Here is a 55459-nt window from a genome sequence, read left to right on the forward strand (position 1 = left end):
TCCACGGAGTTTTCGAAGAATCGACATTCAAACCCCATACCTTCAAGTTCTGGCTTTATATGTTGTTCCATATAACCCTTTAGAAACTGAGGATCGGCATTTCCTTGACTCACAGATTGGTAGGTGACTCTACGTCTCAATGTATCTTCAAAATCACCATTTTCAAAAGCTAGTGTTATATTTTTTAAAAGCTTATTCTTATTCATGATTTTCAACACCAATTGCAGATTCGAAATATTATTTCATTGTAATTGCTTATTTTAAATTGCTACTATAAGAGAATTTATGCAAGGCATTCTCTTTTTTAGAACAGAGGTAAACAATTGAATAACAAAGCTTTACTTTATTTTTTGACCGTAGTCGAAACAGGGTCTTTAGGAAATGCCGCCGCAAAGCTACACGTAGCTTCTTCTGCTATTAGCAGACAGATTAAGCTCTTGGAACATGAAATTGACGCCAAACTATTCGAACGCTCTCCTAAAGGAATGTGTTTGAGTTCATCAGGAGTAAAGCTTCTAGATTATACTAGAAAACTTTTCCTAGAAGAAAAACGCGTCATTGATGAAATAAAAGGTGAAAATGATAGAACGGTAGGAAGTATCAATATTGCAAGTCCAGAAGGACTTTCAAGATGTTTTTTACCAACTGTTATCACGAAATACCATAACCATTATCCGAATGTAAAATTTTCTATTACTGTCGTATCGCCTTCAGCAGCAACCGAATTAGTAGAAGAAGGAAAGGCAGACATTGCTTTAACTTTTAGTTCTTCTTATTCATCGGGAATCAAGATAAATTTCTCTCAAGAATCACCCATCCTTGCTCTAATGAGAGCAGAACATCCTTTATCAAGGAAAAAAGAACTTCATGCAAAAGACCTTGAGCTATACCCTTTAGCCATTATGCCAGAGGGAACAACACAGCGGCAATTATTTGAAATTTGCTGCAACTCAGTAGGTATCCATATAGAACCTACCTTGGTGAGCAACTATTCTGGCATTCTACAACAGTTTGCAGCTATATCAAACGCTATAACGCTTACAAGTTCAGCTTCATCGCATATGAGCAACCAAGTTAACCAATCTGTTGTAGTTAGACCCTTTATTCATAAAGAGCTTAATCTAAGAAATGTAGAAGTGCAGACTTTAGAAGGTAGAAAAATGCCGAAAAATGTATCTTTCCTTTTAGATTTATTAATAGCTGAAATAGATAAGCTCTCGAAGTAGAAGTTTAAAGCCCTGATCTGAATCTAAAGTAAGTTTTACCTCTAATCGATACCACAGGCTCGGCGCCAACCCCTTAACGCTGGAAATTTCACTGTTCAAAAAATGACACAAACACTCGGCCCGCTCCTACCTTCGATGTTGCGAGTAGCGCTCACGTTGGACAACTTCTAAAGGGCAAGACCTCCCTCCAGCCATAGTTAATTGACACCTATGGTTACCAATAGCAGGAGCGGATGCTGGGAAAAAGCTAAAGATGTCGCGAGAAGCAGAGCCTTCCATTACCTATGGCGCCCACTCATCACCCACGCCGTCCAGGACCCATCGAACAGCGAAAGGTGTTCGTAACCGGCAAGCTCGGCAGCGACCCAGAGGATACAGGCCGTAATACCGGAGCCACAGCTGAAGGTCAGGTGATCCGACGGGTAAAGCGCTTGGCCGAGCATGAGCCGTGAGATTTCTTCCGGGCTCTTGAAGTGGCCCTTTTCCAGAACCTCCGTGAAAGGAAGGTTATGTGATCCCGCAATGTGCCCACTGGGAAGCTCGGGGCGGGGCTCGGCCGCTGCGCCGGAGAAGCGCTCGGTGCTTCGGGCATCCACCAGCTTGAAACGCGGCTTTGCAATATTGGTGCTGACGTCATCGACGCTCATCACGCTGCTATTGGCCTTGAGTACCGGCGGTGCGGCCAGCGGCTTCGGCGTCGTATAGCCCTGCTGAACCGGCAGCGACTGGGCCAGCCACTCGGGCAAGCCGCCGTCGAGCAGGCTCACGTTGGTAAAGCCTGCCTGGGTCAGCAGCCAGTAGGCCCGCGGAGAAGAGTAAACGCCCCGGTTATCGTAGATGACGATGTCGTCCTCGGGCGCCAGACCGAGCCTTCTGCACGCCTCTTGCAGGCTCTCCAGGGCGGGCAGCGTATGGGGAAACGCCCAGTTGGGATCGGAAAAAACCTGCTCGATATCGAATTCGAGCGATCCGGGGATTTTACGGTCATCCTGCGCGACGTAAGCCGCGATAGGGCTATTGGGTAGCGAGGCATCCAGCACTTTGGGCGGTGCGTCACCGTTCAAACGATCCCAAAGATGTGGGGCGGCGAGCAGAATATCGGACATGAAAGGAAGCTCCCGTTGGTTGATACATTGACTATACAACGCTCACCGGACACCGCGCGCGGCCAATTTAGGGACCAACAAGGCAGCGCATCGCCTGAGCGGGCCTGGCCAACGCCGGCCAAAGGTGGCGGTTCGACACAAAAAAGCCCCGCTCGAAAAGCGGGGCAAAAAGCTAGTTAGCGAGCGGGACAGCGCCTAGTAGTTGTAGCGCACCAGCAAAGAGGTGCTGTTGGCGTTAATGTCGTCGCCATTGGCGTCTTTGGAGTCGTCCAGGCTGTACTCCGCCGAGAGGATCAGGTTGTCGTCCATCAGGAAGTAAGCGCCGCCCAGCAGGTAGAAGGCGTTACGGGCGCTGGAGTCGTCATCTTCCAGGCGGTTGAAGCCGGAGTAGAGCTCGAACTTGCCAGGGCCTACGTTTTCGAAGGTGTAGTGGGCTACGCCTTCATAACCCCGCGCAGTATCGACGATGCCGCTGCCCTGCTGTTCCAGGCCGGAAAAGGTGCTATCGAACACCGTATCGCGGTACTCACCGGCGGTCAGCGCGAAGTACCAGTTGCCCGGGGCATAGTTAGTGCCAAACAGCGCTGCATTGGCATCGGCGCTGCTCTCTGAGCCGCCATCCAGGGTGCTGTCGATATTGCTGTGCTGAACGGCCACGCCGACGTTCCAGTCATCGGTCACCGCGTAGCGGGCCACGCCCTGGGCGCCGTACTTGCGCTTGAAGCGCTCGATGTTGCTGTACTCGGGCACCTCGGCATCGAATTCGCTGCCTTCGATCTGATACATCAGGCCCACGGTGAGCTTGTCGTAGGTGTTCTGCCAGGAGATTGCGTTGTCGGCACGCCCCAGGCCGTTCTCGCCGCCATCGCCACTGAAGCCCGCATTGAAGCTACCCTGGGCGGCAGCGCCGTTGATCCAGAAGTAATCCGTATACCAGGCCAGCATGTCGTACCAAAGCGACCACTGTTTACCGATCAATACCGTGCCGTACTCTTCGCTGCTCACCCCGGTATAGAGCAAACGCTTGAAACGGTCGTTAGTGCCATCGGTAAAAAACGGATCGAAGCCCCATTCCGCGCGGGAAATCGTCGACCAGCCATCCGCCAGGTTGAACTCGTGCACCACGTTGATACGCGAGCCCGCGTTTTTCGGATCGTTGTCGTTCTCGACGCCGTTCAAAAACGTACTGGCGGCGGCAATCCTGCCCCCAATCTGTAGTCGCGTATCCGCGGTTTCGTACACCGTGGCCGCTTGGGCCGACTGGCTCATGGCCATTGCTGCGAGTACGCCTGTCACTGCAAAAGGTTTTATACGGTTAAGCATTTTTTGTATCCCTGACTTTATTTAATTTTATATAAATATTTCTATAAGCCAATTTATAGCGGCTGGGCCCCTTTTTCGTACACCCGCCCTGCTGTCGCAAGCCGCTAAGCTATTTGGCTATCGCTCGTCTCTGATGCGGGCAGCGTACTCTTCCAGCGAGATGACGCCATCGGCATTGGTGTCATAAAGATTAAAGCTGCCGCTAATTTCAGAGGACGTAGACGCTTCCGTCGGGTCGATCACGCCGTCGCCGTCGGTATCCAGGCGATCGAACGCAGCGCGCACATCCGCCGGTATCGCATTTTGGCTCTTGGCTTCGGCAAAGCTGCCCTCGCCATCCCCATAGGGCAGCTGTGAGCAGCCCCCGAGCAAAATGATGGATCCCGTGACTAATGCCATTTTTATCTTCATTACAACGCTTCTCCTGTCGTTCATTTTAGTTTTACTACGCATCGGCGGCCGCTCACCGGGATAACCCCTCTCCCCCGGCCGCCGACCCCTCACGCCATGGCGTACACCGCCCTGGCACAAGTTTTTTCAAGCCGCCTTTTTGGTTGGCACATCAAGCGACTTTTTCAAGCGACTTTTCAAGCGACTTTGTCATCATTAAGAAAGGCAGCCTCGAGCAGCGCCTGGGTATAGGGGTCCTGAGGACGATCGAAGATCGCCTCGGTGCTGCCCTGCTCTACGACCCGGCCCTCTTTCATCACCAGCACGTTGTCGGCCAGGGCCCGGACCACGGCGAGATCGTGGCTGATAAACAGATACGTGAGCCCGTACTTTTGCTGCAAATCGCGCAGTAGGCGAATCACGCTCATCTGCACCGACCGGTCCAGCGCCGAGGTCGGCTCGTCGAGCAGCAAGAAGTCCGGCTTCAAAATCAGCGCGCGGGCGATGGCGATACGCTGGCGCTGGCCGCCGGAGAACTCGTGGGGGTAGCGCTTGCGCATCGCCGGGTCCAGCGACACCTCCTCGAGGGACTCGATGACCCGCTCTTCCCGGGCCTGGCGGCCGAGTTCGGGGAAGTGGACCTTGAGCCCTTCGCTAATGATCTCGCCGACGGTCAAACGCGGCGAAAGCGAGCCGAAGGGGTCCTGAAAGACCACCTGCATGCGCGAGCGCAGCGGGCGCATTTGCGACTTGTCGAAGCCGGTGATGTCGGTATCTTCAAAGCGCAGGCGGCCGTCGCTTTTCAAAAGCCGCAGCAGAGCGCGGCCCAGGGTGGACTTGCCGGAGCCGGACTCACCGACGATGCCCACGGTCTGCCCGCGGCGCACGTCGAGGCTGATGCCGTGCACCGCCTGGAAGTACTCGTTCTTGCCGAACAGGCGTTTACGCACCGTAAAGCGCACCTTCATGTCGTCGGCCTGCAGAATCACCGGCGCGTCGTCGGCCACCGGCAATTTGCGCCCGCTGGGCTCGGCGTCGAGCAGCATGCGCGTGTAGTCGTGCTGGGGCGCGGTGAACACCTCTTCGGTCGTCCCGCTTTCCACCAGCTCGCCCTGGCACATCACGCAGACCCGCTCGGCAAAGCGGCGCACCAGGCCCAAATCGTGGGTGATGAACAAAATCGCCATACCGTACTGCTTTTGCAGATCGCGCAGCAGGTCGAGAATCTGCGCCTGAACGGTGACATCGAGAGCGGTGGTGGGCTCGTCGGCAATCAGTAGCCGCGGCTCGCAGGCCAACGCCATGGCGATCATTACGCGCTGGCGCTGGCCACCGGAAAGCTCGTGCGGGTAGCTCGCTACGCGCTTGGCAGGCTCGGGAATACCGACCTGGGTCAACAGCTCGACCACGCGGCTGCGTACGGCGCTACCGCTCATCTTGCGGTGCTTTTTGAGGACCTCGGCGATCTGGCGGCCAATCGGGTGGAGCGGATTGAGCGAGGTCATCGGCTCCTGAAAGATCATCGAAATATCGTTACCCAACAGGCTTCGCATCCGCGCGTTGGAGGCCTCGACCAGGTTCTCCCCTTCGAAACGGATCGCCCCGGAGATCTTCGCAAGGCTCGGCAACAGCCGCATCAGCGCGGTAGAGGTCACCGACTTGCCCGACCCCGACTCGCCCACCAGCGCCAAGGTCTCGTTTTCAGCAATGCTGAAGCTTACGCCTTTAACCGCGGAGACCGTGCCGTTGGGTAGCTCGAAATCCACCTTGAGGTTATCGACTTCCAGTAAATCGTTGGACATCCTGGCCTCCTAGCGGGTACGTGGGTCGAGGGCGTCGCGCAGCCCGTCGCCCAGAAAATTGAGACAAAAAAGCGTTACGGCCAAAAATACCGCGGGCACGATCAGCATCCAGGGGGCCCCTTGCATGTTGGAGGTCCCTTCGCTGATCAAAACGCCCCAGCTGGTCAGCGGCTCTTGAACGCCCAGCCCCAAAAACGAAAGGAAGCTTTCGAGCAAAATCACCTTGGGCACCGTCAACGTCACGTAAATGATCACCGGCCCGATGGAGTTGGGAATCAGGTGGCGGGTGACGATCTTGGAATCCTTCACGCCGAGCGCCTGGGAGGCCTCGACGAACTCGCGGCGCTTGAGCGCCAGGGTCTGACCGCGCACGATACGCGCCATATCCAGCCACTCGACGGCGCCGATGGCGGCGTAGATCAGCAGGATATTGCGCCCCAGCACCACCATGAGCAGGATGACCAAAAACATGAAGGGCAGCGAATACATGATGTCGACAAAGCGCATCATCAGGTTATCGACTCGTCCGCCCAGGTACCCGGCAATGGCGCCATAGAGCACGCCGATCACCAGGCTTACGAAGGTCGCCACCAGCGCCACGGACAGCGAAATACGCCCCCCATAAAGCGTGCGGGTCAGAAGATCGCGGCCGTTGGCATCGGTGCCCAGCAAATGAAACCCTTCGGTGGTGGGCGGCACGCCAAAGGCGCTCCAGTCCACTTCGGCAAGCCCCCAGGGCAGCAAAAACGGGCCAACAATACACACCAGCGCAATCAGCGAAAGCACGATGATACTGGCCATGGCGGCGCGGTTTTGGCGCAGCCGGCGCCACGCTTCCTGGCCCAGGCTCTCGCCCTTGAGCGGCGCTTTGGGCGGGTTGGGGCTACCGCCGCCAACACCGTTGCCCGGCTGCTCGTCAGTGGCGTGATAAGTAGAGGTCATAACGCGCTCCGTTCAATCGTCATAGCGGATCTGGGGGTCGAATAGCGAATAAAGGAGATCGACGATCAGGTTCATCAAGACGATCAGTACGCCGTAGAACACCACCGTTCCCATCACCAGGGTGTAGTCCCGGTTGAGCGCGCCCTGGACGAAGTAGCGGCCAATGCCCGGCAACCCGAAGATCTGCTCGATCACCACGGAGCCGGTGATGATGCCCGCAATCGCCGGCCCGAGATAAGACAAAATCGGCAGCATCGCCGGGCGCAGCGCGTGGCGCAGAATCACTTCGCGTTCGGTGAGTCCCTTGGCCCGGGCGGTGCGGATGAAATGACTGCCCAGCACCTCAATCATCGAGGCGCGCATCATCCGGGCAATATAGGCGATCTGCTGAATCGCCAGCGCGACCACGGGGAGCACCAGGTTAGGCAGCGCGCCGCCGTTCCAGCCACCGACTGGCAGCCAGCCAAGAACGATGCCGAAGAACAGCGCCATCAGCGGCGCAATCACGAAGTTGGGCACCGCAATGCCGCCCAGCGCCACCCCCATCAGCGTGTAGTCCACCGCGCTGTTGCGCTTCAAGGCCGCAAACACCCCCATGGGAATCCCCAGCAGCAGCGCCAGCACGATCGCCAGCGCACCAAGCTGAAGGCTGACCGGAAAGCCCTGGAGCAGCAGGTCGCTGACCGAGAAGTCCTTGTAGACGAACGAAGGGCCGAAATCGCCCTGGGCGAGATTGCCCATATAGCGCAGGTACTGCTGCCACAGCGGCTCGTCCATGTGATAGGCGGCCATCAGGTTGGCCTCGATCTCCGGCGGCAGCTGGCGCTCGCCATCGAAAGGCCCGCCCGGGGCCATGCGCATCAAAAAGAACGACAGCGTAATGACGATCAAAAGCGTCGGGATCGCCATGGCAAGGCGTTTGGCAATATAAGTCAGCATGCCTCTGCCCTTTTTGGCTGACGATCGTGCAGGCCAGGTGCGGCGTGGTGTGCCATCTCGGTGTCTACTCCTCGAGCGTGATGTAACGAAGCGGGTGAACGTCCAGCGGCGTGGCGTGCCAACCGGAAACCCTGGGCGAGACCAGCGCCAAATTGACGTAGTCGTAAATCGGCAGCAGCGCGTAGTCGTCGAGCAACATTTGCTCGGCCTCGGTCAGCACCTCGGCCCGCGCCTCGGGATCGAGAATCGCATCGCTGCGCGCGACCAGTTCGTCGTATTCGGCGTTATGGTAGCCGGTGCTGCGCGCCGAGGTGCCGCCGTCGCTGTAGGCGTTCAAAAAGTCGTAGGGGTCGTCGATGGTGGCGACCATACCGTAGCGGGCCAGCTCGAATTTGCCTTCATTGATGTTGGCAAAGTGGGTGGCGGCTTCGCTATTGTTGAGCGACACCTCGACGCCCAATGGCTGCCACATGGCGGCAATGGCCACGGCGACCCGGCGGTGATCGTCCAGGGTGTTGTAGCGCAGCTCGACCTCGAGCGGGTTGTCCGGCCCGTAGCCCGCCTCATCCAGCAGTTGCCGGGCGCGCTCGAGGCGTTCGTCCATGGGCATATCGGCAAACGCCATTTTGCCCTGGGTGCCGCCCGAGGTCGCCTGCGGGACAAACCAGTAAGAGGGCACCTGTCCCATGCCTAAAATCTGGTCGGCGATCACTTCGCGGCGGCTGGCGAGATTCAGCGCCTCGCGCACGCGTATGTCGCTGAAGGGGCTGTCCTCTTCCATGTTGAACATGTAGAAGTAGCTGGCGACCATCGGGCTCACCTGCAGCGCATCCGCCAGGTTTTCCTCGATCCAGCCGAACTGCTGGCCGGGCACGCCGCTATAGCTGATATCCAGTTCCCCCGCGCGGTAACGGGTCAGCGCCGCACTGGCGTCTTCGATGGGGTAGAAGATCGCCTCGTCGAGGGCGACGTCATCGGCGGCGTAGTAGGCCGGGTTTTTCGCCAGGGTGATATGGTCCTGGGGCTGCCACTGCTCAAGCGTGAAGGGTCCGCTCACCGGCGTCTGCCCCGGGGTGATCCAGCGCTGGCCCTGGGCGGTCACGTAATGTTCGGGCAGCGGCGCGGCCTCGGGCATCGCCAGCGCCTGCATGAACCAGGCGGCGGGCTTGGCGAAATGAATGCGCAGGGTGTGTTCATCCAGCGCTTCAACGCCCAGGCTTTCCGGCTCGGCCTCGCCAATATTGACGGCGTGAGCGCCTTCGATGGGGTAGTAAAGCTGGGCATTGTGCGCGGCAAGCTCGGGGCGCAACAGGCGGCGCAGGCTGTAAAGCGCATCATCGGCGGTAATCGGCTCGCCGTCGGACCACTCGGCGCCCTCGCGCAAGTAAAGCGTCAGCTCATCACCGGCCTCGTTCATCTCCCAGCGCTCGGCAAGGCCCGGCACCAGCTCGCCTTCCGGGCTATAGCTTACCAGGGTTTCGAACATCTCGCGGATGATGCGGGACTCCCAGACACCGCTGGAGCGCTGCGGGTCGAGCGTACCCGGCTCCGCGCCGTTGTCGATACGCAGCGTCGCGGCCTGGGCACCAAGGCTTGTCAGTGCAAGCGTGGCAGCACCGATGGCCACCGCCAAACGGGATAAATGGGGCATACGGCCTCCTGTTTTTGGGCCGGTCGCGTCCTTTGGGACACGCACGGCTTCGCCGGCCTTGTGAGGCGTAAGCAGTTAAAATCGGGAAATAAAACGCTTTGAAGGCAAGGCCGGCCGTACCGGCCTTGCGAGTAGTGACTACTCGTCGAAACTTACCCAGCGCGACGGATGGTCGTCCTGGATATTATTCTCCCAGCCGGAGAGCGCCGGATTGACCAGGTTGCGGCTGACGTAGAACATCAGCGGTGCAAAGGCGTTATCTTCAAGCGCCAGCTGTTCGGCCTGCTCGAGAATGGCCTGGCGCTCGTCGAGGTCCTGGGTCTGCGCCGCTTCGTCCATCAAGGCGTCGAACTCGGAATTGCTGTAGGCGCCGTAGTTGTTGCCTACGCCACTTTGCAGCAGCACCAGGAAGTTCTCGGCGTCGTTGTAGTCGGCAATCCAGCCAGCCCGGGCGACATCGAAATCGCCTTCGGCGATGGACTGGTAGTGCACCGTCGCTTCGGAGTTGACCATCTCGACATTGACCCCAAGCGGGCGCCACATGGCGGCGATGGCCACGGCAATGCGCTGGTGCTCATCGTTGGAGTTGTAGCGTAGGCGCAGATTAAGAGGATTGCTTTGGCTATAGCCCGCCTCTTCCATCAGCTCCTGGGCGCGGGCCATGCGGTCATCGAAGGACTCGTCGGCAATCGCCATCGGCTGCTGCTCGTAGTGGCTGGTGCCGGGCGGCACCAACGAAAAGGCGGTCTCGAAGGTGCCTTTCATCAGCTGCTCGGTGATTACGTCGCGGCGAATCACCAGGTTGAGCGCCTCGCGTACCCGCGCGTCCGTCGTCGGGTGGCCGTCGCGGTGGTTGAACACGTAGTAGTAGGCGCCCTGGTAAGGCGCCATCTGGGTGGCGTCGGGCAGGTTCTCCATGAGCCACTCGTAGCGCTCGGAATTATAGTCCCGAATGATATCCAGTTCCCCGGCGCGAAAGCGCGAGATCGCCGCATTGCGGTCTTCGGTAGTGTGGAACACCACGCCGTCCAGGCTCACGTCGTCCGCGTCGTAGTAGGTCGGGCTCTTCTCGGTGGTGATGGTGGACTGCGAAATCCACTCGACCGGATGGAAGGCGCCGTTGGAGGCGATATGATCCAGATCGATCCAGCGCCGGCCGTGCTCTTCTACCAGGTGCGCGGGCTGCGGGTAGGCGGTGTAGTGGGTCAAAAGCTGGGTAAAGTAGGGCGTCGGATGATTGAGTTCGACCTTCAGCGTGCGCCCGTCGTCGAGCGACTCTACGCCCAGGGCCTCAAGCGGCTCTTCGCCCAGATTGACGGCCCGTGCGTTGACCACCGGGTAGAGCATGTAGGCGTATTTGGAGGCGTTGGCGGGGTTAAGCATCTGACGCCAACCCACCACGAAGTCTTCGGCGGTGACCGGCTCGCCATCCGACCAGACCGCGCCATCGCGCATCTGGAAGGTGTAAGTCAGGCCATCGTCGGAGATCTCGTAATCCGTTGCCATGCCCGGCTGGAGTTCGCCATCCGGCCCTTCTTTGAAGAGACCTTCGAACACGTCCATGAGCACCTGGGACTCCCAAACACCGCCCGAGACCTGGGAAGTATCGAAAGACGCAAGTTCGCCCATCACACCGATATCCAGTGTTTCAGCCTGAACCGATTGGCTAGCAAGGGCTGCAGACGCAATAAATACCGCAGTGGACAGTGCACGTTTGTGCACACCGCTTACAAGGCGCATAGTGATCTCCCAAGGATCTGATAAATATGACTTATCTGGTTGTTGTGATATCGATAGGCGTGCGCTTGAAACGCTATATCAGCTGTTTTTCGCTGTTTTCTTTTCTAAGGATATTATGGTTTTTTTAATTAGCCGTCTAGCCAGTGAAACAAATAATTCTCTTGTACAACTAATAACACACGTTATTTACTTTGGCTTAAATAAAAACCTGGTTATTTAAACCACCCAATGGTAACCAAACGATAAAATCACGCTAAGTGAACAGACTGGCGTGTAAAAACCCGGGCGACCCTGGGCCGCTGAGCGCCTTATTGTTAGGTAGTATGGGGCCACACCTCGTCACCTTCTCTACTGGTACAGGAAGCGGCCATGCGCCTTTTGATACTCGCAAGCTCCACGAGTGCTTTTTTCAACCTGTACCAGTTGCAGGCGATCTACCCCTGGCTTGTAGGCCGGCTCGATGCCAGCCTCACTCAGGCGGGTTGGCTCAATATGGCCACTCTTTTTGGCATGATGCTGACCGCCCCCTTTGCCAACCGCATTACTCGGGGGCGCTCCTCGCATAGCGCCATTTTGATGGGCGTCGGGTTTTTGATCGCGCTGAATATCCTGCTGGCGTTCAGCACTACGCTGAGCGTCACCTGGTGGCTTCGCGTGGCCCAGGGCGTAGTCTTGCCCTGCGTTCTGACGTCTACCGTCGCGCTGTTGGCCCAGGCTGACAACGAGGCGCAGCGCGCCCGCCGGGTCGGTTTTTTTGTGGCCGGCACCATTATCGGCAGCACGTTAAGCCGCTTTTACCCCGCCTGGGCGCTGGATGTATTCGCCTGGCGCGGCGGGTTCTTGAGCTGCGCGGCACTTTTGGGGCTTTCGTGGCTGGTCATCTTCCGGCAAACGCAAACACAGCCGCTTAAGCTGGCGCCGCCGAGCGAGCAGGCGCCTTACCTTCAACTGCTCAAAAAGGCGCTTTTGGAGAACCGCCTGGCGGTGGCGTACTGCGTGGGCTTTACCCTGCTCTTTACCCAAAGCGCTGTCTTTACCGTGTTGGGGCTGCGCCTCGCCCAGGCGCCCTTCAACTACTCCTCCGCGCAGATCGGGCTGGTCTACCTTGCATCCTTGCCTGCCATCGCCGCGGTCATCGCTAGCCCCAAACTCTATCGAAACAGCAGCGAGACGCGCTTCTTTTTGCCCTTTACTGCGCTGCTGTGGGTGTCGCTGGCGTTCGCCAATACCGGCTTTTACACGAGCCTTTTAAGTGTCGGGCTCTTTGCCATTAGCACCTACCTGCTGCAAACGCTGACCACGCGTATGGTAAGCCGGGCGCAACGCGTGCCCGCTTCGTTTGCAAGTGGCCTCTACCTTACTTTCTACTACGCCGGTGGCGCCCTGGGCGCCACGCTTGCCGCCTTCTGCTACAGCCATTGGGGCTGGGCGGGGGCCCTTGCACTGGTGGGGGTAGTGCACGTGCTTACCCTCGTGTCGGTGCTTGCGCTGCTGGCCGCGGGCCGGCGCCAAGACGCCCGCGCCGGCAAGAGTGAATAAACCGTGCTTTTTAACCCAGCCACATGCGCAGCGGCATCCAAAGGCCCATGCCCACCATCACCAGGTTTTCGGTCAATGACACGAAACCCAGCGGCACGTTGCTGCCCCCGCCCACGCAGGCGCACTTGAGTTCGCGTTTGTCGATGTAAACCGCCTTGAAAACGGAGACCGCGCCCACCCCGCCGACAAAAAGCGCCAGCGGCGCGGCCAGCCAAATAAGCGCCCCGGCCAGCATCAAAAGACCGGCCAGGGTTTCGATGAAAGGATACACGTAGCCGTAGGGCACGTAGCGCTGAGCGAGCAGGTCGTAGTTGACGAACATGGTGCTGAAACTTTCCACGTCCTGAAGTTTTTGCAGGCCAAGCAGCACCATCGCCGTGGCGATGGCGTACTCCGGCATACGCGGGCCCAGCAACGTGCCCTGAGCGGCCCAGCTCACGGCCAGGCCGATCAACAAGGCCACGGCGAAGATCGCCAGCACCGGGCGGTAGGTGGTGGCGTTGGGGTCGCGCACGCGCAGGCCCAGATGCTTGCGTACGTCTTCGTAACCGCCGATGCGCGTGTCATTGATATAGGTCTGGGGCGTGGTCTTGACGTCTTCCCGCGCCTTGAAGGCGTCGATCTCCTCGCGGGAGGTCAGCCAGTGATCCTCCACCGTAAAACCCTTGCGCTTGAGAAGATCCACCGTTTTCACGCCAAACGGGCAGCGGTGGGTAGTCATGTTCATACGATAGACGCGGGCCGTGCCCTGGGTAGTACTTGCCATCGTCGCCTCCTGAAGGGGTCTTCGAATCCATGGGGTTCGTCAATAAGCGTAGAACCTATGGGCCACCCATGGGTCAAGGCGTGTCTGCCCCGGGTGGGCAAGCTTAGCGCGCGTGGTGGCGGCGCAACGTCAGAGCAAACCCCAGAACCCCGGCGATGGGCCCTGGCACTAAAAGCCAGGCCGCGTCCAGGCCGGTACGCTCGAATAGGGCGGTGATGGCGGTAATCGACACCACGGTGATGGCAAAGCCGATAGCGTTCAAAATGGCCAGCGCCGCGCCGACGATGGCCGGCGGGCAGGCCCTGGCGGAAAGCGCCGAGAACTGCGGCGAGTCCGCCACGACCGCCGCGCCCCACACCAGCAGCAGCGCCAAAAGCGCCACCGGGGGGAGCTGACGCCAGAATAGCGCGAACAGCACCGCGCAGAGACACGACAGCGCCAGCGCCGCAAGCGCCACCGGCGCGCTGCCAAACCTTCGCGAAAGCGCCCCGCCCAGCAGACACCCCAGCGCCCCAATGCCGATCACACCGAAGGCCAAGCCCGAAATACCAAGGCCCGGGTAGGCGCCAAGCAGCACCGAGCTTGCCACCAGCAGCGGCACCAGGGTCCAGAAAGCATAGAGCTCCCACATATGGCCAAAATAGCCCCAGGCCGCCGCGCGAAAGCGGGGAACCTTGAACGCCTCGATCACACGAATACGCCTGGCCCCGGGCTTGGGCCGCGCGGGCAGGTGGGGCCCATCGCCCAGCCAAAAAATCAACGCCGCCCCCAAAAGCGCCAGCAGCGAAGACGCGCTGATCACCACCTGCCAGGCAATCTCGGCCCCCAGCTGTTTGAGGCCGTGGGGCAAGGCGGTGCCTAGCGTGAGCATGGCGACCAGCTGGGCAAGCGCCTGGCCGGTGCGCTCTGGCGCCCAGCTCACCACCAGTTTCATGCCCACCGGGTAGATCCCCGCCAGGCTCAGCCCCACCAGAAAGCGCCAGAAAAGCGCGTCCCCAAGCCCCTGCGCCCCCCAGGCAAACAGCGCGTTAAATAGCGCCCCGGCCAGCGCGCAGCCAACGAACAGGTGGCTGGCTCGAAAGCGGTCCGCCAGCCCGGTAAGCGCCAGCGAGAGCGTACCCAGAATGAAGCCGCCCTGCACCGCGCCGGTCAGCCAGCCGATATCCGTGGCGCTCACGCTCCAGACGCGCATCAGCTCATCAAAAGCACTATTGGCACTAAACCACAGGGAGGTGCCCAGCAACTGAGCGAAAGCGATCACGGCCACCGGCCTTTTGGCCAAAAGGCCCGGCGAAGAAAAAGCGCGTCGTGCCATATGCTTTAGGGCGTCAGCGCTTTGGAAGAGGCCGCCTTCTTGCCGCGGGCCCTGCGCTCGGGCTCGGCGGGAAACTCGGTATCCACCCGGTCGATAAAATCCTCGAGCTCGGCAAAAAGCGCCTCGCGGATAGTCGCGGCTTCGTTCACCAGGTGGTGGCGCGCCTCGGGGTGGCGATACACCGTCGCCTCGGGCAGTTTGTCGGCCAGGATTTCGAGGTTGCGCTCCCAGTCCACGGTCATGTCCTGCTCGCCTTGTAAAATCAGCGTGGGCAGCGCCAGCGGCTCGAACGCCAGCAGCCTGGGAATCCAGCGGCGCATGGCCGAAATCCAGGCAACACTGAGCCGCTCGGGCTGCAGCGGGTCCTGGTCGCGCAGAAACGCGGTGAAGGTTTCGTCGGTGGAGTTGGGGCGGTACTTACGGGGCAGCTCTTTTACAAAGGGACTGGCGATTAGATGCACCCAGCTGGCCTGGCTCCAGCGCCAGGGGCGCACCAACGGCGCCAGCAGGACGATACCCGCCCAGCGGGCCGCTTCGCGTTTTTCCAGGGCGTCGGTGATCAGAATGGACCCGCCGGTACTTTGGCCAATGCCGACCCAGGGCGTGGGCGCCAAGCTCGCCGCCTGCAGCGTTTCTTTTAAGTGGGTAAAGCAGTGCTGATAGTCGCTGAACTCGTTGATTTCCGCGCGGGGGCCGCTGGAAAGCCCGTGGCCGGGCAAATCCCACAGCACCACCAGCCAGCCCTTGTCCAGCAGGCTTTTCAGCAGGTGGCGATAAAGCCCCAGGTGGTCGAAATAGCCGTGCACCACGAAGATGGTGCCCTTGGGCGCAATAGGGCTCCAGACCTGACACCACAAGTTGAACTGCCCGGTATCGATAAACCCGGCATAGACCGAAGGCGTACTCTCGAAAAGGATGTCGAGCTGGTAGTGCTGAAAGTAGCTTTTCACCGCCTGCGTCAGCGCCGTCCCCGGCGCCAGGTAGTGCAGCGCCGGGGCATCGCTTGCCTGGCGGAACACCTCTGATAAATGATCGAACTCGTGCATTACCTGTCTCCCTGAATGGCCATGTAGCCCGCCTGGCCATCGCGCGCGTTATTATCATTTAGTCGAGCACGGCGGCGCTTTAACGACTACGCTATTTACACGCCCCAGCGTTTGTGGAAGTATTTTCCATAAATACTCATTGATACGGGCCGTGGCCCCTTCATCCCCACGGGCACCTTCACAGGAGAGACCCATGAGCGAGCGTATCACGCGCCACCGTCTACAGGTGGCCGCCAGCCTGGACCGTTTTATCAGCGAACACGCCCTGCCGGGCACCGGTATCGACGAAAACGCCTTCTGGTCCGGCGTCGATGCCTTGTTCTTCGATCTTACCCCGAAAAACCAGCGCCTGCTGGAAGAGCGCGAAACGCTGCAACAAGCGCTCGACGCTTGGCACAAGGAGCATCCCGGCGCGATCAATGACATGGCCGCCTATAAAAGCTTCCTTAAAAAGCAGAATTACCTGGTGGACGCCCCGGCCAACGTTAACGTTACAACGGCCAACGTCGATCGTGAAGTCGCCATTCAGGCAGGCCCGCAGCTGGTCGTGCCGGTCAGCAACGCCCGCTACTCGCTGAACGCCGCCAACGCCCGCTGGGGAAGCCTCTATGACGCGCTCTACGGCACCGATGCGATCTCCGAAGAGGACGGCGCCGAGAAGGGCACAAGCTTCAACCCCAAGCGTGGTGAAAAGGTCATCGCCTACGCCCGCGGCGTGCTGGACCGCGCAGCGCCCCTGGCCACCGGTTCCCACCGAGACGCGGTCAAGTATAGCCTGCGCGACGGCCACCTGGTGGTGACCCTGGAGGGCGGGCGCGAAACCGGCCTGAAAGATGCCGGCAAGCTGATCGGCTTTAACGGCGACGAAAGCGCGCCAAGCGCGGTACTGCTCTCCAACAACGACCTGCACCTCGAGATACAGATCGACGCGACGGATTCGATCGGCAAGACCGACCCGGCGGGGGTGAAGGATGTCGTGGTCGAAGCCGCACTGACCACCATCATGGACTGCGAAGACTCCGTCGCCGCGGTCGACGCCGAGGATAAAGTCGGCATTTACAGCAACTGGCTGGGCCTGATGCGCGGCGATCTGGAAGAGAAGATCGAAAAAGGCGGCAAGACGACCACGCGCACGCTCAACGCCGACCGCACCTGGCAAACCACCGAGGGCGGAAGCGTCACGCTTCCCGGCCGCTCGCTGATGTTCGTGCGCAACGTGGGCCACTTGATGACCACGCCGGCCATTCTGGATGAAGACGGCAATGAATTGCCCGAAGGCATTCTCGACGCCGTCATGACCTCGCTGCTCGCACTGAATGATTTGAAAAAAGACGCCGACCAACCGCGCAACTCCCGCGCAGGCTCGGTCTACATCGTCAAACCGAAAATGCACGGCCCCAAAGAAGTGGCCTTTGCCAACGAACTCTTCAGCCGGGTGGAAGATATCCTCGGCATGAGCCGCGACACCCTGAAAATGGGCATCATGGACGAAGAACGCCGCACCACGGTGAACCTCAAGGCGTGTATCGCCGAGGCGACATCAAGAGTGGTGTTCATCAACACCGGCTTTTTGGACCGCACCGGCGACGAGATGCACACCGCCATGGAAGCGGGCCCGATGGTGCGCAAGGGCGACATGAAGTCCGCCGCCTGGATCACCGCTTACGAAAAGAACAACGTACAGGTGGGCCTGGCCTGCGGCCTGCGCGGCCGCGCCCAGATCGGCAAGGGCATGTGGGCCATGCCGGATCTGATGCATAACATGCTCGAGCAGAAAATCGGCCACCCGAAAGCCGGCGCCAACACCGCCTGGGTGCCCTCGCCCACCGCGGCGGTGCTCCACGCGCTGCATTACCATCAGGTGAAGGTCGCCGACGTTCAGCGTGAGCTTGAAAGCCAGGGCGAGACGGACCTGCTCGACGAGCTACTCACCGTGCCGGTCGCCGATAACACCAACTGGCCGGATGACGAGATTCAGCAGGAGCTAGATAACAACTGCCAGGGGATTCTGGGCTACGTGGTGCGCTGGGTCGAGCACGGCGTGGGCTGCTCCAAAGTACCGGACATTCACGATGTCGGCCTGATGGAAGACCGCGCAACGCTGCGTATCTCCAGCCAGCACATCGCCAACTGGCTCCACCACGGCATCGTCGATGAAGCCCGCGTGCAAGAAACGCTCAAGCGCATGGCCAAGGTCGTCGACGAGCAAAACGCCCAGGATGCAAGCTACACCGCCATGAGCGCCGACTTTGACGGCTCCACCGCCTTCAAGGCAGCGTCTGACCTGATTTTCAAGGGCCGCGAGCAGCCCTCGGGTTACACCGAACCGCTCCTCCACGAGTGGCGCCAGGTGCATAAGAAAAAAGCGCACAAGGCGAAGTAAGCCAGCACCAACGAAAGGCCCCGGGCATCACTGCCCGGGGCCTTTTTCATGGGTGATGCCACCTTCAGCGCTCTGACGGCGAGGGCCGCTTCCCATGAAGCGGCCACGAACGCGCTGACAAGGCGCGCCGAAGGTTAGAGCGCCGGCAATTTATCGAGCATACGATCAAGGGTCAGCGGGTAGTCGCGAAGGCGGATGCCCGTGGCGTTGTACATGGCGTTGGCCACCGCTGCGGCGCCGCCGCAAATGCCCAGCTCCCCGACCCCTTTGGCTTTCAAGGGGGTGGAGGCGCTGTCCTGGGTGTCCAGGAAGATCACGTCCTGGTCGGGAATGTCGGCGTGAACCGCGATCTCGTAGCCGGCGAAATCGTGATTGGCGAAAAAGCCCCGCGCGTTATCCACGGTCAGGCTTTCGGTCAGCGCCGCGCCGATCGACATGGTCATGCCGCCCAGTACCTGGCTTCGTGCGGTAATCGGGTTGAGAATGCGCCCGGCATCGCACACCGAGAGCATGCGAAGAAGGCGCGTTTCACCGGTGTAGGCGTGTACCGCCACTTCGACGAAATGCGCCGCGAAGGTGCCGATCTCCAGGTCATCCTTGAAGTCGCCAAAGTGCAGCGTATCTTCGCCGACGATCTCTTCGCCCTGGGCCACATCGCGCAAGGCAACGCTTTTATCATCGGTGATCACCTGGCCGTTCTCGAAGCGCGCCGACGCGACGCCCAGGCGCTTGTTGATCTCGCCTTGTAGCGCCAGACACGCCGCGTAAACCCCGGCGGTGGCACTGGCCGCGCCCATCTGGCCGCCGGAGCCCGAGGCCGTGGGGTAGGCGCTATTGCCCAAACGCACTTCCACATCGTCCATTTCCAGCCCCATGGTTTCCGCAGCGGTCTGGGCGATGATGGTGTAGGAGCCGGTGCCGATATCGGTCATATCGGTTTCGACGATCAAACGGCCTTCGCTAAGGCGTATCCGCGCGCCGGAATCCAGGGTGGGGGCACCGCGGTAGGCACCCGCCACGCCCTGGCCGATCAGCCACTGCCCTTCACGCTGCCCGCCGGGGGTGGTGTTGCGCGAGGCCCAGCCGAACGCCTCGGCGCCCTTGCGTAAGCACTCCACGAAATGGCGGTCGCTATAGCGTTTCTCGGGCGTTTCCGGATTGACCTGGGTGTCGTTGAGAATCCTGAATTCCACCGGGTCCATCTGGAGCTTTTCGGCCATTTCGTCCATGGCGATTTCCAGAACGGCCAGGCCCGTCGCCTCGCCGGGGGCGCGCATGTCGGCGGATTCCGGCAGGTTCATGTCGATAGCGTGATGGGCGGTGCGGCGGTTTTCGCCGGCGTAGAAGCAGCGCGTCTGGTTCACCGCGTCTTCGCCGCTGCCGCCGGGCAGGGTATGCGAAATGGCCGCATGATCGAAGGCGGTAATGTGCCCATCCTTGTTGGCCGCGATGCGCAGCCGCTGCACGGTGCCGGAGCGGTGGGTGGCGTTGTTGAAGATGAACGAACGCGGCAGCGCCACCTTCACCGGGCGGCCGGTCTCTCGAGAACCCAGCGCGGCGAGCACGGCATCGGCCCGAAGAAACAGCTTGCCGCCGAAGCCACCGCCAATGTAGGGGCTTTCCAAACGGATGTCGTCCGGGTCGAGCTCGAAGGTGGTCGCCAGCGCCTGGTGGGTCCACTCGATCATCTGGTTCGAGGTCCAGAGCGTCATTTTCTTGCCATCGCACCAGTCCGCGATGGTCGCGTGGGGCTCCATCATGGCGTGGCTTTGCGAGGCGGTGTGATAGGTCTCGTCCATGGTCACGTCGGCGCGCTCGAACGCCGCGTCTACATCGCCCACGTGCGCGACCACATCGCTGTCCTGAAGGCGCTTCCAGGCATCGTCCAGGTCATACTCCCCCGGCGTTTGCTCGTACTCCACCTCGATGAGCGACGTGGCCGCTCGCGCCTGCTCCAGGGTATCGGCCACCACCACCGCGATGGCCTGATGGTAGTGCTCGACGATGTCGCCACCGAACAGCTTGGCCACGTTCGTGGAGGGCCGGGGCAGCTCATCGATGTCCAGCGCGGTGATCACCGCCGCCACACCCTCGGCATTGCGCGCCGCCGAGGCGTCCATGCGGGTGATCCGGCCCTTGGCGATGCTCGACCCCAAGGGGTAGCCGACCAGCGGGTTCGCCGCCACGTCGTGACGCTCGTAGGCGTAAGGGGCGGTGCCGGTCACTTTGAGCGCGCCGTCGATGCGCGTGTGGGGCTTGCCGATGATGCGCGCGCGATCGAACAGGTTGTCGTCGGTTGACTGATTAAAATCCATACATCACTCCTTGGCCAGCAGGGCAGCAAGCGTACGTTCGGCAAGCGTCAGCTTGTAGGCGTTTTCCTCGGTAGGGCGGGCGCCGTCCAGCAGCTTCGCCATCACCGCCTGGGCACCGTTACCCAGCTCGGCGTCGGCGTCCTCGCGCCGCCAGGGCTTGGGCGCCACACCGCCGAGTGCCACGCGGCCCTGGCCGTCGTCGGTTTCGATCAGCGCCACCGATACCAGGGCAAAGGCGTACGAGGCGCGATCACGCACCTTGTAGTAACGCTGGCGTCCGCCGACCGGCGCGGGCAGCACCACGCCGGTGATGATTTCACCCGGCTCCAGCGCGTTTTCCACTTCGGGGGTATCGCCGGGCAGCTTGTAAAACTCATCGAGGGTGAGTCTGCGCGTTTGCCCCTGGGGCGTGGTGGTTTCCACCTCGGCGTCCAGCACGCGAAGCGCGACGGCCATGTCCGAGGGGTGGGTGGCAATGCAGTGATCCGAGGTGCCGATCACGCCGAGCTGGCGGGTATCGGCGCCTTCATCCAGCGCCGCGCACCCAGCACCCGGCTCGCGCTTGTTGCAGGGCATCGCCGTATCGTAAAAGTAGGGGCAGCGGGTGCGCTGCAGCAGATTGCCGCCGGTGGACGCCTTGTTGCGAAGCTGACTCGACGCGGCGGAAAAAAGCGCCCGGCTCAGCACCGGATAGTCGCGCTTGATACGCTCGTCGGCGCCCAGCGCGGTATTGCTCACCATAGCGCCAATGCGCAGCCCGCCTTCGTCGGTCGCGGTAATGGCGTCAAGGCCGGTACCGGTAATATCGATGAGATGCGGCGGGACTTCGATCTCATGCTTCATGAGATCCAAAAGGTTGGTGCCGCCGGCAATGAATTTGCTGCCCGGCACTTCAAAGGCGCGCGCCGCCGCCTGGGCGGCATCGTCGATGCGCTCGAAGGAGAAGGATTTCATGAGCGCTCCTCGGCTACCTGGTGAATGGCTTTGAGAATGTTGGCGTAGGCGCCGCAGCGGCAAAGATTGCCGGACATGCGCTCGCGAATCTCCTCATCGCTGATCTCGATGGGGCCCTCGAGCGCTTTCGTTACGTGGCTCGGGATACCGGCACGGATCTCTTCGAGGGTCGCTTTCGCCGAGCAGATCTGGCCCGGGGTGCAGTAGCCGCACTGAAAGGCGTCGTTGTCGACGAAGGCCTGCTGCATGGGGTCCATGTGCTCGACATCCCCCACGCCTTCGATGGTCGTGATCTCATCGCCTTGATGCATGACGGCAAGGGTCAAACACGCGTTCACCCGCTCGCCGTTGATGTTCACCGTACACGCCCCGCACTGGCCAAGATCGCAGCCTTTTTTGGAGCCGGTGAATTTTAGATGTTCGCGCAGGGCGTCCAGCAGCGTGGTGCGGTTATCAAGTTCCAGCTCGTAGCGCTGGCCGTTGATGGAAAGGGCAACTGCTGAGCGCGTTTGAGCGCCGTCAGGATGCTTCTCGAACGTCGTCGTTGAGGTCATTTTGAATTGCCTTTGATTTTTTCGTCGCTATAGCCTGGTCACGGTCATGACGCATTAAGCATAGTCGCTATTAAAGCCAGCGCCTCAACGCATCCAATAACCCAAATTAAAGCGCGCCAGTGGTCTACGCTAAGCAGGCAGATGAACGCGGGCCGTTTTAAAAGGCCCGCCCAACAAGGAATGGTTTTCTCGATGCAACACCTCGACCTCAAGGTCATCGAACGAGCGCGGGACTGGAGTGACGAGGGCCAAACGATTTGGCTCTGCACCGTACTGGACACCTTCGGCTCCTCGCCCCGGGCGCCGGGCGCCTGGCTTGTGGCGAATGCCCGCGGCGAGCACATCGGCTCGCTTTCCGGCGGCTGCGTGGAGGAGGACTTTCTACAGCGGCTCACCCAGGGCGCCTTCGACCAGGCCGTCACCACTACCCGCTATGGCGACACCGCCGACACCGACGCGCCGAACGTAACACTGCCCTGCGGCGGCGTACTCGATGTGCTGGTCGAGCGGCTTTTGCCCGCCCCACAAACCCGCGAACACTTGAGCGCGCTGCTCGCGGCGCTCGAAGGCCACGCGCCCTTGATGCGCGAAGTGAATACCGCAAGCGGGGCGCGCACGCTTCGCCCTGCCCCACCGACCGGGCCGCGCGTGGAAAGCGAAAATGACGTTATCCACCTGCGCGTCTCACCGGCGCACCGGCTGGTGATCGCCGGTATTTCGCCGATCACCGCGCCCTGCGCCGCCTTTGCGCTCACTCTGGGGTTCGAGGTCATCGTGTGCGATCCGGATGAGCGCGCCTGCGCGCGTTTCGAGGTACCCGGGGCCCGGGTCGAGAACGTGCTGCCGTCAATGTATATCGCCCAGGGCACCTGTCACGCCGCCACCGCCGTGGTGGCGCTGACTCACGACCCGCGCATCGACGACCTGGCGATGATGGAAGCGGTGCGCACCCAGGCGTTTTACATCGGCGTGATGGGATCAAGACGCACCTCCCAGGCCCGCGCCAAGCGGCTTAAACGCTCCGGCGGTTTGAGTGAGGCCGAGATCACGCGCCTCCACATGCCCATCGGCCTGTCGCTTGGCAGCAAAACCCCCGCCGAAATCGCCCTGGCGGTGATGGCGGATATCGTGCGCGTACAGCACGGGAAAAGTCTCGATGAGCTCTGATACGGTGATGGCGTTGGTAATGGCGGCGGGCTACTCGAGCCGGTTCGGCGCGGCGGATAAACGCCAAGCGGCGCTGAGCGATGGTCGCTCCTTGTTGATCACAAGCGTTGCCAACGCCCGGCGAGCGTTTACGAGCCTGCGGGTGGTGGTGCGCGAAGAGGATATGCCCAAGGGCCTTGAGGAGTGCTCGCTGATCCGCGTGCAAAGCGCCCGCCACGGGTTGGGGGCGAGTATTGGCGAGGCGTTCAGCGCCATCCTGGAGGACCCGTCCCTGTCAGACATTCAGGCTGCCGCCGTACTGCTGGGCGATATGCCCTATATCCAAAGCGGAACCCTAACGGCGCTCATGGCAATGAGTGGGCCCGACATCATCGTCTCGCCCAGCGTCGAGGACAGGCAGGGCCACCCGGTGATATTCGGTCGTGCCTTCTGGGAAGCACTTTCCAGCATCAAAGGCGGCGAAGGCGCCAGGCGGGTATTGAAGGCCCACGCGGCGCACCATCGAGTGCTGCCGGTCGATGACCCGGGCGTGGCGATGGATATCGACCGGCCGGCGGACCTGGCCGGCCCGTCACACGGCACCCCGAACACCGGGGGCTCTTAGCCGAGCCGGGTCCAAACGCCGTTTTGTCGACTGGAGGCGAGCACCGCCTCGATAAAGCGTATGCCGTCCACGCCATCCTCGATGCCGGGTAGCCAAGCGGGCGGCGTCTTCGCCTTCACGCCATCGGCAAACCCCTGATAGAGATTGGCGAAACTCTCGATATAGCCTTCCGGGTGGCCGCCGGGAAGGCGAATACTGCGCCCCACCGTTTGGCTGACGGCGTCCTCCCGGCGGGTCAAACGCTGGCTGGGGGCGTTGAGCGGCTTGAGCCACAGCTCGTTGGGGCTCTCCTGGGCCCACTGCAGGCTCGCCTTCTCGCCGACCAGGCGAATGCTCAGCTCGTTTTCAAAGCCAGGGGCACTCTGGCTGGCCCAGAGCATGCCGCTGGTACCGGGCTCGAAGCGCAACAACGCCTGAACGCTGTCGTCCAGTAGCCGCCCTTCGACCGCGGTGGTCAAGGAGGCGCTCACATCCGTTATCTTCTGACCGCTGACGAACTGCGCCAGTTGAAAGGCGTGCACGCCGATATCGCCCAGACACCCCGCTGCCCCCGCCTTGTCCGGGTCCATTCGCCAGGCCGCCTGGCGGTTATCCTCGCCTTGTGCCTCGCTCAGCCACTCCTGCACGTACTCCACCTGAACGTGGCGCAACTTGCCAAGCGCCCCCGTGGCGACCATTTCACGGGCGTGCTGAATCATCGGGTAACCCGCGTAGGTGTGGGCGAGCAAAAAGTGCCCCGCGCTTTGCATCGCCGCCGTTTCGAGGCGCCCGGCTTGAGCTGAAGTCAGCGTCATGGGCTTTTCGCACACCACGTGAAGCCCCGCCTCAAGGCCCTTGAGCGCGGCGTCGAAGTGCAGGTGGTTGGGCGTGACGATAACCAGCACCTCGATGCCATCGTCTCGCCTCGCCTCGGTCTCGATCAGCGCGTCGACGTCTTTGTAACAGCGCGCCGGCTCGATATAGAGCGCCTGGGCGCTGGCCCGGTTGCGCTCGGGGTTCGAGGAGAACACTCCGGCAAGTAGCTCGAAATGGTTATCCAGACGCAGCGCCAGGCGGTGCACCGCGCCGATGAACGCGCCCTGGCCGCCGCCCAGCATGGCCGCCCGCAAACGGCGGGGAGCTTGTTCGCTCATGCGTCTCTCCTCGTCAAAAACTGCGTTTTACTTCATCTTCCTGCGACCGGCGGCGCTGCCCTCAAGGGCGTGCGATCAGCACCACCAAAAGAAGCGACAACCACCCGCCGATCAGCGCGAGCCCGCCTATGGGCGTGACCAGCCCCAGGTTTATCCCGCCCAGTGCCATGGCGTAAAGCGAGCCGGAAAAGCAGAGCGTGCCCAAAAGCCAAAGCGATAGCACCAGCCGCTGCCCGGCGCGGGCGCGTTGAGCGCGCCATACGAGCACCGCCAGCATGGCCAGCGTATGCCAGGCCTGATAGCGCACGCCGGTTTCCACGGCGGCGACCATATCACTGCTCACCCGCTCGGCCAGCCCGTGGGCGGCGTAGGCACCGAGCGCGACCATGAGCGCACCGGAAACCGCGACCCAACACCACCATCCTTTATCGGCTTGCTGCACAGTACGCTCCTTGAAAGGTTGTCGAATTCTTTAGCGCTTTCATATCCTGGGTGACATACCTTGAGCGCCTCTAAACCGCTACAATAGGGATCGTTTGCCTCATTCAAGGGATACTCATCACCCATGTCTACCCCTAATGCCTCCATAGAGCTTAGGCTCAACGGCGAACCTTACGCCATTAATCAAGGGCTGACGGCGGCGGACCTCGTCGCCCAGCTCGGCTTGACCGAGCGGCGCATCGCCGTCGAGATCAACGAACAGATCGTTCCCAAAAGCCAGCTTGGCGCCACCGCGCTGCAAGAAGGCGACCAGATCGAAGTGGTTCACGCCATCGGCGGCGGCTAGCCAGGCCTTGCTCGCGCTCGAGGATTTTTTTATGACAGCACTACACGATACGCCGTTTTCCGTTGCCGGTCGCACCTTCGGCTCGCGCCTTTTGGTGGGCACCGGCAAGTACAAGGACATGACCGAGACCGGCGAAGCCGTGGCCCAAAGCGGCGCCGAGATCGTCACCTTCGCCGTGCGCCGCACCAACCTGGGCCAGGACGCCGACGCGCCGAACCTTTTGGACGTGATCCCGCCCAGCCGTTACACCCTGCTGCCCAACACCGCCGGCTGCTACACCGCCAAGGATGCGGTGCGCACCTGCCGGCTGGCCCGCGAATTGCTGGACGGCCACAATTTGGTCAAGCTCGAGGTGTTGGGCGACGAGACCACGCTCTACCCCAACGTGGTGGAAACACTCAGCGCGGCCAAAACGCTGATCGACGATGGCTTCGACGTCATGGTCTACACCAGCGACGATCCGATCGTGGCCCGCGAGCTCGAGGCGCTTGGCTGCTGCGCGATCATGCCGCTGGGCTCGCTGATCGGCTCCGGCCACGGCATTCAAAACCCCTACAACATTCGCCTGATCATCGAACAGGCAAGCGTGCCCGTACTGGTCGACGCCGGGATCGGCACTGCCTCGGAAGCCGCTCAGGCCATGGAGCTTGGCTGCGACGGCGTGCTGCTCAACTCCGCCATCGCCCACGCAAAAGACCCGCTGCGTATGGCCAACGCCATGAAGCTCGCCGTTCAGGCCGGGCGCGATGCGTTTTTATCCGGGCGCATGCCGCGGCGCCAAAGCGCCGACCCGTCGACCCCGTTTGCCGGCCGCATCAACGGCTGATTCAACGCCCCTTAGAGAGACCCTGCCGAGACACCATGAACGACGACAACGCACCTTCGCCTGAAACCGGCCCCGAAAGCCAGGACGCTCCGCTTCACCGCCGCGGCATCAAAAGCTACGTGATTCGCGCCGGGCGCATGACCCCGGCGCAAACCCGCGGGCTCGACGACGTCTGGCCCCGCCTGGGCCTCACCCTCGCCGACGGCCTACAGGATCTCGATGCGCTGTTCGGCCGCAAAGCGCCACGGGTGGTCGAGATCGGCTTTGGCATGGGTAACTCGCTCATCGAGCAGGCCAAAACCCATCCCGAAACCGACTTCATCGGTATCGAAGTACACGCCCCGGGCGTAGGCAAGCTGCTCGACGAGGCGGACAAGCTGGGTCTCACCAATCTGCGGGTCTACCGTGAAGACGCCTTGAAGGTGCTGGAAGAGTGCCTGCCGGAAGCCTCGATCAACACCGTGCAGCTCTTCTTCCCCGACCCCTGGCCGAAGAAAAAGCATCACAAGCGGCGCATCGTGCAGCCCGCGTTTGTGGCGCTGATTCGCACCCGCCTGGAGCCGGACGGCTTTTTTCATATGGCGACGGACTGGGAAGCCTACGCCGAGTGGATGGCCGAGGTCATGGAAGCCGCGCCCGGCTACGTCAACACCGCTGAGAGTGACACCGCGCCCTTCGTGCCCCGCCCCGGCTTTCGCCCGCTCACCAAATTCGAGGCCCGCGGCGAGAAGCTCGGCCACGGTGTGTGGGATCTGATTTACCGGAAGGCGCGTTAACCCGCGATGATTAAAAGCCGCCAGCGTTGGCTAATGCCGATCAATTAAGGCTTTTGCCTACCCACAACGAGCGGTAAATCTATTGTAGCAGCGCGTTGCGCTGCATCGCTGGCTAAAGCCTGCTCTTACGAGGGATGGGGCACGACTCCATTGTAGGAGCCCAACTCCATTGGGCGATGGCGGCGATAGCCGCCCTTCGGTGGCGACGGCACTTTTGGTTGCCATCATCACCAACCCCGGCAGCGCGTTGCGCTGCATCGCTGGCTGAAGCCTGCTCCTACAAGGGATGGATGCAAGATTTCGTTGTTGTGGAGCCCACTTCAGCGGTGATCCGACAATTCGGCGAATGGCGCCGTCAGGCGCCTTGTCCAAGCCACCCGTCGCGAGCTAAAGCTCCGTCCCACAGGTAATAGCCAAGCTTAACTGATCGGCATTAGCCAGCGTTGGCGGCTTTTTTTATGGCCACCCGATATCAAACGCCCGAACGCCGACACCGCTGCGAGCAGTAAACGACGTTGTCCCAATCCCGCGCCCACTTCTTGCGCCAGGTGAAGGGGCGCTGACAGACGGGGCAGATTTTGGTCGGCAGGTGGGGTTTCTTGTGGGCCATGATCGCGAGAGCCTGGAATGAAGGACAATGAGTGAGCGCCTCAGTCTAGACACTTTAGCGCGCGCAGCTTGCATCATCGGCAGGGGGTTGAGGCCACGGCGTGCCTGAGATAACGATTCGAAGGGCCCAAAAAAAGAAAGCCACTCCAGAGGAGTGGCAAAAGACCGTGACTAGCAATGAGAGGGAGAAACCATGACAGAAAAAGTCTGCTGCCTTGGCCCTGACGTCTCATCAAACGCCAGTAAGGACAATATAATCATTCTCATTTACTGCGTCAACACAAATGCGAATACTTTTTATTTATTTTTACCCGCTGGCTAATTGAAGCCATAACGGCAGCGTGAGCATCGCCAAAAGTGTTTGCCCGGTGATGATCGCCGCCATGAGCTCAGAGTCGCCGCCGAGCTGGCGGGCAAGGATATAGGCCGAGGTGGCCGTGGGGAGTGCCGCGAACAAAAGCGCCACGTCACGGCTCAGCGCATCAAGGCCTAGAGCCCAGGCCAGCAGCAGCACGACGACGGGCATCACCAAAAGTTTGGTCACGTTGGTGGTGAGTGTTCCCCGGTCTATACGTAAAAGCGCCGCCGGGCGCAGTGCCACGCCAACGGCGACCAGCCCCAGCGGTAGCGCCGCGCGGCCCAGCAATTTCGCGGCGTCTTCGCTCCAGCCCGGCAGGCCGATGCCGGTCAGGTTCAGAAAAATACCCGCGAGGCACGCCAGAATCAGCGGGTTCTTGATCAGCGCCAGGGCGCTGGCGCGAAGGCTCGCTGGGCCAAGCGTCCCCGCCTTGATGAAACTCGCCACGCAGAGAACATTGACCACCGGCACCATCACCGCGACCGCCACCGCCGCGGTGGTTACCCCTGCACTTCCGTGCAGCGCCCCGGCACCGGCCACCCCCACGTAGGTATTGAAACGAATCGCCCCCTGGAAGACCGAGGTAAACGCCGGGGCGGGGAGCAAAAGCCACCCGCGTAGCCCCCAGAGCAGCAGTGTAAGAAGGATAATCGCGCCGAGCAGCACGCCCGCAAGCCTGGCCACCGGCACCTGGCTTACATCCGCGGTGGCAAGCGTTGCCACCAGCATGGCGGGAAACAGTAGAAAGTAGATGAGTTTTTCCATCTGCGCCCAGAACTCGCTGCCCGGCCAGCGCTTGTAGCCAAGGGCCGCGCCGAGCAGAATCAGTAAAAAAAGTGGCCCTAGCGCCCCGGTAATACTGTTCATCGCTACTCCTGATTGACCCCGCCCACGTGCGACATCCTGGCCACTGGCCTGGGGCACGTTTGCTGCTACCATGCAGTATCTTTTCTAGCCTATGGCCGTATCGTGACGCTTTTCCCATGAACAAACCAACCTCTTCGGGATACGTTACCGGATTTCCTGTCCTCAATGTGCTGATGCTGGTGACCGCCGTGGCGCTGATGGCTTGCCTGGTGTATGGCCTGAACAGCTGGGTGCGCGGCGGCGACGATATCACCTGGTTTGCCCCAAACCCGGGCTGCCAACTCCACGACAGTGCCTGCACCGCCCCCTTGGGTGATGGCCAGATCAGCTTCGCCGTGGACGTGGACGGCTCGATCGACGCACTGAGTGTCTTGCCGCTAGAGGTCAAGATCGAAGGGATCGAGGCAAGCCAGGTAAGCGTCGTGTTCAACGGCCGTGACATGGACATGGGGCTTCATCGCTTTAACCTGATGGCCACCGCCCCGGGCCACTTCAACGGCCAGGGCCAGGTGGGTATGTGCACCCAGGCCGTCATGCCTTGGCGCGCACGTGTCATACTAACCACCCCGGAAGGGAAAATCGGCAGTTGGTTCGATTTCGACGTCACCAGGAGTTAGTCAATGCAAACACGTTTAAAAAAGCGCCCTGCGGTCATTTCAGCGGCGCTTTTGGGGGTGGCCGCGCTCGCCGCGGTGGCGCTTTTCATCATGGGCTCGAGCGACGATGAGCAAGGCCTGCGCGGCGGGCCGATCGCCATGGCCTCGACCGACGGCGCTTTCGCGCTGACCCAGCTGGAAGAGGACCAGGTGGCCGTGGTCTCTTTTGGTTACACGTTTTGCCCCGATGTGTGTCCGATCACCCTGGCGGTCAAACGCCAGGCGCTGGCTCAGCTCGACGAAGAGACCCGTGAACGCGTGGTGCCGGTAATGGTGACCGTCGATCTCGAGCGCGACACCCTGGCGCGCATGCGCGAATACATGGAAGCGTTCGGTGAGGAGTTCATTGGCCTGGTGGGGTCGCCCAAAGAGCTTGCGGACGTGGCCGAGCGCTACGGCGTGGTGTGGCAGCGCGTCGACACGCCGGACTCCTCCATGGCTTACACCCTGGATCACACCGCCGGGCTTTTTCTGGTCAATCGGGAAGGAGACGTTCTCGAGCAGGTGCTTCACTCGCCCACGCCCGGCGCGCTGGTGTCCGCCCTGGACCGGGAGCTTCGCCGCCAAAAAAGCTAACGAGCGCCGCGAAGGCGCTCAATCCTGGGGCGCTTCGAGTCTATCCAGCATATTCATCAACGCCTGTACCTGCACGCCTTCGCGGGTATCGTGCTGCGGGTTGAGCTGCCAGGTACTTTCGGCAAAGCCCCACCAGTCCCAACACCCCTGGGGGTTGGCCAGGCTGCTTTCGGCCTGGGGGTAGAGCACGACCTGGCCGTGCGCGGCCGCCCAATCATTCAGGCCGCTATGGCGGATGAACACGTCACCAATGTCCTCGACGCTCATCTGGCAGCCGTGAAGCGCCACGGTCACCGGGCACCCGCCCTCTTCACACGCCTCGGGCAGGAAAAGATAGCCGGTGTCGGCCAGGCCTTTCGCGGCGAAATCGCTTTGATCAAAGGCGATTAGCGCGCCGTCGGACGCTGCCCCGGCGCGCTCAGGGTAGAGCCACTCGAGCATACCCGCGGCCAGGTCGTCGTCGCAGGCGAGCACAAAGCTGCCCCCGCCCTGACGACAGCCCCCCAGCGCGTGGGGGCCAACGCTTGCCTGCGCGGGCAGGCGCACCGGCCAGCCGTGGCCCTGGCCGCCGGGTGTGAAACGCACCTGGTCCTCTGCGCTCCAGCCACGCCATTGGCGGGCCAGCAGCGCACCCAACTCTGGTGCTACTACATCGTCGTCGTCGCCGTGGGCAATGAATACGCGAAGCGCGCCAAGCGCTTCCCGGCTGCCCACCAGCGACTGCTCGCGGTAGCGCGCGAGGCGCTCGTCCAAGGCCTCGAGCGAGGGCAGCCCCCGGCTCACTTGCATACATTGGCGAAGCGCCAGGCTCAATGTCCCTTGCGCGCACCCCCAGGGCCCAGCGGCCACGACGCCAAGCCCTTTAAAGCGCTCCGGCCACGCCGCCGCGAGCTGGCTGGCCATATAGCCGCCGGACGACACCCCCACCGTACTTGCCTGGCCGTGGGCGGTGCCTAACGGGGGTAGCGCCCCGGGTATGCCATTCTCGGCGACAGCGTCGCTATTCGCGCCCGCCATCGACAAAAGCGCGCCCGCCAACCAAAAGGTAAAAACGCAGGGGTTTTTCATTTATTCGATGCTCAATAGCTCGATACGCTGCAGCTGCAGCCCATTGCCGTGGTCAAGCTCTGCGGGCGTGTAGAGCATCCAGACATCGCCCACGCGCATGAGCGGCAGCAGCTGTTTAAACCCTCTTTGCGCTTCGCTGATCGCGTAGGTACTCGTCGAGGCCGGGTCACCCGACTCGGTGCCGTCCTGGTTCATACGTTGGATGCTAATCTCGACGCTATCGTCCAGGCCGGGCGAGGCGCCGCTGCCGGACTCGAGCTTTTCGAACTGAAACCCGGCGTCGGTTTCGATCACGCCGTCACGCTGGGCATTGCGCGCCAGAAAGGCCTCGCTATCGGCATTCAAGAGCCGCTCTTTCTCGTCGGCCGTTTGAGCGCGGCGTGCTTCGAACGCCTCTCTTGTCGCACTGATCTCGTCGCGGCTTAGCGCCAGCGCGTTACCGGCAAACACGTCACGCATGCCGTCGATAAACGCATCGATGTCGACTTCGAGTGGCTCAGCAAGGCCTTCGGTATTACGCATGAAGTTTTGCGCCATGGTAGCACCGTAGCTGTAGCCAAGATGATGCCCGTCGAGGGCGCCACCCGGTCCTTGCTGGACCGCCGTATTGATCACCGGCCAACCATACACCAGCTCGTTGTGATCAAACACATCACGCATGCCGTCGCCGAGTGCCTGTAAATCGAGGTTTTCGATTTCGAGGTTTGCCTGCATATCCTCGGCGATCGTCGTACCAAAGCTATAGGCGAAGCGCTGTTCGTCAGTGTCCGGCGCCGCCGCCGCATAAGGCGCCGTCAGCAGCCAACCAGCCAAAGCGATAGAAGACAGTAATCCTTTCATTGAAAACCTTTCATTGAAAACTCTGTTTACCGTAAGGCGTTTAAACGATGACCAAGCGTCCCTGATACTAAAAGCGCCGCTAAAAAGCGGCGCAGAGTAGCTTAAAGGCACGGGATTATACTTACTCGATACCCAGCAGTTCGACGCGGAAGGTAAGCATCTCGTTGGGACCGATCGGGCCCTGGCCCTGCTCGCCGTAAGCAAGCTCGGACGGAATGTAGATCATCCAGCTATCGCCGACGCTCATCATCTGAAGCGCTTCCTGCCAACCTTCGATCACCTGGTTGACCTGGAAGGTGACCGACTCGCCGCGCTCGAACGAGCTGTCGAACACGGTGCCGTCGAGCAACATGCCTTCGTAGTTCACTTCCACCGTGTCTTCGGGGCCGGGGGATTGACCGTCGTCTTCGCCGGACTCGAGCACTTCATACTGCAGGCCGGATTCGGTGACTTCGACGCCTTCGCGCTCGGCGTTTTCCTCGAGGTACTCTTCGCCTTCTTGCTGGTTCATTTCGGCGATTTCGGCGGCCTGCTCTTCACGCTCCTGCATGGAGCGCTGCTGGAACGCGACCAGCGTTTCCATCATCTCTTCTTCACTCAAGGCAAGCTCGTTGCCTTCGAACACGTCGCGCATACCCTCGGAAAAGGTATCGATATCGAGATCTTCGACATCGGCTTGCATGCTTTCACCCAGCGTAACGCCCAGGCTGTAGGCCAGGCGCTGCTCGTCGGTTTCCGGCTCGGCGGCGGCAAAGGGGGCCACCAAAAGAAGACCCGTCAAAGCCGCGGTTTTGAACGTAGTTTTGAATGTGGTTTTGAACGTAGTAGAGACCATTGCTTTCATTTTAAAACCTTCTTCAAGGACGCTGTGCGCCGGCTAATAAATGCGGTGTCGCTGTTCTGCGCAAAGCGTTCGCTGACACGATACGCTTACCTTCGCTTAAGACCTTATGTTGCGTCAAAGGTTTAAGACTACACCACCAGTGTAGGACAGTGCGATGCTCCCGCGACACGCTGCGAAACGCTGCCCAGCAATAAATTCTTGTCGCCGTTGGTGCCTTGAGCCCCAATCACGGTCAAATCGCACTCCCGTTTTCGGGCAAAGCGCACGATGGTACGCGATGGCCGCCCGCCCTTTACGAAGGCGCGCACTTTGGAGGCCTCCGCCCCCAGCTCCACCGCGTGGGACTTGGCGTAGACGGCGATTTCGGTGGCGTACTCTTTCAAGGCGTCGTCGGGAATGTCGAGCCGGTTAGGCCGCACCATGGAAAGCGACGCCTCTAAAAGGCTGTGGTGTTTGAAAACGCACAGAATATAGAGCTCCGCACCGGTTAGAAGGTGAAGGCTGACTGCCTTTTCGAGCGCCTTCACGGCGCCCTTCGAGCCATCCACCGGTATCAGGATACGATGAAACATGCCTCACACTCCTTGCGTTCAACGAAAGGCGACATCGCGTAAAAACAGCGCGATCTGCGGGAACATGATCAAAAGCGCCGCGGCGAGAATCAAAATGCAGATAAACGGCGGCGTTCCCTTGATGACGTCCAGGTACGGGCGCTTGAATATCGCGATGGCGGTGAAGATATCGCACCCAAAGGGTGGCGTGGCCGAGCCGATGGCCACCTGTAGCGTGATCAGAATACCCACCAGCACCGGGTCCAAGCCCGTGGCGGCAATGGCCGGGGCGAAGATGGGCGTGAGCACCAGAATCACCACGATCGGGTCGACGAACATACAGGCGATGAAAAACGACACGCAGATCGCGATCAATACGCCGGTGGGGCCGGCCTCGTTGACGCCTACCGCTTCCAGAATGGCCTGGGGGATCTGGGCAAAGGAGATGATCCAGGAGAAACCGTTACCCACCGCCACCAAAATGAACACCACCGCGGTGATCAAACCGGTGGATTTGGCGATCGTGTAGATGTCGTTCATCTTTAGCGAACGAAATACCACGAACTCCAGCAGTACCGCGTAGAGCACACAGGCCGCCGCCGCCTCGGTGGGGCTGAATACCCCGCCGTAGATACCGCCGACGATGATGACCGGAAAGCCCAGGGGCCAGAGTGCCTTCTGCACCGCCAGGCCGCGTTCTTTCCAGCTCGCGCGGGGCTCGGTGGGTACATCCTTGACGATCGCATACAGGATGCAGTACGCCGAAAACATGAACAAAATCAGAAGGCCCGGCCCGATACCGGCGATGAATAGCTCGCCGATGGAGGTGCCGGAAATGACCCCGTAGATGATCATGCCGATACTCGGCGGAATCAAAAAGGCGATATCACTGGCGTTGATGATCAGCGCCAGCGTAAAAGAGTCCGAGTAGCCCGCCTTGAGCATTTTGGGGCGAAGCGGCGAGCCCACCGCCACCACCGTTGCCTGAGTAGAGCCGGACACCGCGCCAAACAGGGTACACGAGGCAGCGGTACTCACCGCCAGGCCGCCCTTGATATGGCCGATAAACGACATCACCATTTCGATCAGCCGATTGGCCGATTGCCCCCGGGTCATGATATCGGCGGCGAGAATGAACATGGGGACGGCGATCAGGGAGGCCGGACGAATACCCGCCATCATCTGCTGAATCAGCGTATCCATCTGGCCGAAGCCGTTGAACATCATATAAAAGCCGATTACCGCGGCGGTAATCAGCGGCACCATCATTGGAAAGCCCAGCAACAGCAGGGCGATCATGGTCACTACCATTATCGTCGTCATAGTGTTTCCCTAAGCCTGCCTTATGCTTGTTAGACTTCTGTTTCGGTATCTTTGTAGCCGTCCACGACGCCGGTCGAGAGGTAGACGTCGTGGCTGGTCAGGTTCTTGATCGCGGTCAGCAAGTACTGAAGCGCGGTGATCAGAAACCCCATGGGCACCCAGATATAAATCATCCAGATGGGCAGCCCGAGCGAGGGCAGCACCCGCCCCTTGCTATAAAGATCGAGGATGTACACCACCGAGTAGTAGAGCAGAAAGAACATGACGAGCGAGGTAAAAAGCGAAATCACGATCATCAGCGCCCGGCGCCCACCCACCGGCAGCGCATCGTAAATGGCCGACATGCGGATATGACGCCCGTGGCGGGCAGCGTAGCCGATACCCGCGAAGGTGATCATGATGATCAAAATACGGTTTAGCTCGCCGGAAAACATAATGCTGTTGCCAAACACGAACCGGGCAATCACGTTGACTACCGTATTCAACGCCATTAGCAAAACCCCTAGCGCCAGAATCACTGACTCGATTTTGCTAATTGCGGTGTCGATCATGCCCAGCACGCCGGGTAACCCCGAGCGGTAGTTATCTTCGGCTTCTTCATCGGTCATGGGTTTCTCCTTGAGCGGTTTTAAAAGTAGCGTCTGGAAAGTGGTGGTTAAACGGCCATGGTCAACCGGTGACACAAAAAAGGGGCAGCCGTGGCTGCCCCTGCGTCATTGCTTTGTGGTGCCAACGTAAGATGGCAGGCGCTTCATGACTCGTTATTGACGGCTTCGAGATCGGCCTTGAACTGCTCGAGAAGCTCGGCGCCACGCTCACCGGTCATTTCAAGAAACTCTTCTTCGACCTGGGGAGCACGCTCGCGGAACGCCTCGATCTGCTCGTCGTTCAAGCGAGTAACGGTTACTTCGTCGGAGGCTGCCTGGATTTTCTCCAGGGATTCTTCGGCCAGCCCCTGGATGTGCTCCATGGTGTGCTCGTAGGCCGCCTCGGTCGCCTCTTGTACCAGCTGCTGGTCTTCCTCGGAGAGCCCGGCGTAGAAGTCCTGGTTGGCCATCATCGCGGTGGTGAACCAGCCGTGACCGGTAAAGGTCAGGTGGGGCGACACCTCGTACAGACCGCCGGACTCGATCCAGAAAATCGGGTTTTCCTGACCGTCGAGAATACCGGTCTGCAAACCGCCGTAAACCTCGCCCCAGGGCAGCGGTGTCGGCGTGGCGCCAAACGCGCTGTAGGTTTCGGACAGCAGCGGGTTGGTCATGGTACGAATTTTCTTGTTGCTCATGTCCTCCGGCGAGCTGATCGGCTCATTGGTGGTGATCACCATTTCGCCTTCCGGATACATCTGCAAAAGCTCGAGGCCCTGTTCGGCATAGAGCTCGGGGAACGTCTCGTTGATCGCTTCGCTTTCATCGAAGAACGTGAGAACGGTTTGCTCATCGGTGGGCAGCAGGTACGGAATGAAGAAAATCTGCGCTTCGGGAATGAGCGCGCCGGTAAAGCCGGGAGACTGGTTGACGAACTGCAGAATACCGTTTTGCGTCTGCTCCATGATGTCGTCGGACTCGCCCAGCTCGCCAAAGCGATAAACCTGAACGGTATGGTCGGAGTTATCCTCGACGTACTCCTTGAACGCCACCGCGAAGACGTCTTGAACGTCGCCCTCGTACTCTTCGTGGGCATAGCGCCAGTTGTCTGCCTGGGCGGTGGCGCTTAGCCCGAACAGCAGCGCGCCTACGCTTGCCGAGGTAAGAAGTTTCGAGGTGACCGAGCGCGTTGATAAAGCCTTATGAGCCTTCATGCAGTGTTCCCCTTGCAGTGGTAAGCGCGTCAAGAAGTGCGCAAAAATCCATTTTCGAATAACGGCTAGCGCAGGAGTCGATGCATTACCCGCTACGTTTGAAAGCGGGCACGGCAACTCAAAAACCACGCGTTATTCAAAAATAGCTTAATTTGAGGCTAGCGCGCACAGTTAACGGGGTCAAGGCGGCGCACCAGCGTGCGCCAGGCGCTTTTAACGTCTCGGCCCTGCTCGTCCATGCGCTTTTGACTTTGGGCAAAAGTGAGCGAAAAAAGCCTACTTTGCAGCCAAATGCCGACATCACGCGCGCTTCTTCCGACTTCGTCAATCGCGGACACAGCCTGGGATGTTTGCTCGATAAACGCCTGCCAAGCCTGGAGATTTTCTTTTTCGGCTTGAAGCTCGGCGGTTTTGATCGTCTCGCGCAGCCTGGCAATCGAGGTGCTGTGGGCAGCGTCGGGTTTTAGGTCGCGGCGCAGCGCGCGTAGGGTTTGCGTCACGCTTTGCTGCCAATGCTTTCGCGCCGCACGGGCTTTTTCGAGCCGCGCGGTTTGCGCCTGCAGCCCGTATCGGTAGAGCCAGCAGTGAAACAGCAGTTCGCACACATCGACCCCGGCGCTGTCCTGAAGGGTCAGACACGCCATCGCCACCTCATCAAAGGCGTAGAAGTCGCAGGCGAAATCCCAAAGCGGTGCCTGCTGCAAGCGCTGCAATCGGTTAGAATCGGGCATCACGTAAGCCTCATTCGGGAGAAAGCATGATCGCACTGCGCCAAGTCGCCCTGCAACGGGGCACGCAAACGCTGCTGAACAACGCCGACCTGACGCTCAATAACGGCGTCAAGGCGGGCATCATCGGCGCCAATGGTGCCGGTAAGTCGAGTCTTTTCAAACTGCTGCTTGGCGAGCTGGGCCCGGACCAGGGCGACATCGAAATGAGCGGCGGCCAGCGCGTGGCCCACATGGCGCAAGAGGTCGAGGCGCTGGACCGTTCGATCATCGAATACGTGCTGGACGGCGACACCGCCCTGCGCCAGGCCCAGCAAGACCTGAGTGATGCCCAAAACGCCCAGGATGCCCACCGCGAAGCCGAACTGCACGGCCTGATCGAAACCCTCGATGGCTACACCGCCGAATCTCGCGCGGCGCAGCTGCTAGTGGGTCTTGGCTTTTTGCAGGCGAATCTGACCCAGCCGCTTTCGAGCTTTTCCGGCGGCTGGCGGATGCGGGTCAACCTGGCGCGCACCCTGTTCATGCCGTCCGACTTGCTATTGCTTGACGAGCCGACCAACCACCTGGATTTGGACGCGCTATTGTGGCTGGAGAACTGGCTGACCCGCTACCCGGGCACGCTTTTGTTGATCTCCCACGACCGGGACTTTCTGGACGCGGTGTGCGATCACATCGTGCACATGCACCACCAGGACGTCGAGCTTTACCGCGGCAACTACTCGCGTTTCGAGCGCACCCGGGCGGAAAAGCTCGCGCTGCAGCAGGCCGAAGCCGCCAAGCAGCAGGCCCGGCGCGAGGAGATCGAGCGCTTCGTGACCCGCTTCAAGGCCAAGGCGACCAAGGCCCGTCAGGCGCAGAGCCGCGTGAAAATGCTCGAGCGTATGGAAGAGATCGCCGTGGCCCACGTCGACTCGCCCTTCCACTTCACCCTGCCCGCCGCGGACAAGACCTCCCACCCGCTGCTGGTGCTCGACGACGCCCAGCTGGGCTATGCCGGCGAAAACGGCCATAACGTGCAGCTCGACAAGGTCAACGTCTCCTTGCTGCCAGGCAGCCGAATCGGCCTGCTGGGCCCCAACGGCGCGGGTAAATCGACGCTGATCAAGTCGCTGACCGGCGAGCTCGAACTACTCACCGGCAAGCGCATCCCCGGTGAGCACCTCTCGATCGGCTACTTCGCCCAGCACCAGCTCGAAGGCCTCGATGTAAGCTCCACGCCCTTCGTGCACGTGCAGCGCCTCTCGCCCACCGCCAGCGACCAGGATATCCGCAACTTCCTCGGCGGCTTCGGCTTCAAGGGCGACGACGCCTTTAGCAACGTGGCCACGTTTTCCGGCGGCGAAAAGGCGCGCCTGGCACTGGCGCTGGTCGCCTGGCAAAAGCCCAATCTTTTGCTGCTCGACGAGCCCACCAACCACCTGGACCTGGAGATGCGCGAGGCGCTCACCCAGGCGCTCTCGGCCTTCGAAGGCACGGTGATTCTGGTCTCCCACGACCGCCACCTCTTGCGCGCCACGGTGGATGAGTTCTGGCGGGTGGCGGATCATCGGGTCGAGCCCTTCGATGGCGACCTGGACGACTACCGCGCCTGGCTGAAAGCGCGCCTGGAAGAGAGCCGCCGGGAGGAGCGCCAGGAGAAAAACGAGCGCCAGGCGCCGACGGTGGATCGCAAGGCGTCCCGCAAGGCCGCCGCGGAGCTGCGCGAAAAGCTCAGACCGCAGAAGAAGGAGCGCGACAAGGCGGAAAAGGCGATGGAGAGCGCGCAAAAAGCGCTCGAGAGCGTCGAAGAGCGCCTGGCCGATGCCGAGCTCTACACCGACCCGGCACGCAAGGCCGAGTTAACGGATGCGCTGGCCGAGCAGGCCAACTGCAAGGAGCGCGTCGAGCGCGCCGAGCAGCAGTGGCTCGCCGCCGAAGAAGCGCTGGAGGCGATGGAGGCCGAAATACTCGAAAGCGAGGCGCACTAGCGCCCGCTCGAACGCTAGCGGCTTTCGAGCATGAAGGTCACGGGGCCATCATTGACCAGCGCTACCTGCATATCGGCGCCGAACCGGCCGGTTTCGACGTTCGGCCAAGCCGCTTTAGCCTTACCAACCAGATAATCGAAGAGCCGCTCGCCCTCTTCGGGGGCGGCGGCGCTCGAAAAGCCCGGGCGCAGCCCCTTGCGGGTATCGGCGGCCAGCGTGAACTGAGAGACCAGCAGCAAACCGCCTTCGGCCTGCTGCAGGTTGTCGTTCATCTTGCCCTCCAAATCGCTGAACACGCGGTAGTGAAGCAGTTTGTGCAGGAGCTTGTCCGCGTCCGTTTCGCTATCGCCGCGCTCCACCCCCACCAGGGCCAAAAGCCCCTGCTCGATGGCGCCGACGCTCTCCCCCTCGACGCTGACATCGGCGTTTTTAACGCGCTGAATCAAGGCCTTCATATTACCACCAGCGGTGAAAGTGATGGACCGGCCCGCGGCCGTGGCCGACGTTTAGCCGCTCGCTGGCCTCAAGCGCTGCGTGCAGCCACTGCTTGGCCTCTTTGATCGCGGCAATCGGCGCCTGGCTGTCCGCCTCCGGGGGCAGCTTCGCCAGACACGCCGCCACCGCCGATGAGAGCGCGCAGCCGGTGCCGTGCAGGTTCTCGGTGGCGATGCGCGAGGCGGGAAGCCAGGTGTGCTCAGAAGGCGTCGCCAAAAGATCCGGGCAGGTTTCACCGGTCAGATGGCCGCCCTTGAGCACCACGAACGGCGCGCCGAGCCGGGTGAGCCCGGGCAGCATCGCCTCCATTTCATCCGGCGTTTTCGGCGAAGCCGACCCCAGCAGCACGGCGGCCTCGGGCAGGTTCGGGGTGATCACATGGGCCAGCGGCACCAGGATATCGCGCACCGCGCGGATGCCCTCGTCATCCACCAAAATATCGCCGCTTTTCGCCACCATCACCGGGTCGAGCACGATCCAGCGCGGGCGGTGCTTGTCGAGCACGTCCGCGATCACCTCGGCGACCTCGCGGCTGCCCACCATGCCGATTTTCACCGCGTCGATCTCGACATCCGCTAACAGGTTTTCGAGCTGGACGCGGATCATCGAAGGCGACACCGGCTCGACCTGGGCCACGCCCTGGGTGTTCTGCGCGATCACCGCGGTGATGACGTTGGTCGCGTAAACGCCCAGCGCCGAGAACGTCTTGATATCCCCCTGTAGCCCGGCGCCGCCGGAAGGGTCGGAGCCGGCGATGGTCAGTACCTTTGCAATGTCCGTCATCATTACCTACCTCTTACATCACGGAAGGGAGCCAGGTCGCGATTCCCGGGAAAAGCGACAGTGCCAGCAGCATACCCAGTTGCAGCAGGATGAACGGAATCACCCCTTTGTAGATGGCCGAGGTCGGCACACCGGGTGGCGTAACGCCGCGCAGGTAGAAAAGCGCAAAGCCGAACGGCGGCGTCAAAAACGAGGTTTGCAGGTTCACGGCGATCATGATGCCCAGCCAAATGGGGTCGACCCCCATGGCGAGCAGCACCGGCCCGACGATCGGTACCACCACGAAGGTGATCTCGATGAAGTCGAGAATGAAGCCGAGCAAAAAGATCACCAGCATCACGATGATCGTCGCCCCGACCACGCCGCCCGGCATCGACTCGAACAGGCTGGTGACCAGCTCCTCACCGCCGTAGGCGCGAAAGACCAGTGAAAACAGCGCCGCGCCGATCAAAATCAAAAACACCATGCTGGTGACCTGGGCGGTGGAGTAAAGCGCCTCTCTCAGCATCGAAAAGCTCAAGCGCCGATTCGCCGCCGCCAGCACCAGCGCGCCGAACGCCCCGACCGCCGAGGCCTCGGTGGGCGTGGCGAAACCGCCCAGAATCGACCCCAGTACCGCCACGATCAAAAGCACCGGCGGCACCAGCCCTTTCAACAAAAGCGGCCAAATCGCCCCCGGATGATTGAGCTCCGCCTTGAGCGTCTCACGATCCACCGCCGGCGCCGAGGCGGGCTTGAGCCAGGCGAAGATCAACAGATAAACGATATAGGCCACGACCAGAATCAGCCCCGGTACCAGCGCGCCGATGAACAGATCGCCGATCGAAAGCGTTTTCGGGCTCCAGACGCCCATGGCGAGCTGCGCCTGCTGGTAGGCGTTGGAGAGCACGTCGCCCAGTAGCACCAGAGCGATCGAAGGCGGAATGATCTGACCCAAGGTACCCGTGGCGCAAATGGTGCCGGTGGCAAGCGCCGGCGAGTAGCCGCGCTTGAGCATGGTCGGCAAGGACAAGAGCCCCATGGTGACCACCGTGGCGCCGACGATACCCGTCGAGGCGGCCAGCAGCATGCCCACGATGACCACCGAAAGCCCCAGCCCGCCGCGCAGCGAGCCAAAGAGCATCGCCATGGCGTCTAAAAGCGTCTCCGCCACTCGGGATTTTTCCAGCAGCACGCCCATCAGGATGAAAAGCGGCACCGCCAAAAGCGTCGAGTTGGTCATGATGCCGTAAAGACGGTTGGGCATCGCGCCCATCATGCGCGCCTCGAACGGCACCGATACGCCCAGCGCCTGTAGCGCCATCCCGATACCCGCAAAGGCCAGCGCCGTGCCGGCAAGCGACAGCGCCACCGGGTAACCCAGCATCAGCACGCCACACACGGCGGCGAAGAGCACCAGCGGCATGAAGTCCAATAAAACGGCCACTAGACGACCTCCTCGTGCTCATGGGAGGGGTTGGGCAGTGCGCCGCGGATGATCAGCGCCTGGCGGATCAGTTGCGCCACCGCCTGCAAAAGCAATAGCCCCACCATGACCAGAATCAGCGTTTTCAATAGATACACCGCCGGAATGCCGCCGTTGGGCGAGCGTTCGAGAATGGCCCAGCTACTCGCCACGTAGTGGACGCTTCCAATAGCGATGAAAAGCGCCACGGGAATGAGCAAAAAGAGCGTGCCGAGGAAGTCGATCCATGCCCGCGCCCGACTAGAGAGCTTGCGGTAAAAGATATCCACACGGACGTGGCCGTCGTGCTTGAGCGTCCACGCCGACCCCAGCATGAAGACCGCGGCGTGCATGTACATGACCGACTCTTGCATGACGATGCTGTTGGTTCCAATCACGTAGCGCAGCACCACGATGGCAAACTGCACCAGCATCATGACGATCACAAGCCAGGCGATCGCTCGGCCAACGCCTTCGGTTAGCCCATCGAGGGCGCGCAGCAGACGCGGCTCGTGAGAATTTGCACGCATTAGGGTGTCCTGCCTTCAAGAATCGACTCGAAATGATCGCTGATTCTAGCCCTTGCGTCATCCCCTGCGACCACGATAGGTCTTCAAAGCGCCCTTTTATGGCTTAAAGAGCGCTTACGGGCGGTTATAGCGCTTAGTCCGATGCGCTGGCGGGGCGTTGGTGCTGGCTATCCTTGAGGGCTTGCAGGCAGGCGGCGGGCAGCGGCAAATCGACGGCGACCGGCAAATGATCCGAGAAGAGGTGATCGAGCACGTTCACCTCGGCGGCCTCCAGGGTTTGCGAGAGCAGGATATGATCCAGCGCCCGGCGCGGCTGCCAGGAGGGGTAGCTCAAAAGCGGCTTGACCGGATGCAGCGGCAAGGAGGCGCTGAAGCGCTCGTGGGCGTGCAGCTGCTCCGGCGTGCAGTTGAGATCCCCCATCACCACCACGTGGCGAAGCGGGGCGATGATATCGCTCAGGTAGTTGAGCTGGCGCACCCGGCCGCGGTGGCTAAGCGCCAGGTGCGCCACGAAAATATGCAGCGCATCCGGGCCGTCGCCAAAGCGCACGTGAATGGCGCCGCGCCCTCGGGTGCCGGGCAGGCGGTGCTCTTCGATGCGGCTGGGTTTTAGCTTGGAGAGCAGCCCGTTGCTGTGCTGGGCCATGCGCCCCAGGTTGCGGTTGAGCTGCTGGAAGTGGTGCGGGAACCCGGCCTGGGTGGCCAGATATTCGACCTGATTGATGCGACTCGAGCGAAAGCTTCCGCCGTCGACCTCTTGAAGCCCCACCACGTCGAACTTGCCGAGCACCCCGCCCATCACGTCCAGCCGCTTGACGCGGCGCGGGTGGGGCAAGAAGTGCTGCCAGCTACGGGTCAGGTAATGATGGTACGCCGAGGTTTGAATGCCCACCTGGAGATTGAAGGTCAAAAGTCTCAGCGACCCTTTTTCCCAAAGCGGGCTATCCGTGCCAAGCGGTTTATCGTTGGCCGAGGTGCTCAGCACGATTACTCGTCACGCTCGCTGCGCACGCGCTCGATCAGCGCCTCGGCGATTACCGGCATGTTGTCCAGACCACCGGCACTGCTGGGCGTGACCACGTAGCGGCCGTCGACGACCAGTGCCGGCACGCCCATCAGGCGCATTTCGCGCATGCGGCTGTTGGCACGGTTGGTTTCGCTGCGCACCGGGAAGGAGTTCAGGGCCTTTTTGGCCTCGTCTTCGCTCACGCCGTAGTTGGCGAAAAACGCGGCGATGTCGTCTTCGTCGGTCAGCGACTGGCCGTTTTGGTGAATCGCGTCAAAAAAGTCTTCGTGCAGGTCTTCTTCGATACCCAGCGACTGAGCGGCGTAGAAGGCGGTCGCGTGAGTGTTCCAGTTGCCGCCCATGGTGGCCGGCATTTTGACGATCTCGACATCGTCACCCAGGGTTTCGTACCACTCGTTGACCGGCTCCTGCAGGGCGTAGCAGTGCGGGCAGCCAAACCAGAACACTTCGGTGACTTCGACGTTGGCGTCGTCGGCTACGGTCGCTACCGGGTTTTCCAGCAGGGTGTAATCCTGCCCTTCTACGACGTCCTGGGCGCTGACGCCAGCGGAAAGGGTAAGACCGGCCAGGGCCGCCACGAATACTTTAAGCATTATAAAAATTCTCCAAAGTTGAGCGAAGCCTATGACTCTCGTAACCGCCAAGCGGTTCCCGGGTAAGGCCCTTTATAGCCCGCGCCTGAGCCCGTCAGACAAACGTGAAAGCGCAGGGTGAAGATGATTCAAAAGCCATACTTGCCCGCTTTTTCGCCGCCGCCCAGTGTTACACTAGCGTTTTCAGCAAGCCTACCGGCCTGACCAAGTGTAACGAATCCCGCCCATGGCTTAAATGGCCGCCTCTGAACCGGCCACTGTGCGGGCCAGGATTTACAGCTTCAGGGTAGCCTTGATGTGTGACTCAAGCATTCAGGATCTTTTCCATGCCGACTCAAGATCGCGAAAGCGAAAGCCCTCGCCCGGCTAGCCCGCGCCTTAATTACGCCACCGCTCAGTTCATGGTGAGCGCCCCGCACCTGGGCCTCTGCCCGGACGACACCGGCGCCGAAGTCGCCTTCGCCGGGCGCTCGAACGCGGGTAAGTCGAGCGCGATCAACGCGCTGACCCAGCAAAAAGCACTGGCGCGCACCTCACGTACGCCCGGGCGCACCCAGCTGATCAACTTCTTCAGCCTGATGAACAACCCCGCCACGCGCATGGTGGATCTGCCCGGCTACGGCTACGCCAAGGTGCCCGAGTCGGTCAAGCTCGAGTGGCAGCGCCATCTTTCCGAGTACCTGACCGCGCGCTTTAGCCTGAAAGGCGTGGTGCTGTTGATGGACGTGCGCCACCCGCTGACCGAGTTCGACCTGACCATGCTCGACGTGGCCGACCAGCGTGGGCTGCCGGTGCACATTCTGCTCACCAAAGCGGACAAACTGAAAAAGGGCCCGGCCAGCGCGTCACTTCAAAAAGTGCGCTCGCGCCTTGTCGAGTGGGAAGACCTGGTATCGGTGCAGCTTTTCTCGTCGCTCAAACGCGACGGCGTGCCCACGCTTTGCCAGACCCTGGACCGTTGGCTCGACGCCCCGGAGCCCGAATAGCTCGGTCCAATAACCAAGTCCAATCACTCAGCCCGCCGCGTTCTCCAGCCGTTCGATCAGCGCGGGCAACTCCTTGACGTGGCTCAGCCGGTAAACGCGGCTGGGCAGCACCTGGTCGCTCTCGGCGGCGATCCACACCGCGTGCATCCCTAAGCGGCTGGCGGGCAGCACGTCCTCCTCCCAGGAGTCGCCGACGTGCATGGCGTTGTGTGGATCGACGTTCATCTGCTCGAGCACGGTGACGAACGCATGGGGGTCGGGCTTGGGCGCAAAAAGCTCCCCAGCCGCCACGGCGATGGGAAAGTAGGCGGCCAGGGGCTGGCGCTTGAGGTGAATATTGCCGTTGGTGATGGCCGCCAGGTGAAAGCGCTGGCCCAGCGTCTCGAGTAGCTCGGCGGCTTCCGGGTGCGGCGTCACCTGCACGCGCAGGCGGTGGAACTCGTTCATCGCCGCCGCCGCCCACAAAATGGCGCTACTGCGCGTAAGCCCCGCCGCCTCCAACTGCGCCTCGAGGGCGCGAAGGCGCAGCCAGGTGAAGTCGCCCCGGCGCTTGGGGGTCGCTTTTGCAAATGCCTGACGCCTTGTCAGGTAATCCGCCAGACCTTCTTCGAAGTCGATCGCAAGCGGCGCTTCGCCGCGCCCGCGCTGCCACTCGGCCAGCGCGTTTAAAAGCCACTGGTAGTGGCCCTGCTCGGTTTTCAGCATCACGCCGTGATTATCCCAAAGCGTATCGTCGAGATCGAAGGTGATGGCTTTTAGCTCGGCTCTTGGTTCGGCTCTTGATTCGGTCATGGCTCGCTCCGGGGGCGGCGTTTGGCACGGGGGTGGGCGGCGTCGTAGCTCTGGGCCAGATGCTGCCAGTCAAGACGGGTGTAGACCTGGGTGGTGGCCAGGTTGGCGTGGCCCAAAAGCTCCTGCACCGCGCGCAGGTCCTGGCTCGACTCCAGCAGGTGGCTGGCAAAGGAGTGGCGCAGCCGGTGCGGGTGCAAGTGCTCGGGCAGGCCGCGCTCGATAGAAAGCTGCGCCAGGCGCTTTTGAATGGCGCGGTGGCCAAGGCGCCGGCCCTGGCGGCCGATAAACAGCGCAGTCTCTTCTACCCCGGCCCAGCCGCCGCGGCCCGTGAGCCACTGATCGAGCGCGGCGCGGGCGCGGCCACCGACCGGCACCTGGCGGGGCTTGCCGCCCTTGCCCAGCACCCGCACGTAGCCCGCATTCAGGCTCGTCACATCCAGCGCGGCAAGCTCGGCCAGGCGCAGCCCGCTGGAGTAGAAAAGCTCGAGCATCGCCTGGTCGCGCTGGGCCAGCAGCGAGCCGTCGTGAGGGGTGTCGAGAAACTGCGCCAGAATATCCACATCCAGCGGCCTTGGCAGGTGGCTGGGCTGTTTGGGGGTGCGCAGCAGCTTGATCGGGTTGTCCGCCAGCACCTCCTGGCTTACCAGGTCATCGGCGAAGCGGGAGAGCGCGGCGCGGCGCCGCGCCAGGCTACGAGGGGCGAGCCCGCGGCTTCGCTCGGCCCCCAAAAATGCGCGCGCCAGCGGCGCGTCGAGGGCGGTGACCTCGGTGATCCCGCGCTTATCGGCAAACCGCGCGAACGCGACTAGATCCTGGCGGTAGCCCGCCACCGTCGCCGGGCTCGCCCGTCTGGCGAGCGTGGTCAGGTAGCCGTCGATGGCATCCGCGAGGGTAAGCGTCGGGTCAGCCATGCGGCCCCAGGCGCTGCAACAGCCTGGCGACGATATCGCCCAGGTACTCGGTAAATAGCGTGTCCATGCTCGCCTTGTAACACTCCGCATCCGGGCTCGCCAGCACCAGATAGCCCATGGGCTCGCCGGCGGAGAGGCGCGAAATGGCACACGACCCGGCCTTGCGCGGCGCTTTGGTATGGGGCAATAGGCGTTTCCAGTCGCTCACACTAAGCTTCGCGCAGCGGCTGCTGCGGCCATCGAGTAGCGCGCTCAGCCGCGTAGTGGCGTGCTGGTCGAGCACGTGGCGCGGCGGCTGGGGCAGCGCGGGCTCGTCATCGGTAAGCGCCGGCGGGCACCAAAGCGCCATGGCCGGCGTGTCAAAGCGCTCGCTCAGTTGGGTGGCCAGCGCCTGGGCCAGGGCGTCCCGGTCCTCGGCTTCGATCAGCGAAAGCATCGTTTCGCGCAGGCGCCGGTACTGCGCCTCGTTGTGCCGGGCGGTTTCCAGCAGGTGCTCCAGGCGCCCCTCGGCGCCTTCTGCCCGCTGGCGAAGATCCAGCACCAGCCGCTCCAGAAGCGACACGGCGCCGCCGATATCCGGGTGCGGCACCTTGAGCTGCTGAAGCAGGCCCTCCCGGCCGACGAAAAAATCCGGATGGCGGGCCAGCCAAAAGGCGACCTGGTCCGGGTCGAGCGTTTTGCGCGGCTCGGGGGCTTGCGACATCGCTATTCTCCTTGGAACTAGTTGAGCGTCACGCGGCCATCGAACACCCGCGTGGCCGGGCCGACCATGACCAGCGGGCCGTTGGTATCCGGCCACTCGATGAGCAGCTTTCCGCCGGGCAGGTGGACCGTCACCGGGCTTTGCAAAAGCCCCTGGCGAATGCCACTGGCCACCGCCGCGCAGGCGCCGGTACCGCAGGCCAGGGTTTCGCCGCTGCCGCGTTCAAAAACGCGCAGGCGGATCTCGCTTTTCGATACCACCTGCATGAAGCCGGCGTTGACGCGATGAGCAAAGCGCGGGTGCGCCTCCAAAAGCGGGCCCAGCCGTTCGACCGGGGCCTGCTCGACGCTTTCAACGGTGAGCACCGCATGGGGGTTGCCCATCGAGACCACGCCGATCTTGAGCCGCTCACCTTGAACATCGATCGCGTGCAGCGGGGCGTCTTCGGCGGCGTCGAAGGCCAGCGCCTCGGGCTCGAAACGCGGGCGGCCCATATCGACCCGTACCAGGCCGTCATTTTGTACATGGAGCGTAAGCGGCCCGCCCGCGGTTTCCACGCAAATCTCGTGCTTGTGGGTCAGGCGCTGCTCGCGGACGAAGCGCGCAAAGCAGCGCGCGCCGTTGCCGCAGTTCTCTACTTCGCTACCATCGGCGTTAAATATTCGGTAGCGAAAGTCCATGTCCGGGTCCCGGGGCGGCTCGACCACCAGCAGCTGGTCGAAGCCGATACCGAAGCGCCGGTCGGCCAATCGCGCGATCAGCTCATTGGTGAGCCGGGCGCGCTGGGTGACCAGATCGATGACCATGAAGTCGTTGCCCAGGCCATGCATTTTGGTGAAGTGAAGAAGCATCAAGACGCCTCGTCTGGCAGCAGCGTTTCGCCCGCCCACAAGCTCTCGAGCGTTTCCCGGGCGCGCACGATGTGAAAACGCTCGCTATCCACCATGACCTCGGCAGGCCGTGGGCGGCTGTTGTAGTTCGACGCCATCACATAGCCGTAGGCGCCCGCCGAGCGCACCGCCAGTAGATCGCCTTCGGCAATGGCGAGCTCGCGCTCCTTGCCCAGGAAATCACCGGTTTCACAGACCGGGCCGACCACGTCATAGACCGCCTTCGGGCGCGCCTCGCGGGTGTCCACGCAGACGATCGCTTGCCAGGCCTGATAAAGCGCCGGGCGGATCAAATCGTTCATGGCCGCGTCGACGATGGCGAAGTTTTTCGTCTCGCCGGGCTTTAAAAACTCGACCCGGGTGAGCATTACGCCGGCGTTGGCGGCGATGGAGCGGCCGGGCTCGAACAGCAAAGTCAGGTTCTCGCCGCCTTCCCAGCGCGACAGCCGCGCCAAAAGCTTACTGGCGTAATCGAAGGGCTGGGGCGGGGTTTCGTCCCGGTACGGCACGCCGAGCCCGCCGCCCAGATCCAGGTGTTCGATCTCGATGCCGCGCTCGCGCAGCCGCTCCATGAGCAGCAAAAGCCGCTCCAGGGCATCCAGAAAAGGCGCCGTCTCGGTCAATTGCGAGCCGATATGGCAATCGAGACCCTTGATCTCAAGGTTCGGCAGGCGGGCGGCGAGCTCGTAAGCATCGAAGGCCTCACTAACGGCGATGCCGAACTTGTTGTCCTTGAGCCCGGTGGAAATGTAGGGGTGGGTACCCGCATCCACATCCGGATTCACGCGAAGCGACACCGGCGCGACCAGGCCAAGCTCACCGGCCACCTGATTCAAGCGCTCGAGCTCCGGCGTGGACTCCACGTTGAAGCACTTGATACCCACCTGAAGCGCCCGAACCATCTCATCGGCGCGTTTGGCAACGCCAGAGAAGACGATTTTGGACGGGTCGCCGCCGGCGGCCAGCACGCGCTCCAACTCACCGACGGAGACGATATCGAACCCCGCGCCCAGGCGCGCCAGAAGTCCCAGCACCGCCAGGTTGGAGTTGGCCTTCACGGCGTAGCAAATAAGATGCGGGTGACTGCCCAGCGCTTCGGTATAGGCGCGAAAGTGACGCTCTAACGTCGCTTTGGAGTAGACGTAGCACGGCGTGCCGACCTCCAACGCAATGCGGCCAAGCGGCACTTCTTCGGCAAACAGCACGCCGTCGCGGTAGTTGAAGTGATCCATTAGCTCTCCTCGGCGGCGGTTTGCGCGTTATCGTCGGGCTGATAGAGCGGGCCCTTCTGCCCGCAGCCGGCCAGCAGCAGGGCGATGAGCATGATCGAAACGAGCGCTTTCATTTCGCCTCCCGGTGCGCCTTAAGGGCTTCCAGGGCGCGGCTGGCCGCAGCGCGCACTTGATCCGGGGCGGTGCCACCGATGTGGTTACGCGCGGCCACCGACCCCTCCAGGGTCAGCACCTCGAACACGTCTTCTTCGATGGTATCGGAGAACTGCTTGAGCTCCTCCAGACTCATCTCGGAAAGATCTTTCTTCTCTTTCAGACCAAACGCGACGGACTGGCCGACGATTTCGTGGGCATCGCGGAAGGCCACGCCCTTGCGCACCAGGTAATCCGCCAGGTCCGTGGCCGTCGAGAAGCCGCGCCGCGCCGCCTCGTACATGCTCGCTTTTTTCGGCTCGATGGCCGGCACCATGTCGGCAAACGCTTTCAGGCAGTCGAGCACCGTGTCCACGGCATCGAACAGGGGCTCCTTGTCTTCCTGGTTGTCCTTGTTGTAGGCCAGCGGCTGGGACTTCATCAGCGTCAAAAGGCTCATCAGATGACCATAGACGCGTCCGGTCTTGCCGCGCACCAGCTCCGGTACGTCCGGGTTTTTCTTCTGGGGCATGATCGAGGAGCCGGTGCAGAAGCGATCCGGCAAATCGATGAAATCGAACTGGGCGCTGGTCCAGAGCACGAGCTCCTCGCTCATGCGCGACATGTGCATCAACAGGATGCTGGCAAAGCTTGTAAATTCGATAGCGAAGTCGCGATCGGACACCGCGTCCAGCGAGTTCTCCGCCGGGCGATCAAAGCCCAGAAGCTCGGCGGTGACGTGCCGATCGATCGGGTAGGTCGTACCGGCCAGCGCCGCCGCCCCCAGGGGCAGCACGTTAACGCGCTTGCGGGTGTCCAAAAGGCGCTCGTGGTCCCGGGCGAGCATCTCCTGCCAGGCCAGCAGGTGATGGCCAAAGGTGACCGGCTGGGCGGTTTGCAGGTGCGTAAAGCCGGGCATGATGGTGTCGGCCTCATTCTCGGCAAGGCCGATCATGCCCTCGCGCAGCCGCGAAAGCTCGGCATCGATCATGTCGATGGCGTCGCGCAGGAACAGGCGAATGTCGGTCGCCACTTGGTCGTTGCGTGAGCGCCCGGTATGCAGTTTTTTGCCGGTAATGCCGATCTTTTGGGTCAAGCGCGCTTCGATGTTCATGTGCACGTCTTCAAGCGGCACCGACCACTGGAATTCACCGCGCTCGATCTCGCCCTGGATCTCGGTCAGTCCGTCGATGATCGCCTGGCACTCGTCTTCGGTTAATACGCCCACCCGGCTTAGCATGGTGGCGTGGGCGATCGAGCCTTGAATGTCCTGGGGTGCCAGGCGCTGGTCGAAATTCACGGAGGCGGTAAAGCGTGCAACAAAGGCGTCGGTGGGCTCGCTAAAGCGTCCACCCCAGGACTGATTCGTAGCTTGGGTCATCGAGGGTTCCTGCTGACAAAAAAGGTGACAAAAATCAGGGGAGTCGTTGTCGACGAGTGTATCAGAGTCGACCCCGTTCGCGGCACGGGGTTTTGGGCGCTCTCAAAGTATTCGCGTTAGGCGCCCAGGCGGTCCAAAAGGACCGTGTCGCAGTCGAAGTGATCCAGATAATCGACCAGGGCGTCGAACGCGATGGGGCGGGCAAAGTAGTAGCCCTGCAGGTAGGTGGGGTGCTTCTCGCGCAGGTAGCGAAACTGTTCGAGGGTCTCGACACCTTCGATGAGCACCTCGAGCCCCAGCTTCGACGCCATGGTGATCACGCCTTCGACGATGGCGGCGTCGTTTTCATCGTGGGTTACATCGCGGATGAACGAGCGGTCGATCTTGAGCTTGTTGATCGGCAGGCGCTTTAGGTAGCTCAGGCTTGAAAAGCCGGTGCCGAAATCGTCCAGCGCGATATGCACGCCAAGCGTTCGCAGCCCGTTGAGCGCCTCGATCGCGTGCTCGGTGCTGTCCATCAATACGCCTTCGGTAATCTCGATCTCCAAAAGCGCCGGGGCCAGGCCGCTCTCGTTCAGCACTTTTTCGATCGATGCGACGAACCCCGGGCGCTGAAACTGCACCGGCGAGACGTTCACCGCCATGGTGATCGGACCATACGCCCCGCTATTCAAGCGCACCGCGTCCTTGCACGCCTGGCTAAGCACCCATTCGCTAATCGGAATGATCTGGCCGGTCTCTTCGGAAAGCCCGATAAACTCGATGGGCGGGACGTTGCCGCGCTCCGGGTGTTGCCAGCGAATCAGCGCCTCGACGCCCACCACCTGGCCTGTAACGCTATCGATTTGCGGTTGGTAGTGAAGCTCGAACTGCTCCTGCTCGATGGCTTTTTGCAGCGCGTGGCGCAGGTTGACCCGCTCGCTCACCTTGCGGTTGAGCTCGTCGGTGTACCACTGGTAGGTGTTGCGCCCGCGCCGCTTGGCCTTGTACATGGCAAGGTCGGCCTGTTGCACCAGGGTGCGTGGCTTGGCGACGCTCCCGTTGTCGGTGCCGATACCGATACTGGCGGTGATGCGCAGCTCCTTGTCCTGATACCAGTAAGGCGCGGCGATGCGCTCGAGCAAACGCTCGACCACCTGCATGACGTCCTGCTCGTGGGCCAAATCCGGCAGCAGCACGATGAACTCGTCGCCGCCAATGCGCGCGACCGTATCCCAGGGGCGCAGCTCTTCTTCAAGGCGCCGTGCCACGCTCATCAAAATGAAGTCGCCGACATCGTGGCCCATCGAGTCGTTGATCGGTTTGAAGTCGTCCAGGTCGATGAACAGCACGGCCAGATAGCGCTGATAGCGCTTGGCCATCACGCAACCCTGGGCCAGGCGCTGATTCAGAAGCTGCAAATTGGGAAGCCCGGTCAGCGCATCGTGGTTGGCGTTGTGTCTAAGCTGCGCCTGGTACTCGCGCTGGGCGGTGACATCGTTTTGCACGCCGACGAAGTGGGTCACCACCCCCTGGTCATCTCGCACCGGGGAAATATACAAGTCGTTCCAAAACAGCGTGCCGTCGCGGCGGTAGTTGCGCAGCATCACGTGCACGTCGCGCTGCTCCTTGATCCCCCGACGAAGCTGTCGGCGTATCGCCGGGTCGGTCTCTTCGCCTTGCAAAAAGCGGCAGTTACGGCCCAGCACCGCGGTGCGCTCATAGCCGGTAATCTGCTCGAAGGCCTTGTTGACGTAGACCATGGGCAAGTCGTCGGCCAGGGCATCGACGATGATGACCCCGTTGGTGCTCGACTCCACGCTTCGCTCCAAAAGCGCCAACTGCTGCGCGGAGGTTTTACGCAGGGTAATGTCCCGGGCGATCACGTAGATCACCTTGTCGTTGGCGAACGCGCTCACTTCCAACCACTTGAGCTCACCGGCGCGACTTGTAGCGCGAACATCAAACGGGTCGACCAGCTCCCCCTGGTGTATCCGCGCAAGCGCCCTCTCTATAATGGGGTGGTCCTGGCGCTCGATGATCACACCGCAGGGGCGGCCAATGAGCTCCTCGGCACAATATCCAAGCAGGTTTTCGAAGCTGGGGTTAACATTTATCAGCGTCCCTTGGAAATCGATGCAGCAAAGCATGTCCTGGGACAACAGAAAAAATTGATCCAGCTCGCCTTGAAGATCGGCAGAGGGCATAGGGCATTACCTGTGCAAAGACATTTACATTATACGTTAGCCAATATTATACGTTAGCCAATTACGGCTGGTTGTTTTTACTGCGAGACCGGGTGCTTTATGATGAGATTTATCATAGTTCGACACGCCGTGTCAGCGGCAAAGGGAGAATAACGTGTCATCCATCACCAAATTGCGCATCGCCACGCGTAAGAGCCAACTGGCCATGTGGCAAGCCGAACACGTCCGGGATCGACTGATGGCGGCACATAGCGGTCTTGAAGTCGAGCTGGTGGCGCTGTCCACCAAGGGCGATAAAATCATCGACACGCCGCTTTCTAAAATCGGCGGTAAGGGGCTGTTCGTCAAAGAGCTCGAAGACGCCATGCTCGACGGCCGCGCCGATATCGCCGTGCATTCGATGAAAGATGTGCCCATGCACTTCCCCGAAGGGCTGGGGCTTTCCGTGATTCTGGAAGGCGCCGAGCCGACGGATGCTTTCGTCTCCAACCGCTATCAAAGCGTTGACGAGCTGCCCGAAGGGGCGCGTATCGGCACGGCCAGCCTGCGCCGTGGCCTGCAGCTGCGCGAGGCCCGCCCGGACCTGGAAATTCTGAATCTGCGCGGCAATGTGCAAACCCGCCTTGCCAAGCTCGACGACGAAGAGTTCGACGCCATTATCCTGGCAACCTCCGGGCTCAAGCGGCTGGGCCTCGATGCGCGCATCGCCCAGGAACTGCCGCCGGAGATCTGCCTGCCGGCCTGCGGCCAGGGGGCGCTGGGTATCGAATGTCGTCTCCACGACCCGGACCTGATTGGCCTGCTCACCCCGCTCGACGATCACGATACCGCCACCCGGGTACGCGCCGAGCGCGCCATGAATACCCGCCTGGAAGGCGGCTGCCAGGTGCCGATCGCCGGCCACGCGGTGCTGGATAAAGCCAACGAGACCATCTGGCTGCGCGGGCTCGTCGGCAACCCGGAAGGCACCGAGGTGCTGCGCGCCGAGGGCCGCGGCTCTATCCATGAGCCCGAAGCGCTGGGCATTCGCGTCGCCGAAGACCTGCTCGACCAGGGCGCGGGTGAAATCCTTGCCGAGGTCTACGGCAACAACGTATGAGCACGCCCGCACCATGAAGGAGCCGGTACTCATCTGCCGCCCGGGCGAGCGCGGCGAAGTGCTCGCCGAGGCGCTGCGCGCCGAGGGCGCCTGGGTCGAGCCGCTGGAGGTAATGACCCTTCAAGCACTCGACGAGGACGCCACGCTTCGAAGCGTATGGCTGGATCTGGATCAGTACCATAAGATAGTCGTCATCAGCCCGTTTGCGGCCCGCTGCCTGGCGGAGGCAATCGATTGCTACTGGCCGCAATTACCGGTGGGCATCGCCTTTTATAGCCCCGGCCGCGGCACGGCGGAGGTCCTTCATGACGCGCTGGGTGCCCGTGTGCATGTCCCCCCGGCAAGCGCGGGCGAGGATACCAGCGAAGCGCTTTTGTCGCTGCCCTCGCTCCAACGCCTTACCCATCAGCGCGTGCTGTTGGTGGCCGGCGAAGGCGGACGGCCGCTGCTGGCGGATACGCTGACCGCCCGCGGCGCCGCCTTGACGCGGCTGGCGGTCTACCGGCGCGTCTACCAGCCGCCCAGCGCCGAGTTGCAAAGGCGCCTGGCGAGTGGCAGTTTTCATACATTGATTGTGACCAGCGGCGAGCTGCTTGAATATCTGGCAAAATGGTGTCAACAGGCGGCGTTGGATCAACCCCTAATCGTTTCCAGTCACCGTTTAGCGACGCTTGCCGGTAAGCTGGGTTTTAGCGACCTCAAGGTGGCGTCGGGCGCATCGAAAGCCGCGCTGGTAGCAGCGTTGAACGAATCCTGCACTCCCCGGGATGCCGATGTCGATCAAAGAACTTAACAAGGGC

General features: G+C 61.5%; 55 protein-coding genes (1 of these 55 running past the window's edge). 14 read left to right on the forward strand and 41 right to left on the reverse strand.

Annotation, left to right across the window (positions count from 1 at the left end; genetic code table 11):
• Positions 1 to 206 carry the 5' end (the start) of a M20 family metallopeptidase gene (locus ACWHVV_RS17475; RefSeq protein ID WP_447927347.1) on the reverse strand. The gene continues 1192 nt to the left of window position 1, outside the view, so 206 of the gene's 1398 nt are visible here — the first part of the coding sequence; it begins with the start codon at positions 204 to 206; its stop codon lies off the left edge, out of view.
• Between the two features lie 117 nt (positions 207 to 323).
• Between ACWHVV_RS17475 and ACWHVV_RS17480 the strand changes: the two genes are divergently transcribed.
• On the forward strand, positions 324 to 1226 hold the full coding sequence (locus tag ACWHVV_RS17480; protein WP_447927348.1) for a LysR family transcriptional regulator: 903 nt from the start codon (positions 324 to 326) through the stop codon (positions 1224 to 1226).
• A gap of 278 nt (positions 1227 to 1504) precedes the next feature.
• Here the strand turns inward: ACWHVV_RS17480 and ACWHVV_RS17485 are convergent, their stop codons facing one another.
• The 8 genes from ACWHVV_RS17485 to ACWHVV_RS17520 all read right to left on the reverse strand — a co-directional run bounded on the left by ACWHVV_RS17485 (position 1505) and on the right by ACWHVV_RS17520 (position 11119).
• Positions 1505 to 2332: a sulfurtransferase gene (locus tag ACWHVV_RS17485; RefSeq protein ID WP_447927349.1), complete on the reverse strand. Its 828-nt coding sequence runs from the start codon at positions 2330 to 2332 to the stop codon at positions 1505 to 1507.
• 195 nt (positions 2333 to 2527) lie between these two features.
• The gene (locus ACWHVV_RS17490) at positions 2528 to 3601 is read right to left on the reverse strand and encodes a porin (protein WP_447927350.1); all 1074 of its coding nucleotides are present in this window, start codon (positions 3599 to 3601) and stop codon (positions 2528 to 2530) included.
• 171 nt (positions 3602 to 3772) lie between these two features.
• Entirely contained in the window at positions 3773 to 4054 is a 282-nt protein-coding gene (locus tag ACWHVV_RS17495; RefSeq protein ID WP_447927351.1) for an EF-hand domain-containing protein, read from the reverse strand.
• A gap of 188 nt (positions 4055 to 4242) precedes the next feature.
• Positions 4243 to 5847 (reverse strand): ABC transporter ATP-binding protein, encoded by a 1605-nt coding sequence (locus ACWHVV_RS17500; protein ID WP_447927352.1) that lies wholly within the window; start codon positions 5845 to 5847, stop codon positions 4243 to 4245.
• 9 nt (positions 5848 to 5856) lie between these two features.
• Positions 5857 to 6789 carry an ABC transporter permease gene (locus ACWHVV_RS17505; protein ID WP_447894619.1) on the reverse strand — a complete coding sequence of 311 codons (933 nt, stop codon included), beginning with the start codon at positions 6787 to 6789 and terminating at the stop codon, positions 5857 to 5859.
• A gap of 12 nt (positions 6790 to 6801) precedes the next feature.
• Positions 6802 to 7728, reverse strand: coding sequence for an oligopeptide ABC transporter permease OppB (gene oppB, locus ACWHVV_RS17510; RefSeq protein WP_447530280.1), 927 nt, complete (start codon positions 7726 to 7728; stop codon positions 6802 to 6804).
• A gap of 64 nt (positions 7729 to 7792) precedes the next feature.
• On the reverse strand, positions 7793 to 9379 hold the full coding sequence (locus ACWHVV_RS17515) for a peptide ABC transporter substrate-binding protein (RefSeq protein ID WP_447927353.1): 1587 nt from the start codon (positions 9377 to 9379) through the stop codon (positions 7793 to 7795).
• A 138-nt stretch (positions 9380 to 9517) separates the two neighbouring features.
• Positions 9518 to 11119 carry a peptide ABC transporter substrate-binding protein gene (locus ACWHVV_RS17520; RefSeq protein WP_447927354.1) on the reverse strand — a complete coding sequence of 534 codons (1602 nt, stop codon included), beginning with the start codon at positions 11117 to 11119 and terminating at the stop codon, positions 9518 to 9520.
• Between the two features lie 369 nt (positions 11120 to 11488).
• Here ACWHVV_RS17520 and ACWHVV_RS17525 point away from each other — a divergent pair, with 369 nt between their 5' ends.
• A complete protein-coding gene (locus ACWHVV_RS17525; RefSeq protein ID WP_447927355.1) occupies positions 11489 to 12658 on the forward strand; it encodes an MFS transporter in 1170 nt (389 codons plus the stop codon).
• Between the two features lie 10 nt (positions 12659 to 12668).
• Here the strand turns inward: ACWHVV_RS17525 and ACWHVV_RS17530 are convergent, their stop codons facing one another.
• From ACWHVV_RS17530 to ACWHVV_RS17540, 3 genes are all read right to left on the reverse strand, one after another.
• A complete protein-coding gene (locus tag ACWHVV_RS17530) occupies positions 12669 to 13424 on the reverse strand; it encodes a glutaredoxin family protein (RefSeq protein ID WP_447927356.1) in 756 nt (251 codons plus the stop codon).
• A 103-nt stretch (positions 13425 to 13527) separates the two neighbouring features.
• Positions 13528 to 14685, reverse strand: a complete 1158-nt coding sequence (locus ACWHVV_RS17535) for an MFS transporter (RefSeq protein ID WP_447927357.1) — start codon at positions 14683 to 14685, stop codon at positions 13528 to 13530.
• Between the two features lie 59 nt (positions 14686 to 14744).
• Positions 14745 to 15785, reverse strand: a complete 1041-nt coding sequence (locus ACWHVV_RS17540) for an alpha/beta hydrolase (RefSeq protein WP_447927358.1) — start codon at positions 15783 to 15785, stop codon at positions 14745 to 14747.
• Positions 15786 to 15978: 193 nt separating this feature from the next.
• Between ACWHVV_RS17540 and ACWHVV_RS17545 the strand changes: the two genes are divergently transcribed.
• Positions 15979 to 18168 carry a malate synthase G gene (locus ACWHVV_RS17545; RefSeq protein WP_447927359.1) on the forward strand — a complete coding sequence of 730 codons (2190 nt, stop codon included), beginning with the start codon at positions 15979 to 15981 and terminating at the stop codon, positions 18166 to 18168.
• Between the two features lie 134 nt (positions 18169 to 18302).
• Here the strand turns inward: ACWHVV_RS17545 and paoC are convergent, their stop codons facing one another.
• Genes paoC through ACWHVV_RS17560 form a run of 3 tightly spaced genes read right to left on the reverse strand, consistent with a single transcriptional unit; the run spans position 18303 to position 21991 of the window.
• Positions 18303 to 20483: an aldehyde oxidoreductase molybdenum-binding subunit PaoC gene (gene paoC / locus ACWHVV_RS17550; protein ID WP_447927360.1), complete on the reverse strand. Its 2181-nt coding sequence runs from the start codon at positions 20481 to 20483 to the stop codon at positions 18303 to 18305.
• A gap of 3 nt (positions 20484 to 20486) precedes the next feature.
• The gene (locus ACWHVV_RS17555; protein WP_447927361.1) at positions 20487 to 21437 is read right to left on the reverse strand and encodes an FAD binding domain-containing protein; all 951 of its coding nucleotides are present in this window, start codon (positions 21435 to 21437) and stop codon (positions 20487 to 20489) included.
• Positions 21434 to 21991, reverse strand: coding sequence for a 2Fe-2S iron-sulfur cluster-binding protein (locus ACWHVV_RS17560; protein WP_447927362.1), 558 nt, complete (start codon positions 21989 to 21991; stop codon positions 21434 to 21436). Before ACWHVV_RS17560 ends, ACWHVV_RS17555 begins: the two co-directional genes overlap by 4 nt.
• 192 nt (positions 21992 to 22183) lie before the next feature.
• On the opposite strand from ACWHVV_RS17560, the gene ACWHVV_RS17565 reads away from it, so the two are divergent.
• Both ACWHVV_RS17565 and ACWHVV_RS17570 read left to right on the forward strand, forming a co-directional pair.
• Entirely contained in the window at positions 22184 to 23158 is a 975-nt protein-coding gene (locus ACWHVV_RS17565) for an XdhC family protein (RefSeq protein ID WP_447927363.1), read from the forward strand.
• A complete protein-coding gene (locus ACWHVV_RS17570) occupies positions 23148 to 23762 on the forward strand; it encodes a nucleotidyltransferase family protein (RefSeq protein WP_447927364.1) in 615 nt (204 codons plus the stop codon). Before ACWHVV_RS17565 ends, ACWHVV_RS17570 begins: the two co-directional genes overlap by 11 nt.
• On the opposite strand, the gene ACWHVV_RS17575 is transcribed toward ACWHVV_RS17570, so the two are convergent.
• Both ACWHVV_RS17575 and ACWHVV_RS17580 read right to left on the reverse strand, forming a co-directional pair.
• Positions 23759 to 24895, reverse strand: coding sequence for a Gfo/Idh/MocA family protein (locus ACWHVV_RS17575; RefSeq protein ID WP_447927365.1), 1137 nt, complete (start codon positions 24893 to 24895; stop codon positions 23759 to 23761). The genes ACWHVV_RS17570 and ACWHVV_RS17575 overlap by 4 nt on opposite strands.
• A gap of 61 nt (positions 24896 to 24956) precedes the next feature.
• A complete protein-coding gene (locus tag ACWHVV_RS17580; protein WP_447927366.1) occupies positions 24957 to 25337 on the reverse strand; it encodes a DUF423 domain-containing protein in 381 nt (126 codons plus the stop codon).
• A 123-nt stretch (positions 25338 to 25460) separates the two neighbouring features.
• On the opposite strand from ACWHVV_RS17580, the gene thiS reads away from it, so the two are divergent.
• The 3 genes from thiS to trmB are packed head-to-tail and all read left to right on the forward strand — an operon-like array spanning position 25461 to position 27284.
• Positions 25461 to 25682: a sulfur carrier protein ThiS gene (gene thiS, locus ACWHVV_RS17585; RefSeq protein WP_447927367.1), complete on the forward strand. Its 222-nt coding sequence runs from the start codon at positions 25461 to 25463 to the stop codon at positions 25680 to 25682.
• 31 nt (positions 25683 to 25713) lie between these two features.
• A complete protein-coding gene (locus ACWHVV_RS17590; protein WP_447927368.1) occupies positions 25714 to 26508 on the forward strand; it encodes a thiazole synthase in 795 nt (264 codons plus the stop codon).
• A 35-nt stretch (positions 26509 to 26543) separates the two neighbouring features.
• Positions 26544 to 27284: a tRNA (guanosine(46)-N7)-methyltransferase TrmB gene (trmB, locus tag ACWHVV_RS17595; RefSeq protein WP_447927369.1), complete on the forward strand. Its 741-nt coding sequence runs from the start codon at positions 26544 to 26546 to the stop codon at positions 27282 to 27284.
• A gap of 472 nt (positions 27285 to 27756) precedes the next feature.
• Here the strand turns inward: trmB and ACWHVV_RS17600 are convergent, their stop codons facing one another.
• Complete coding sequence (locus ACWHVV_RS17600) at positions 27757 to 27894, reverse strand: DUF2256 domain-containing protein (protein WP_447554571.1); 138 nt, start codon at positions 27892 to 27894, stop codon at positions 27757 to 27759.
• Between the two features lie 306 nt (positions 27895 to 28200).
• Positions 28201 to 29118 carry an AEC family transporter gene (locus ACWHVV_RS17605; RefSeq protein ID WP_447927370.1) on the reverse strand — a complete coding sequence of 306 codons (918 nt, stop codon included), beginning with the start codon at positions 29116 to 29118 and terminating at the stop codon, positions 28201 to 28203.
• A gap of 116 nt (positions 29119 to 29234) precedes the next feature.
• Here ACWHVV_RS17605 and ACWHVV_RS17610 point away from each other — a divergent pair, with 116 nt between their 5' ends.
• Both ACWHVV_RS17610 and ACWHVV_RS17615 read left to right on the forward strand, forming a co-directional pair.
• Positions 29235 to 29735: a hypothetical protein gene (locus ACWHVV_RS17610; protein WP_447927371.1), complete on the forward strand. Its 501-nt coding sequence runs from the start codon at positions 29235 to 29237 to the stop codon at positions 29733 to 29735.
• 3 nt (positions 29736 to 29738) lie between these two features.
• Positions 29739 to 30350 (forward strand): SCO family protein, encoded by a 612-nt coding sequence (locus tag ACWHVV_RS17615; RefSeq protein ID WP_447927372.1) that lies wholly within the window; start codon positions 29739 to 29741, stop codon positions 30348 to 30350.
• A gap of 18 nt (positions 30351 to 30368) precedes the next feature.
• On the opposite strand, the gene ACWHVV_RS17620 is transcribed toward ACWHVV_RS17615, so the two are convergent.
• From ACWHVV_RS17620 to ACWHVV_RS17655, 8 genes are all read right to left on the reverse strand, one after another.
• A complete protein-coding gene (locus ACWHVV_RS17620) occupies positions 30369 to 31418 on the reverse strand; it encodes a poly(3-hydroxybutyrate) depolymerase (protein ID WP_447927373.1) in 1050 nt (349 codons plus the stop codon).
• Positions 31419 to 32258, reverse strand: coding sequence for an FKBP-type peptidyl-prolyl cis-trans isomerase N-terminal domain-containing protein (locus tag ACWHVV_RS17625; RefSeq protein ID WP_447927374.1), 840 nt, complete (start codon positions 32256 to 32258; stop codon positions 31419 to 31421).
• Positions 32259 to 32379: 121 nt separating this feature from the next.
• The gene (locus ACWHVV_RS17630; RefSeq protein ID WP_447927375.1) at positions 32380 to 33102 is read right to left on the reverse strand and encodes an FKBP-type peptidyl-prolyl cis-trans isomerase; all 723 of its coding nucleotides are present in this window, start codon (positions 33100 to 33102) and stop codon (positions 32380 to 32382) included.
• A 128-nt stretch (positions 33103 to 33230) separates the two neighbouring features.
• Complete coding sequence (locus ACWHVV_RS17635; protein WP_447927376.1) at positions 33231 to 33674, reverse strand: universal stress protein; 444 nt, start codon at positions 33672 to 33674, stop codon at positions 33231 to 33233.
• Between the two features lie 18 nt (positions 33675 to 33692).
• The gene (locus ACWHVV_RS17640; protein WP_447927377.1) at positions 33693 to 34976 is read right to left on the reverse strand and encodes a TRAP transporter large permease; all 1284 of its coding nucleotides are present in this window, start codon (positions 34974 to 34976) and stop codon (positions 33693 to 33695) included.
• Between the two features lie 29 nt (positions 34977 to 35005).
• Positions 35006 to 35584, reverse strand: a complete 579-nt coding sequence (locus ACWHVV_RS17645; RefSeq protein ID WP_447927378.1) for a TRAP transporter small permease — start codon at positions 35582 to 35584, stop codon at positions 35006 to 35008.
• Between the two features lie 143 nt (positions 35585 to 35727).
• On the reverse strand, positions 35728 to 36777 hold the full coding sequence (locus tag ACWHVV_RS17650) for a TRAP transporter substrate-binding protein (RefSeq protein ID WP_447927379.1): 1050 nt from the start codon (positions 36775 to 36777) through the stop codon (positions 35728 to 35730).
• Positions 36778 to 36935: 158 nt separating this feature from the next.
• Positions 36936 to 37508, reverse strand: a complete 573-nt coding sequence (locus tag ACWHVV_RS17655; protein ID WP_447927380.1) for a TIGR02444 family protein — start codon at positions 37506 to 37508, stop codon at positions 36936 to 36938.
• Between the two features lie 26 nt (positions 37509 to 37534).
• On the opposite strand from ACWHVV_RS17655, the gene ACWHVV_RS17660 reads away from it, so the two are divergent.
• Positions 37535 to 39475, forward strand: a complete 1941-nt coding sequence (locus tag ACWHVV_RS17660; RefSeq protein WP_447927381.1) for an ABC-F family ATP-binding cassette domain-containing protein — start codon at positions 37535 to 37537, stop codon at positions 39473 to 39475.
• A 14-nt stretch (positions 39476 to 39489) separates the two neighbouring features.
• Here ACWHVV_RS17660 and dtd read toward each other — a convergent pair whose 3' ends face one another.
• From dtd to ACWHVV_RS17690, 6 genes are all read right to left on the reverse strand, one after another.
• Positions 39490 to 39930: a D-aminoacyl-tRNA deacylase gene (dtd, locus tag ACWHVV_RS17665; protein ID WP_447530318.1), complete on the reverse strand. Its 441-nt coding sequence runs from the start codon at positions 39928 to 39930 to the stop codon at positions 39490 to 39492.
• A gap of 1 nt (position 39931) precedes the next feature.
• Entirely contained in the window at positions 39932 to 40753 is an 822-nt protein-coding gene (gene thiD / locus ACWHVV_RS17670) for a bifunctional hydroxymethylpyrimidine kinase/phosphomethylpyrimidine kinase (protein ID WP_447929183.1), read from the reverse strand.
• Between the two features lie 13 nt (positions 40754 to 40766).
• Entirely contained in the window at positions 40767 to 42158 is a 1392-nt protein-coding gene (locus ACWHVV_RS17675; RefSeq protein ID WP_447929184.1) for a TRAP transporter large permease, read from the reverse strand.
• A 20-nt stretch (positions 42159 to 42178) separates the two neighbouring features.
• Complete coding sequence (locus tag ACWHVV_RS17680) at positions 42179 to 42727, reverse strand: TRAP transporter small permease subunit (RefSeq protein WP_447530319.1); 549 nt, start codon at positions 42725 to 42727, stop codon at positions 42179 to 42181.
• Positions 42728 to 42860: 133 nt separating this feature from the next.
• Positions 42861 to 43709: an endonuclease/exonuclease/phosphatase family protein gene (locus tag ACWHVV_RS17685; protein ID WP_447929185.1), complete on the reverse strand. Its 849-nt coding sequence runs from the start codon at positions 43707 to 43709 to the stop codon at positions 42861 to 42863.
• A gap of 5 nt (positions 43710 to 43714) precedes the next feature.
• Positions 43715 to 44347 (reverse strand): thiol:disulfide interchange protein DsbA/DsbL, encoded by a 633-nt coding sequence (locus ACWHVV_RS17690; RefSeq protein WP_447927382.1) that lies wholly within the window; start codon positions 44345 to 44347, stop codon positions 43715 to 43717.
• A gap of 326 nt (positions 44348 to 44673) precedes the next feature.
• On the opposite strand from ACWHVV_RS17690, the gene yihA reads away from it, so the two are divergent.
• Complete coding sequence (gene yihA, locus ACWHVV_RS17695; RefSeq protein WP_447927383.1) at positions 44674 to 45333, forward strand: ribosome biogenesis GTP-binding protein YihA/YsxC; 660 nt, start codon at positions 44674 to 44676, stop codon at positions 45331 to 45333.
• A gap of 27 nt (positions 45334 to 45360) precedes the next feature.
• On the opposite strand, the gene ACWHVV_RS17700 is transcribed toward yihA, so the two are convergent.
• The 8 genes from ACWHVV_RS17700 to ACWHVV_RS17735 all read right to left on the reverse strand — a co-directional run bounded on the left by ACWHVV_RS17700 (position 45361) and on the right by ACWHVV_RS17735 (position 53560).
• On the reverse strand, positions 45361 to 46125 hold the full coding sequence (locus ACWHVV_RS17700) for an HAD family hydrolase (RefSeq protein ID WP_447927384.1): 765 nt from the start codon (positions 46123 to 46125) through the stop codon (positions 45361 to 45363).
• Positions 46122 to 47036 (reverse strand): tyrosine recombinase XerC, encoded by a 915-nt coding sequence (locus ACWHVV_RS17705; protein WP_447927385.1) that lies wholly within the window; start codon positions 47034 to 47036, stop codon positions 46122 to 46124. The genes ACWHVV_RS17700 and ACWHVV_RS17705 overlap by 4 nt, the downstream gene beginning before the upstream one ends.
• Entirely contained in the window at positions 47029 to 47739 is a 711-nt protein-coding gene (locus ACWHVV_RS17710; RefSeq protein ID WP_447927386.1) for a DUF484 family protein, read from the reverse strand. Before ACWHVV_RS17710 ends, ACWHVV_RS17705 begins: the two co-directional genes overlap by 8 nt.
• Positions 47740 to 47756: 17 nt before the next feature.
• Positions 47757 to 48590 (reverse strand): diaminopimelate epimerase, encoded by an 834-nt coding sequence (gene dapF, locus ACWHVV_RS17715; protein ID WP_447927387.1) that lies wholly within the window; start codon positions 48588 to 48590, stop codon positions 47757 to 47759.
• Positions 48590 to 49861 (reverse strand): diaminopimelate decarboxylase, encoded by a 1272-nt coding sequence (gene lysA, locus ACWHVV_RS17720; RefSeq protein ID WP_447927388.1) that lies wholly within the window; start codon positions 49859 to 49861, stop codon positions 48590 to 48592. Before lysA ends, dapF begins: the two co-directional genes overlap by 1 nt.
• On the reverse strand, positions 49861 to 49974 hold the full coding sequence (lptM, locus tag ACWHVV_RS17725; RefSeq protein ID WP_447927389.1) for an LPS translocon maturation chaperone LptM: 114 nt from the start codon (positions 49972 to 49974) through the stop codon (positions 49861 to 49863). Before lptM ends, lysA begins: the two co-directional genes overlap by 1 nt.
• A complete protein-coding gene (argH, locus tag ACWHVV_RS17730) occupies positions 49971 to 51374 on the reverse strand; it encodes an argininosuccinate lyase (protein WP_447927390.1) in 1404 nt (467 codons plus the stop codon). Before argH ends, lptM begins: the two co-directional genes overlap by 4 nt.
• A 116-nt stretch (positions 51375 to 51490) precedes the next feature.
• Entirely contained in the window at positions 51491 to 53560 is a 2070-nt protein-coding gene (locus ACWHVV_RS17735; RefSeq protein ID WP_447927391.1) for a sensor domain-containing protein, read from the reverse strand.
• A 154-nt stretch (positions 53561 to 53714) separates the two neighbouring features.
• Here ACWHVV_RS17735 and hemC point away from each other — a divergent pair, with 154 nt between their 5' ends.
• Complete coding sequence (hemC, locus tag ACWHVV_RS17740) at positions 53715 to 54659, forward strand: hydroxymethylbilane synthase (protein WP_447927392.1); 945 nt, start codon at positions 53715 to 53717, stop codon at positions 54657 to 54659.
• Positions 54660 to 54672: 13 nt separating this feature from the next.
• The gene (locus tag ACWHVV_RS17745; protein WP_447927393.1) at positions 54673 to 55452 is read left to right on the forward strand and encodes a uroporphyrinogen-III synthase; all 780 of its coding nucleotides are present in this window, start codon (positions 54673 to 54675) and stop codon (positions 55450 to 55452) included.
• The last annotated feature ends 7 nt before the right edge of the window (positions 55453 to 55459 follow it).

The organism is Vreelandella sp. EE27 (assembly GCF_968206495.1).

What these genes read in the sequence shown, in the direction of transcription:
- ACWHVV_RS17485 (WP_447927349.1), bottom strand. Translation starts at nt 2,332, where the DNA reads ATGTCCGATATTCTGCTCGCCGCCCCACATCTTTGGGATCGTTTGAAC.
- ACWHVV_RS17490 (WP_447927350.1), bottom strand. Translation starts at nt 3,601, where the DNA reads ATGAGCCAGTCGGCCCAAGCGGCCACGGTGTACGAAACCGCGGATACG.
- ACWHVV_RS17495 (WP_447927351.1), bottom strand. Translation starts at nt 4,054, where the DNA reads ATGGCATTAGTCACGGGATCCATCATTTTGCTCGGGGGCTGCTCACAG.
- ACWHVV_RS17500 (WP_447927352.1), bottom strand. Translation starts at nt 5,847, where the DNA reads ATGTCCAACGATTTACTGGAAGTCGATAACCTCAAGGTGGATTTCGAG.
- ACWHVV_RS17505 (WP_447894619.1), bottom strand. Translation starts at nt 6,789, where the DNA reads ATGACCTCTACTTATCACGCCACTGACGAGCAGCCGGGCAACGGTGTT.
- oppB (WP_447530280.1), bottom strand. Translation starts at nt 7,728, where the DNA reads ATGCTGACTTATATTGCCAAACGCCTTGCCATGGCGATCCCGACGCTT.
- ACWHVV_RS17515 (WP_447927353.1), bottom strand. Translation starts at nt 9,379, where the DNA reads ATGCCCCATTTATCCCGTTTGGCGGTGGCCATCGGTGCTGCCACGCTT.
- ACWHVV_RS17520 (WP_447927354.1), bottom strand. Translation starts at nt 11,119, where the DNA reads ATGCGCCTTGTAAGCGGTGTGCACAAACGTGCACTGTCCACTGCGGTA.
- ACWHVV_RS17525 (WP_447927355.1), top strand. Translation starts at nt 11,489, where the DNA reads ATGCGCCTTTTGATACTCGCAAGCTCCACGAGTGCTTTTTTCAACCTG.
- ACWHVV_RS17530 (WP_447927356.1), bottom strand. Translation starts at nt 13,424, where the DNA reads ATGGCAAGTACTACCCAGGGCACGGCCCGCGTCTATCGTATGAACATG.
- ACWHVV_RS17540 (WP_447927358.1), bottom strand. Translation starts at nt 15,785, where the DNA reads ATGCACGAGTTCGATCATTTATCAGAGGTGTTCCGCCAGGCAAGCGAT.
- ACWHVV_RS17545 (WP_447927359.1), top strand. Translation starts at nt 15,979, where the DNA reads ATGAGCGAGCGTATCACGCGCCACCGTCTACAGGTGGCCGCCAGCCTG.
- paoC (WP_447927360.1), bottom strand. Translation starts at nt 20,483, where the DNA reads ATGGATTTTAATCAGTCAACCGACGACAACCTGTTCGATCGCGCGCGC.
- ACWHVV_RS17555 (WP_447927361.1), bottom strand. Translation starts at nt 21,437, where the DNA reads ATGAAATCCTTCTCCTTCGAGCGCATCGACGATGCCGCCCAGGCGGCG.
- ACWHVV_RS17560 (WP_447927362.1), bottom strand. Translation starts at nt 21,991, where the DNA reads ATGACCTCAACGACGACGTTCGAGAAGCATCCTGACGGCGCTCAAACG.
- ACWHVV_RS17565 (WP_447927363.1), top strand. Translation starts at nt 22,184, where the DNA reads ATGCAACACCTCGACCTCAAGGTCATCGAACGAGCGCGGGACTGGAGT.
- ACWHVV_RS17570 (WP_447927364.1), top strand. Translation starts at nt 23,148, where the DNA reads ATGAGCTCTGATACGGTGATGGCGTTGGTAATGGCGGCGGGCTACTCG.
- ACWHVV_RS17575 (WP_447927365.1), bottom strand. Translation starts at nt 24,895, where the DNA reads ATGAGCGAACAAGCTCCCCGCCGTTTGCGGGCGGCCATGCTGGGCGGC.
- thiS (WP_447927367.1), top strand. Translation starts at nt 25,461, where the DNA reads ATGTCTACCCCTAATGCCTCCATAGAGCTTAGGCTCAACGGCGAACCT.
- ACWHVV_RS17590 (WP_447927368.1), top strand. Translation starts at nt 25,714, where the DNA reads ATGACAGCACTACACGATACGCCGTTTTCCGTTGCCGGTCGCACCTTC.
- trmB (WP_447927369.1), top strand. Translation starts at nt 26,544, where the DNA reads ATGAACGACGACAACGCACCTTCGCCTGAAACCGGCCCCGAAAGCCAG.
- ACWHVV_RS17600 (WP_447554571.1), bottom strand. Translation starts at nt 27,894, where the DNA reads ATGGCCCACAAGAAACCCCACCTGCCGACCAAAATCTGCCCCGTCTGT.
- ACWHVV_RS17605 (WP_447927370.1), bottom strand. Translation starts at nt 29,118, where the DNA reads ATGAACAGTATTACCGGGGCGCTAGGGCCACTTTTTTTACTGATTCTG.
- ACWHVV_RS17610 (WP_447927371.1), top strand. Translation starts at nt 29,235, where the DNA reads ATGAACAAACCAACCTCTTCGGGATACGTTACCGGATTTCCTGTCCTC.
- ACWHVV_RS17615 (WP_447927372.1), top strand. Translation starts at nt 29,739, where the DNA reads ATGCAAACACGTTTAAAAAAGCGCCCTGCGGTCATTTCAGCGGCGCTT.
- ACWHVV_RS17620 (WP_447927373.1), bottom strand. Translation starts at nt 31,418, where the DNA reads ATGAAAAACCCCTGCGTTTTTACCTTTTGGTTGGCGGGCGCGCTTTTG.
- ACWHVV_RS17625 (WP_447927374.1), bottom strand. Translation starts at nt 32,258, where the DNA reads ATGAAAGGATTACTGTCTTCTATCGCTTTGGCTGGTTGGCTGCTGACG.
- ACWHVV_RS17630 (WP_447927375.1), bottom strand. Translation starts at nt 33,102, where the DNA reads ATGAAAGCAATGGTCTCTACTACGTTCAAAACCACATTCAAAACTACG.
- ACWHVV_RS17635 (WP_447927376.1), bottom strand. Translation starts at nt 33,674, where the DNA reads ATGTTTCATCGTATCCTGATACCGGTGGATGGCTCGAAGGGCGCCGTG.
- ACWHVV_RS17640 (WP_447927377.1), bottom strand. Translation starts at nt 34,976, where the DNA reads ATGACGACGATAATGGTAGTGACCATGATCGCCCTGCTGTTGCTGGGC.
- ACWHVV_RS17645 (WP_447927378.1), bottom strand. Translation starts at nt 35,584, where the DNA reads ATGACCGATGAAGAAGCCGAAGATAACTACCGCTCGGGGTTACCCGGC.
- ACWHVV_RS17650 (WP_447927379.1), bottom strand. Translation starts at nt 36,777, where the DNA reads ATGAAGGCTCATAAGGCTTTATCAACGCGCTCGGTCACCTCGAAACTT.
- ACWHVV_RS17655 (WP_447927380.1), bottom strand. Translation starts at nt 37,508, where the DNA reads ATGCCCGATTCTAACCGATTGCAGCGCTTGCAGCAGGCACCGCTTTGG.
- ACWHVV_RS17660 (WP_447927381.1), top strand. Translation starts at nt 37,535, where the DNA reads ATGATCGCACTGCGCCAAGTCGCCCTGCAACGGGGCACGCAAACGCTG.
- dtd (WP_447530318.1), bottom strand. Translation starts at nt 39,930, where the DNA reads ATGAAGGCCTTGATTCAGCGCGTTAAAAACGCCGATGTCAGCGTCGAG.
- thiD (WP_447929183.1), bottom strand. Translation starts at nt 40,753, where the DNA reads ATGACGGACATTGCAAAGGTACTGACCATCGCCGGCTCCGACCCTTCC.
- ACWHVV_RS17675 (WP_447929184.1), bottom strand. Translation starts at nt 42,158, where the DNA reads ATGCCGCTGGTGCTCTTCGCCGCCGTGTGTGGCGTGCTGATGCTGGGT.
- ACWHVV_RS17680 (WP_447530319.1), bottom strand. Translation starts at nt 42,727, where the DNA reads ATGCGTGCAAATTCTCACGAGCCGCGTCTGCTGCGCGCCCTCGATGGG.
- ACWHVV_RS17690 (WP_447927382.1), bottom strand. Translation starts at nt 44,347, where the DNA reads ATGCTTAAAGTATTCGTGGCGGCCCTGGCCGGTCTTACCCTTTCCGCT.
- yihA (WP_447927383.1), top strand. Translation starts at nt 44,674, where the DNA reads ATGCCGACTCAAGATCGCGAAAGCGAAAGCCCTCGCCCGGCTAGCCCG.
- ACWHVV_RS17700 (WP_447927384.1), bottom strand. Translation starts at nt 46,125, where the DNA reads ATGACCGAATCAAGAGCCGAACCAAGAGCCGAGCTAAAAGCCATCACC.
- ACWHVV_RS17705 (WP_447927385.1), bottom strand. Translation starts at nt 47,036, where the DNA reads ATGGCTGACCCGACGCTTACCCTCGCGGATGCCATCGACGGCTACCTG.
- ACWHVV_RS17710 (WP_447927386.1), bottom strand. Translation starts at nt 47,739, where the DNA reads ATGTCGCAAGCCCCCGAGCCGCGCAAAACGCTCGACCCGGACCAGGTC.
- dapF (WP_447927387.1), bottom strand. Translation starts at nt 48,590, where the DNA reads ATGCTTCTTCACTTCACCAAAATGCATGGCCTGGGCAACGACTTCATG.
- lysA (WP_447927388.1), bottom strand. Translation starts at nt 49,861, where the DNA reads ATGGATCACTTCAACTACCGCGACGGCGTGCTGTTTGCCGAAGAAGTG.
- lptM (WP_447927389.1), bottom strand. Translation starts at nt 49,974, where the DNA reads ATGAAAGCGCTCGTTTCGATCATGCTCATCGCCCTGCTGCTGGCCGGC.
- argH (WP_447927390.1), bottom strand. Translation starts at nt 51,374, where the DNA reads ATGACCCAAGCTACGAATCAGTCCTGGGGTGGACGCTTTAGCGAGCCC.
- ACWHVV_RS17735 (WP_447927391.1), bottom strand. Translation starts at nt 53,560, where the DNA reads ATGCCCTCTGCCGATCTTCAAGGCGAGCTGGATCAATTTTTTCTGTTG.
- ACWHVV_RS17745 (WP_447927393.1), top strand. Translation starts at nt 54,673, where the DNA reads ATGAAGGAGCCGGTACTCATCTGCCGCCCGGGCGAGCGCGGCGAAGTG.